The 43217-nt window shown below is 64.3% G+C and carries 45 protein-coding genes; 13 read left to right on the top strand and 32 right to left on the bottom strand.

The genetic code is table 11. The annotated features are described in order from the left end of the window. Nucleotides 1-840: M16 family metallopeptidase (locus QQK43_RS16285; protein WP_284308580.1), on the bottom strand; the 840-nt coding region annotated here is incomplete at its 3' end. A 122-nt stretch (nt 841-962) separates the two neighbouring features. On the opposite strand from QQK43_RS16285, the gene ftsY reads away from it, so the two are divergent. Further along, a complete protein-coding gene (ftsY, locus tag QQK43_RS16280; RefSeq protein WP_284308576.1) occupies nt 963-2036 on the top strand; it encodes a signal recognition particle-docking protein FtsY in 1074 nt (357 codons plus the stop codon). 30 nt (nt 2037-2066) lie between these two features. Here ftsY and QQK43_RS16275 read toward each other — a convergent pair whose 3' ends face one another. Both QQK43_RS16275 and QQK43_RS16270 read right to left on the bottom strand, forming a co-directional pair. After that, nucleotides 2067-2285 (bottom strand): zf-HC2 domain-containing protein, encoded by a 219-nt coding sequence (locus tag QQK43_RS16275; RefSeq protein ID WP_284308575.1) that lies wholly within the window; start codon nt 2283-2285, stop codon nt 2067-2069. After that, a complete protein-coding gene (locus tag QQK43_RS16270) occupies nt 2282-2866 on the bottom strand; it encodes a sigma-70 family RNA polymerase sigma factor (protein WP_284308574.1) in 585 nt (194 codons plus the stop codon). Before QQK43_RS16270 ends, QQK43_RS16275 begins: the two co-directional genes overlap by 4 nt. A 167-nt stretch (nt 2867-3033) precedes the next feature. Between QQK43_RS16270 and QQK43_RS16265 the strand changes: the two genes are divergently transcribed. From QQK43_RS16265 to QQK43_RS16250, 4 genes are read left to right on the top strand one after another with little or no spacing between them, the layout of a single operon-like run. After that, nucleotides 3034-3318 (top strand): BufA1 family periplasmic bufferin-type metallophore, encoded by a 285-nt coding sequence (locus QQK43_RS16265; protein WP_234266645.1) that lies wholly within the window; start codon nt 3034-3036, stop codon nt 3316-3318. Nucleotides 3319-3326: 8 nt separating this feature from the next. Beyond that, nucleotides 3327-4241 (top strand): MbnB/TglH/ChrH family RiPP precursor modification enzyme, encoded by a 915-nt coding sequence (locus QQK43_RS16260; RefSeq protein WP_234266644.1) that lies wholly within the window; start codon nt 3327-3329, stop codon nt 4239-4241. Continuing rightward, entirely contained in the window at nt 4238-5083 is an 846-nt protein-coding gene (locus tag QQK43_RS16255; RefSeq protein ID WP_234266643.1) for an HvfC/BufC N-terminal domain-containing protein, read from the top strand. The genes QQK43_RS16260 and QQK43_RS16255 overlap by 4 nt, the downstream gene beginning before the upstream one ends. After that, nucleotides 5080-5544 carry a DoxX family protein gene (locus QQK43_RS16250; RefSeq protein ID WP_234266642.1) on the top strand — a complete coding sequence of 155 codons (465 nt, stop codon included), beginning with the start codon at nt 5080-5082 and terminating at the stop codon, nt 5542-5544. The genes QQK43_RS16255 and QQK43_RS16250 overlap by 4 nt, the downstream gene beginning before the upstream one ends. A 16-nt stretch (nt 5545-5560) precedes the next feature. Here the strand turns inward: QQK43_RS16250 and QQK43_RS16245 are convergent, their stop codons facing one another. The 10 genes from QQK43_RS16245 to QQK43_RS16200 all read right to left on the bottom strand — a co-directional run bounded on the left by QQK43_RS16245 (nt 5561) and on the right by QQK43_RS16200 (nt 15216). After that, entirely contained in the window at nt 5561-6760 is a 1200-nt protein-coding gene (locus QQK43_RS16245; RefSeq protein WP_284308572.1) for an MFS transporter, read from the bottom strand. Continuing rightward, nucleotides 6757-7917, bottom strand: a complete 1161-nt coding sequence (locus QQK43_RS16240; protein WP_284308571.1) for a deoxyguanosinetriphosphate triphosphohydrolase — start codon at nt 7915-7917, stop codon at nt 6757-6759. The genes QQK43_RS16245 and QQK43_RS16240 overlap by 4 nt, the downstream gene beginning before the upstream one ends. After that, complete coding sequence (gene aroB, locus QQK43_RS16235) at nt 7914-9050, bottom strand: 3-dehydroquinate synthase (RefSeq protein WP_284308570.1); 1137 nt, start codon at nt 9048-9050, stop codon at nt 7914-7916. Before aroB ends, QQK43_RS16240 begins: the two co-directional genes overlap by 4 nt. Before the next feature lie 31 nt (nt 9051-9081). Further along, nucleotides 9082-9660: a shikimate kinase gene (locus tag QQK43_RS16230; RefSeq protein ID WP_284308569.1), complete on the bottom strand. Its 579-nt coding sequence runs from the start codon at nt 9658-9660 to the stop codon at nt 9082-9084. 21 nt (nt 9661-9681) lie between these two features. Continuing rightward, nucleotides 9682-10086 carry a hypothetical protein gene (locus QQK43_RS16225; RefSeq protein ID WP_284308568.1) on the bottom strand — a complete coding sequence of 135 codons (405 nt, stop codon included), beginning with the start codon at nt 10084-10086 and terminating at the stop codon, nt 9682-9684. Between the two features lie 26 nt (nt 10087-10112). Then, the gene (locus tag QQK43_RS16220; protein ID WP_284308579.1) at nt 10113-12200 is read right to left on the bottom strand and encodes a type IV pilus secretin PilQ; all 2088 of its coding nucleotides are present in this window, start codon (nt 12198-12200) and stop codon (nt 10113-10115) included. Between the two features lie 71 nt (nt 12201-12271). Further along, nucleotides 12272-12829: a pilus assembly protein PilP gene (locus QQK43_RS16215; RefSeq protein WP_284308567.1), complete on the bottom strand. Its 558-nt coding sequence runs from the start codon at nt 12827-12829 to the stop codon at nt 12272-12274. Continuing rightward, on the bottom strand, nt 12826-13518 hold the full coding sequence (locus QQK43_RS16210) for a type IV pilus inner membrane component PilO (protein WP_284308566.1): 693 nt from the start codon (nt 13516-13518) through the stop codon (nt 12826-12828). The genes QQK43_RS16215 and QQK43_RS16210 overlap by 4 nt, the downstream gene beginning before the upstream one ends. A 13-nt stretch (nt 13519-13531) precedes the next feature. Next, a complete protein-coding gene (locus QQK43_RS16205) occupies nt 13532-14140 on the bottom strand; it encodes a PilN domain-containing protein (protein ID WP_284308565.1) in 609 nt (202 codons plus the stop codon). After that, nucleotides 14137-15216 carry a pilus assembly protein PilM gene (locus QQK43_RS16200; RefSeq protein WP_234266706.1) on the bottom strand — a complete coding sequence of 360 codons (1080 nt, stop codon included), beginning with the start codon at nt 15214-15216 and terminating at the stop codon, nt 14137-14139. Before QQK43_RS16200 ends, QQK43_RS16205 begins: the two co-directional genes overlap by 4 nt. A gap of 223 nt (nt 15217-15439) precedes the next feature. Between QQK43_RS16200 and QQK43_RS16195 the strand changes: the two genes are divergently transcribed. Beyond that, entirely contained in the window at nt 15440-17869 is a 2430-nt protein-coding gene (locus QQK43_RS16195; protein ID WP_234266633.1) for a penicillin-binding protein 1A, read from the top strand. 21 nt (nt 17870-17890) lie between these two features. On the opposite strand, the gene cyaY is transcribed toward QQK43_RS16195, so the two are convergent. Then, nucleotides 17891-18214: an iron donor protein CyaY gene (gene cyaY, locus QQK43_RS16190; protein ID WP_284308562.1), complete on the bottom strand. Its 324-nt coding sequence runs from the start codon at nt 18212-18214 to the stop codon at nt 17891-17893. 15 nt (nt 18215-18229) lie between these two features. On the opposite strand from cyaY, the gene lptM reads away from it, so the two are divergent. Beyond that, a complete protein-coding gene (lptM, locus tag QQK43_RS16185) occupies nt 18230-18433 on the top strand; it encodes an LPS translocon maturation chaperone LptM (protein WP_284308561.1) in 204 nt (67 codons plus the stop codon). A 7-nt stretch (nt 18434-18440) separates the two neighbouring features. Here the strand turns inward: lptM and msrQ are convergent, their stop codons facing one another. The 5 genes from msrQ to QQK43_RS16160 all read right to left on the bottom strand — a co-directional run bounded on the left by msrQ (nt 18441) and on the right by QQK43_RS16160 (nt 24414). After that, nucleotides 18441-19046 carry a protein-methionine-sulfoxide reductase heme-binding subunit MsrQ gene (gene msrQ / locus QQK43_RS16180; protein ID WP_284308578.1) on the bottom strand — a complete coding sequence of 202 codons (606 nt, stop codon included), beginning with the start codon at nt 19044-19046 and terminating at the stop codon, nt 18441-18443. Continuing rightward, complete coding sequence (gene msrP / locus QQK43_RS16175) at nt 19043-20044, bottom strand: protein-methionine-sulfoxide reductase catalytic subunit MsrP (RefSeq protein ID WP_284308559.1); 1002 nt, start codon at nt 20042-20044, stop codon at nt 19043-19045. The genes msrQ and msrP overlap by 4 nt, the downstream gene beginning before the upstream one ends. A gap of 77 nt (nt 20045-20121) precedes the next feature. Then, nucleotides 20122-21492, bottom strand: coding sequence for a c-type cytochrome biogenesis protein CcsB (ccsB, locus tag QQK43_RS16170; RefSeq protein ID WP_234266628.1), 1371 nt, complete (start codon nt 21490-21492; stop codon nt 20122-20124). After that, nucleotides 21489-23627, bottom strand: coding sequence for a cytochrome c biogenesis protein ResB (locus QQK43_RS16165; RefSeq protein WP_284308558.1), 2139 nt, complete (start codon nt 23625-23627; stop codon nt 21489-21491). The genes ccsB and QQK43_RS16165 overlap by 4 nt, the downstream gene beginning before the upstream one ends. Before the next feature lie 169 nt (nt 23628-23796). Next, entirely contained in the window at nt 23797-24414 is a 618-nt protein-coding gene (locus QQK43_RS16160) for a c-type cytochrome (protein ID WP_234266626.1), read from the bottom strand. A gap of 86 nt (nt 24415-24500) precedes the next feature. Between QQK43_RS16160 and yihA the strand changes: the two genes are divergently transcribed. Beyond that, complete coding sequence (yihA, locus tag QQK43_RS16155) at nt 24501-25211, top strand: ribosome biogenesis GTP-binding protein YihA/YsxC (protein WP_234266625.1); 711 nt, start codon at nt 24501-24503, stop codon at nt 25209-25211. A 30-nt stretch (nt 25212-25241) separates the two neighbouring features. Here yihA and QQK43_RS16150 read toward each other — a convergent pair whose 3' ends face one another. Then, a complete protein-coding gene (locus tag QQK43_RS16150; protein WP_284308557.1) occupies nt 25242-26147 on the bottom strand; it encodes a lysophospholipid acyltransferase family protein in 906 nt (301 codons plus the stop codon). A 99-nt stretch (nt 26148-26246) separates the two neighbouring features. Further along, a complete protein-coding gene (locus QQK43_RS16145) occupies nt 26247-27086 on the bottom strand; it encodes a lysophospholipid acyltransferase family protein (protein ID WP_284308556.1) in 840 nt (279 codons plus the stop codon). A 191-nt stretch (nt 27087-27277) separates the two neighbouring features. On the opposite strand from QQK43_RS16145, the gene metK reads away from it, so the two are divergent. Continuing rightward, the gene (metK, locus tag QQK43_RS16140) at nt 27278-28459 is read left to right on the top strand and encodes a methionine adenosyltransferase (RefSeq protein WP_234263644.1); all 1182 of its coding nucleotides are present in this window, start codon (nt 27278-27280) and stop codon (nt 28457-28459) included. Nucleotides 28460-28743: 284 nt separating this feature from the next. Further along, nucleotides 28744-30768, top strand: coding sequence for a PAS domain-containing sensor histidine kinase (locus QQK43_RS16135; RefSeq protein WP_234263645.1), 2025 nt, complete (start codon nt 28744-28746; stop codon nt 30766-30768). A gap of 82 nt (nt 30769-30850) precedes the next feature. Here the strand turns inward: QQK43_RS16135 and soxB are convergent, their stop codons facing one another. The 9 genes from soxB to QQK43_RS16090 form a co-directional block, all read right to left on the bottom strand. Continuing rightward, nucleotides 30851-32575 carry a thiosulfohydrolase SoxB gene (soxB, locus tag QQK43_RS16130; RefSeq protein ID WP_284308555.1) on the bottom strand — a complete coding sequence of 575 codons (1725 nt, stop codon included), beginning with the start codon at nt 32573-32575 and terminating at the stop codon, nt 30851-30853. Between the two features lie 86 nt (nt 32576-32661). Further along, nucleotides 32662-33321 carry a sulfur oxidation c-type cytochrome SoxX gene (soxX, locus tag QQK43_RS16125; protein ID WP_234263647.1) on the bottom strand — a complete coding sequence of 220 codons (660 nt, stop codon included), beginning with the start codon at nt 33319-33321 and terminating at the stop codon, nt 32662-32664. A 17-nt stretch (nt 33322-33338) separates the two neighbouring features. Further along, complete coding sequence (gene soxA, locus QQK43_RS16120) at nt 33339-34139, bottom strand: sulfur oxidation c-type cytochrome SoxA (RefSeq protein ID WP_234263648.1); 801 nt, start codon at nt 34137-34139, stop codon at nt 33339-33341. Between the two features lie 76 nt (nt 34140-34215). Beyond that, nucleotides 34216-34527 carry a thiosulfate oxidation carrier complex protein SoxZ gene (soxZ, locus tag QQK43_RS16115; RefSeq protein ID WP_234263649.1) on the bottom strand — a complete coding sequence of 104 codons (312 nt, stop codon included), beginning with the start codon at nt 34525-34527 and terminating at the stop codon, nt 34216-34218. Between the two features lie 55 nt (nt 34528-34582). Beyond that, entirely contained in the window at nt 34583-35038 is a 456-nt protein-coding gene (gene soxY, locus QQK43_RS16110) for a thiosulfate oxidation carrier protein SoxY (RefSeq protein WP_234263650.1), read from the bottom strand. A gap of 31 nt (nt 35039-35069) precedes the next feature. Then, nucleotides 35070-35408, bottom strand: a complete 339-nt coding sequence (locus tag QQK43_RS16105) for a c-type cytochrome (RefSeq protein ID WP_284308554.1) — start codon at nt 35406-35408, stop codon at nt 35070-35072. Between the two features lie 81 nt (nt 35409-35489). Beyond that, nucleotides 35490-36572, bottom strand: coding sequence for a c-type cytochrome (locus QQK43_RS16100; RefSeq protein ID WP_284308577.1), 1083 nt, complete (start codon nt 36570-36572; stop codon nt 35490-35492). Between the two features lie 8 nt (nt 36573-36580). After that, nucleotides 36581-37924 carry a sulfite dehydrogenase gene (gene soxC / locus QQK43_RS16095; protein ID WP_284308553.1) on the bottom strand — a complete coding sequence of 448 codons (1344 nt, stop codon included), beginning with the start codon at nt 37922-37924 and terminating at the stop codon, nt 36581-36583. 54 nt (nt 37925-37978) lie between these two features. Next, a complete protein-coding gene (locus tag QQK43_RS16090) occupies nt 37979-38155 on the bottom strand; it encodes a hypothetical protein (RefSeq protein WP_284308552.1) in 177 nt (58 codons plus the stop codon). A 294-nt stretch (nt 38156-38449) separates the two neighbouring features. Here QQK43_RS16090 and QQK43_RS16085 point away from each other — a divergent pair, with 294 nt between their 5' ends. The 3 genes from QQK43_RS16085 (at nt 38450) to QQK43_RS16075 (ending at nt 40752) form a co-directional block, all read left to right on the top strand. After that, nucleotides 38450-38752 carry a c-type cytochrome gene (locus QQK43_RS16085; RefSeq protein ID WP_234263653.1) on the top strand — a complete coding sequence of 101 codons (303 nt, stop codon included), beginning with the start codon at nt 38450-38452 and terminating at the stop codon, nt 38750-38752. Between the two features lie 24 nt (nt 38753-38776). Then, the gene (locus QQK43_RS16080) at nt 38777-40057 is read left to right on the top strand and encodes an FCSD flavin-binding domain-containing protein (RefSeq protein WP_284308551.1); all 1281 of its coding nucleotides are present in this window, start codon (nt 38777-38779) and stop codon (nt 40055-40057) included. 68 nt (nt 40058-40125) lie between these two features. Next, nucleotides 40126-40752, top strand: coding sequence for a c-type cytochrome (locus tag QQK43_RS16075; RefSeq protein ID WP_234263654.1), 627 nt, complete (start codon nt 40126-40128; stop codon nt 40750-40752). A gap of 285 nt (nt 40753-41037) precedes the next feature. Here the strand turns inward: QQK43_RS16075 and fba are convergent, their stop codons facing one another. Continuing rightward, entirely contained in the window at nt 41038-42105 is a 1068-nt protein-coding gene (gene fba / locus QQK43_RS16070) for a class II fructose-bisphosphate aldolase (RefSeq protein WP_284308549.1), read from the bottom strand. Between the two features lie 33 nt (nt 42106-42138). After that, a partial coding sequence (locus QQK43_RS16065) for a phosphoglycerate kinase (protein ID WP_284308548.1) occupies nt 42139-43217 on the bottom strand: 1079 nt, incomplete at its 5' end.

Genomic DNA, 43217 nt, shown 5'->3' with positions numbered 1-43217 from the left:
CTGGCTGCCGGCGTCCTGCGCCGCCGGCCCGGCCCACTGGGGCGTCTGCCAGCCCAGCGCGACCAGCGCCTGCTCGGCCCGTGCCCGGTAGGTCAGCTGGCGCGGCCCCTGCTGGGCCACTTCGTCGCGCGGTTTGCGCGCCGGCACCTCGCGCGCCGGAATGCGCCCGTAGAGGGCTTCGGCGAGGGCGCGCACGCGCTCGGGCTCCACGTCGCCAGCGATCACCACCGCAGCGTTGCCCGGCACGTACCAGCGCTGGCGGAATTCCCGCACTTCCTGCGGCGTCAGCGACACCAGGTCGCCCATCCAGCCGATCACCGGGCGCCGGTACGGGCTGGTCAGGTACATGGTGGCGTTGAGGGCTTCGAACATGCGGGCGCGGGGCGACTCTTCCACCCGCTGCCGGCGCTCTTCCTTGATGACCTCGATCTCCTTGCGGAAGGCGTCGTCGTCCCAGCGGTTGCGCTCGAAACGGTCGGCCTCCAGCCGCATCACCGCCTCCAGATGCTCCCGCGCCACCTGCTGGTGGTAGGCCGTGGCGTCCGAGGTGGTGAAGGCGTTTTCGCGGCCGCCCAGGGCCGCGACACGGCGAGAGAACTCGCCGGGCGCCAGATCGGGCGTGCCTTTGAACATCATGTGCTCCAGCACATGGGCAATGCCGCTGGCGCCGTCGACCTCGTCCATGGACCCCACGCGGACCCAGAGCATGTGCACCACGGTCGGCGCCCGGTGATCGGGCCGCACGATCAGTGTCATGCCATTGGACAGCGTGTAGCGCTGCACCGCGGGCGGGTTTTCGGCCGCCTGTGCGGGCGCCAGCACCGCCAGGCAGAACGCCATTACCCCCATCAGCGCGACCGCAGGCCCCCGCAGCCACCCTGTCGGCCCCAGGGCCGGTACGCCGTCTCGGGCGCCTTGAAAAGCACGTTTCATAGAATGGGGAAGATACTAGAGTTCGAAAAATGTTCTCGTTCTTCCGCAAAAAGACATCCGCCCCCGTTCCTCAGCCCACGCCCGCCGCGCCGGAGCTGCCTGCGCCGCCCATCGCGCCCCCGCCGGCCGTGCCCGACGTTGTGGCGGAGACGTCCCCTCCCGCAGCGGTCGCCACGCCCCCGGCACCCGCAGCGCCCGTCCCGGAGCGCAAGAGCTGGCTCGACCGCCTCAAGAATGGCCTGCGCAAGACCGGCACCAGCATCGCCACGGTGTTCACCGGCACGCAGATCGACGATGCGCTCTACGAGGAACTCGAAACCGCGCTCCTCATGGCCGACACCGGCGTCCAGGCCACGCAGTACCTGCTGGACGACCTGAAGAAGCGCGTGAAGGACAGCAAGACCACCGATCCGGCCGCCGTCAAGGGGCTGTTGGCCGAGGCGATTGCCAATCTGCTGGCGCCGCTGCAGAAGCCGCTGGTCATCGGTGAACACAAACCCACGGTGATCATGGTCGCCGGGGTGAATGGCGCCGGCAAGACCACGTCCATTGGCAAGCTGACCCGGCACCTGGCGCAGGAAGGCGCTTCGGTGCTGCTCGCTGCGGCCGACACTTTCCGGGCGGCCGCGCGCGAGCAGCTGGCGGTCTGGGCCGATCGCAACACGGTGGAAATCGTCACCCAGCAAGGCGGCGATCCGGCCGCGGTGAGCTTCGACGCCGTGAGTGCCGGCAAGGCCCGCGGCAAGGACGTGGTGCTGGTCGACACAGCCGGCCGCCTGCCCACGCAGTTGCACCTGATGGAAGAGCTGCGCAAGATCCGGCGCGTGGTGCAGAAAGCCGACGCCACGGCCCCGCACGAGGTGCTGCTGGTCATCGACGGCAACACCGGCCAGAACGCCCTGGCCCAGGTCAAGGCTTTCGACGAAGCGCTGCAACTGACCGGCCTGGTCATCACCAAGCTGGACGGCACCGCCAAGGGCGGCGTGATCTGCGCCATCGCCCGGGAGCGCCCGGTGCCGGTCTACTTCATCGGCGTGGGCGAAAAGCTCGAAGACCTGGAAACCTTCGACGCACGCGAGTTCGCCCAGGCGTTGCTGGGCTGAGCACCGCCAGCACGGCCACGGGCCGGCGCCTCAGCGCTCGTCACCGTCGTGATCGCTGTAGTGGCGCCACTGCCGCATGGCGTTGCGCATGGTGAGCATCTGACGCTCGAAGCGGGGGCAGGCCTGGCACACCGCCAGGTGCAGCCGCAAAGCCAGCCGTTCGGCCCAGGGCAGATCACGGTCTTCGCGGGCCACCATCAGCGCCGTGGCCTCCTGGCAGGTGCGTCGCAAGGGATAGCTGGGCTTCATGCGGCGGCACCTCCGGCAAACCAGTTCAGTTCCAGGCATTCGCGCAGCCGCAAGCGTGCGCGATGCAGTTGCACGTACAGATTGGACGGGGTCAGCGACAGCTCCTGACAGATCTCGTCGCTCGACAGCTCCAGCCATTCGCGCATCAGGAACAGCCGGCCCTGCACGGGAGGCAGTTTCTCGGTGCAGGCCTCCAGGATCGCCATGAACTGGCGGCTGCGCAGGTCTTGCTCCGGATTGCCCCATTCGGCCGGCGCCTGGGAGTAGTGCCCGTCGGCCGCAAAGGGCATGTCTGCCATGGGGTCTGCCTCGCCATCGGGCGAACCGTCGGCCCACACCACTTCGCGACGGCGTTGCCGCAGGGCATCCACGATCTTGTGTTTGAGGATGGCCACGAGCCAGGTCTTGAGCTGGGCGCGCTGGCCGAACGCTTGCGGCCGGTCCAGCGCGGCGAGCAGGGTTTCGGACACGGCGTCCTCGGCCCAGGCATCGTTGCGCAGTTGCAGCCGGGCATAACGCAGCAGGTAGCTGCGCTGGGCCAGCAACTGCTGCTGAAAGTCATCGAGGGAAAGCGCGGTCATGAAAACAGGTCCCGGAGGCAGTGTAGGGCTGATGGGCAATGGTCGGCATCGGCACGCATTTCTTTCAGCCCGGGTGTAAGAAACCCGTCCAGGCGGCGACAGATGCCCAACCGGTCGGTGTTTGCCACCCGGTTGATCACCCCCTCCCCCACCTTTCAGGAGCCATCATGAACCAACGCCAACTCATCGCCGCTGCCGCCGTTTCCCTCGCCTCGCTGTCGGTCCTGTCCACGGCCGCCCTGGCCCAGAACACGGCCAAGGAAAAGTGCTACGGCGTGGCCAAAGCCGGCCAGAACGACTGTGCCAATCTTGCCGGCACCCATTCCTGCGCCGGGCAGGCCAAGATGGACAACGACAAGGGCGACTGGAAATACGTGGCTGCCGGCACCTGCCAGCAGATGGGCGGCATGACGGCCGACGACGCCAAGATGGCCATGCCCAAGAAGTCCTGAGCCCGGCCATGCGCCTGCCAGCCGACTTCCCCGCGCCGCCACCGGTGGGCATCGGCTGGCGCCATGCCCACTACCAGCAGGTTCTGCAGGAGCGTCCGCCTCTGGACTTCCTGGAAGTCCACAGCGAGAACTTTTTTGCCCCGGGCGGCGCCTCGCGCGCTGTGCTGGAAGCGGGCCGGGCGCACTGTGACATCAGTCTGCACGGCGTGGGGCTTTCGCTGGGCGCTGCCCAGGGGCTGGACCCCTGGCACCTGGCCCAATTGAAACAGCTGGTGTGCCAGATCGAACCCGTGCGGGTCAGCGACCACGCGGCGTTTGCCCGTGCCCTCCTCGGCGGCCAGACGGTGCACGCCGCCGATTTGCTGCCCCTGCCTTTCACGCACGCGGCCTTGCGGGTGCTGATCGACAACGTGCAGCAGGCACAGGATGCCCTGCAGCGCCCGCTGGCCATCGAAAACCTCTCGGCCTGCTTTCAGTGGCGCGATGCCGAGATGGATGAACCCACGTTTCTCAACCAGTTGGCCACCCGCAGCGGCTGCCAGTTGCTCGTCGACGTGAACAACGTCTTCGTGAACGCCCGCAACGCCCAATACCGGGGCGAGAATGCCGACCCGGTCGCCGCCGCGCAGCGTTGGATCGACCAGATTCACCCCGCGCACGTGGCCGAGCTGCACCTGGCAGGGCACGCCGATCTGGGGGACATCGTCATCGACGACCACGGCAGCCGCGTGAGCGAACCGGTCTGGGCCCTGTACGCCCATGCCCAGCGGCGCTTTGCCAACGCCCCCACCCTGATCGAGTGGGACACCGGGGTGCCCGACCTGGCGGTGCTGCTGGACGAGGCCCGCCTGGCGCGCCTCAGGGCCTGCGAATCCCTGACCCCGCAGTCTGCAGCGCCTCTCACGCCGGCGGTCACCGCATGAACACCGCACGCCCAACCCTCGCAGCCCGGCAGCAACAACTGGTGCGGGCGCTGATGGCCCACCCCGGCAGCGATGAAGCGGTGGTCAGCGCCGCGGCCTTGCTGGCTCTGGGGGTCGCGCATCCCCAGAGCGAACGCGGCCTGCAAGCCTATCGCGCCAACGGCCATGCCCTGGCCGAAAGGACCCTCCAGGCCGCCTACCCGGTGGTCGGCCAGCTGGTGGGCGAAGCGACACTTCACGCCATGGCCCGGGCCCTCTGGCACGCGCATCCACCGACCCGGGGCGACCTTGCCCATTGGGGACAGGCCTTGCCCGCGTGGATTGCTCAGAACCCCGCTTTGGCCGCGCTGCCCTATCTGGCCGACGTCGCCCGCGCCGAATGGGCCCTGCACGAAGCCGCCAGCGCGCCGGACCAGCCCACCGATCTGGCCAGCATCACCCGCCTGGTCACCGAAGACCCTTCCCTGCTCGCCCTGCGGCTGGCTCCCGGCACCCAGCTCCTGGGCAGCCGGTACCCGGTGGCCAGCATCCTGGGCGCGCATCTGGACGGCATGCCCACCTTGGCCGAAGCCGGCGAACGCCTGCGCGCCGGCGCGGGAGAAACGGTGCTGGTCTGGCGCCAGGGCTTCCAACCCCGACAGGCGGCCACTTCGCCGGGCACCGTCGCGATGCTGGGCAGCACGCTCGCCGGCGGCAGCGTGCTGGACGCGCTGGATGCTGCCAGCGCACCGGCACCCGGTCCTGTCTTCGATCTGGGCACCTGGCTGCAAAGCGCCATCGCAGCCGGCTGGGTCATCGGCGTCCACCCCTTACCCCACCTTCAGCCAGCGGTATCCCCATGACCTCTCCAACGCGTTCAACCCCTCTTCACCACGCCTGGCAAGCCATCGCCAGCCTCCTGGATAGCCTGCGCCCGTGGGCCGCACTGGCGGCGCGGCTGTACGTGGCCCAGGTGTTCTTTCTGTCCGGGCTCACCAAACTCCGCGACTGGGACACGACCTTGCTGCTGTTCACCGAGGAGTACCACGTCCCGCTGCTGCCGCCTGCGCTCGCCGCGCTGCTGGGTACCGCGGGAGAAATCGGCCTGCCCGTGCTGCTGGTGCTCGGACTGGCAGGCCGGTTCGCCGCGCTGGGCCTTTCGGTGGTGAACGTGGTGGCGGTACTGAGCCTGGCCGATATCGCCCCGGCCGCGCTGCAACAGCACATCACCTGGGGCGTGCTGCTGGCCACGCTGGCCCTGGTCGGCATGGAGCGCTGGTCGGTCGATGCCTGGCGGGCATCACGCCGACCACCCAATGCCTGAGGGCTGGGGCGCGTCTTCAGCGCGCCCGGCGCAACTGGCTTTGCACCTGCCAGGCCAGGCCGATGCCCACCAGCGAACAGGTGCCGGTGATCACCCAGGTCCACTGCCACCCACCCCATTGCGTGGCGGCCCAGGCCACCAACGGCGGCCCCAGGAACTGCCCCATCGCTGACAACTGCTGCATCCAGCCGACCGTGGTGGACACGGTGTCCTCACCTGGCGTGAGGCGCACGACCAGACCGAACAGCGTGCCCGGCACCCAGCCGCCCAGGGCAGAGAACAGCAGCACGCTGGCGTACTGCAACAGCGGCCACCCGGTCATGGTGAAGGTCAGCAAGGCGCCGAGCGCCATCGCCACGTATCCGCCGGCCATCAGCCAGCCGGGCGGCACACCCCGGGCCAGCAGGCGCCCGGCGCTCACGTTGCCCACCATGTTGACACCAGCGGCGAGGGCACTGAGCAGCCCCACCGCCGTGGCGCCAAAACCGGCCGCGTGGTAGATCGTCGGCAGGAAGCCGACGACCGCCAGCCACTGGCCGGAATACATGAGGAACCCCACGGCCAGCAACCACGGCCCCGGCGCACGCAGCGTTCGCCGCAGACACTGCCCGAGCGTGTCGGTGCTGCCCGCGCCCGCCGCCGGCGCCGCATCCGGCCCGATCCAGCGCCACAAGGCCCAGGCCCCGAGCCAGGCCAGCAAAGCCAGCACCGCCCAGACAGCCGGCCAGCCCCAGAGGACCACCGCCGGCGCCCCCGCCAGCAGCGCCAGGGCCATGCCCACGGGCATGTAGGCCCCCCACCAGCCCAGCGCCCGCGCCAGCGCGGCCGGGTTGTCGACCACCTGACGCCGGATCAGACCCGGCGCCGGCAGCACCGTGAGCAGAAAGCCCACGCCTTCGAGCACCCGCGTGGCCAGCAGCGCCGCCACCGTGCCCGACAACGCCCCCGCCGCACTGCCCAGCCCCAACAACAGCAGACCGGCCAGCATCACCCGCCGCGGCCCCATGCGGTCGGCCAGCAGACCGATCAGCAAACCAAGCGTCATGCCCGCCAGTTGCAGCAGAGACAGCAGAAAGCCACCCTGTACCAGCGTCAGACCGAGCGACTGCTGCAGGGCCGGAATGGCCACCGGCAGCTTGCCCACGTGCAGCGCCGCACAGACCCCGAGCAGCACCACCAGCGAAGCACGGGCCGCGGGTGAATCGGCCGGCTTCATGGAAACAGCTCCCGCCCGGTCAGCCGCTGGTGCTCGCGAATGGCAAAACGGTCGGTCATGCCGGCGATGAAATCGGCCACTGAGCGGGCATTCCCCTGCGAGCGGGTCTGCGCGTCCGACATTTCTTCGGGCGCCTGGAGGTAACAGTCGAACAGCTCGGTGATCACGCTGCGCGCGCGTTCGGTGGTGGCCGTCACCTGAGGATGGCGGTACAGGTTGCGGAACAGAAAGCGTTTGAGCACCTGCGACTCGGCCCGCATCACCTCGGAAAACGCCACCAGCGGCGATGCCGCGCGCACCGCGGCCACGCTGTCCACGCCAGCCGCATCGACGCGGGCACGGCTGGTGTCGATGACGTCGTAGACCTGATCGCTGAGCATGAGACGGATCGACTCGAACAGCAGCCGCCGCCCGCCCAGATCCGGGTGAGAGGCCAGGGCCTTGCGACGGTAGCGCTCGAACAGCGGCACATCGGCCAGTTGGTCGAGCGACAGCAGCCCAGAACGCACCCCGTCGTCGATGTCGTGCGCGTTGTAGGCGATTTCGTCGGCGAGGTTGCACAGTTGCGCTTCGAGCGACGGCGAGCCGCCGTGCAGAAACCGGTGCGCCACGCCGTTCGGCTCCTGCGCCTCCAGGTGTCGCGCATTCGCCCGCGAGCAATGCTTGAGGATGCCTTCCCGCGTTTCAAAACACAGGTTCAGCCCGTCGAAGGCAGGGTAGCGTTCCTCCAGCCGGTCGACCACCCGCAGGCTCTGCAGGTTGTGTTCGAAAGTCCAGGCCGCCTCGTCCGCGCCGGCCGGCGCGTGCGCGCGCAGACAGGCGTTAAGCGCGTCTTGACCGGCATGACCGAAAGGGGTGTGCCCGAGGTCGTGCGCCAGCGCGATCGCCTCCACCAGATCCTCGTTGAGGCCGAGCGAGCGCGCAATGCTGCGCCCGAGCTGGGCCACTTCGAGCGAATGCGTCAGCCGCGTGCGAAACAAGTCCCCTTCGTGATTGAGGAACACCTGGGTCTTGTAAACCAGCCGGCGAAAGGCCGTGGAATGGATGACCCGGTCGCGATCGCGCTGGAAAGCGGTGCGCGTCGGTGCTTCCGGCTCGGGAAATCGTCGGCCGCGGCTGGCAGCGGGGTCACAGGCCCAGCGCGCCAGCGGGCTCATGCGGGTGTCGCCGGGGCGGTGCTGGCCTTGATGACCTGCACCACCAGTTCGTCGGGGACGGCGCGCATCACCGCCCGCCCCGGACCGTCGATCAGCACAAAGCGGATGGCGCCCGCTTCGGCCTTCTTGTCCAGACGCATCAAGGCCAGGTAGCGGCCGGCGTTGTCGACCGGGTCGAGCACCGGCGCCACCGTGGGCAGACCCGCTCGGGCAATGATGCCGATCAGGCGATCCACAAAGGCCGCGTCCACCAAACCGACCGCCTGCGAAAGCCTGGCGGCCATCACCATGCCGCACCCGACCGCTTCGCCATGCAGCCACTCACCATAGCCCAGGCCCGCCTCGATCGCGTGGCCGAAGGTGTGACCGAAATTGAGGATGGCGCGCAAGCCCGATTCGCGCTCATCCTGCCCCACCACATCGGCCTTGATTTCGCAACTGCGGCGAACCGCGTGCGCAAGGGCCACAGGCTCGCGAGCCATGAGTGCGGGGAGATGCTGCTCGATCCAGTCCAGAAACACCATGTCGGCAATGGGCCCGTACTTGATGACCTCGGCCATTCCTGCCGACAGCTCCCGCGGGGGCAAGGTCGCGAGCACGTCCAGATCGCAAATCACACGCTCGGGCTGGTAAAAAGCGCCGATCATGTTCTTTCCCAGCGGATGGTTGATCGCCGTCTTGCCGCCCACCGACGAATCCACTTGCGCCAGCAAGGTGGTCGGCACCTGCACGAAAGGCACACCGCGCATATAGCTGGCGGCGGCAAACCCCGTCATGTCGCCCACCACGCCACCGCCCAGCGCGTAGAGCACGGTCTTGCGGTCGCAACCATGCGCCAACAACGCATCAAAAATGAGGTTCAGTGTCTCCCACGTCTTGTGGGTCTCGCCATCAGGCAGCGTTACCGTCAGCACCTGTGTATAGAGCGGCGAAATCGCCCGTCGAAGTGTCTCTGCGTACAGCGGCGCGACCGTGGTGTTGGTCACAATCAGCGCCGATGCGGCCCTGGGCAGCGCGTCGTAACTGCCGGCCAATGCCAGCAGCCCCTGGCCAATGCGGATGTCGTAGCTGCGGGCACCAAGATCGATGCGGACCACAGGCTCTGCCGGGGTCGGGAGAGAGGGATCAGTCATGGCCCGGGAGTGTATCCCGCCATGCCAGCCCTCAGGATGCCGTCGGCGAAGGCGCTTCGCCTGCAGCGGACGGCCCTGGGCTGCTACCCAGATCCAGCTGCATCATGATCATGTTGACCAGAGTCGCCACGGAAGGCCTTCCCGTGTCGACGACGTAATGGGCCGCATCCCGGTAGAGCGGATCCCTGGCCGCAAAAAGATCCTTCAGCCGCTGCAGCGGGTCATCCACCTGCAGCAGCGGTCGATTTCTGTCGTGGCGCAACCGACGATACACATCCTCGGGCAAAGCGCGCAGATAGATCACCTGGCAATGCTGCTTGAGTTGTACCCGATTGGCTTCACGAAGCACCGATCCACCACCGGTAGACAGCACACCGCGGCCGCTGCCGGTCGTGAGCTCTGCCAGAACCTGTTGTTCCAAATCCCGGAAGCGCTCCTCCCCCTCCCGCTCAAAAAACGTACGGATCGAGCAGCCTATCCGCTGCTCGATCACGTGATCGGAGTCTTGAAAAGGGACGCCCAGACGACGGGCAAGATGCCGGCCAATGGTTGATTTTCCTGATCCAGGAAGGCCGACTAAAGATACAAATTCAACTCTTTCAGCGGGCATTCAAAAATATAGCCAACAAGATCATTCCTGAGGATCAACCTTGATTTCAACAGAAACCATTTGCGAATGGTAGTCAAGAACCGTCACCGAATATGACGCCTTACAATGAGAAACATATGTTGAGATCTCAAATCTCGGATTCTTCCCAGAAAGCTCTTTCGCGGAAGCGCCATCAACATAAATTGAACCCGGGAAATTCGATATAACCCTAAATGGAGGAACACCTCCATTAATCACATGAACGCTTGTTGCCTGCAAGGCGCGGCCGCCAGAACCCTTATCGCACTCGGTCTGCAGCGAGCTCCAATCCACCTCTTTGGGATTGACAGAAAACTCAGTTGCATCTCCTGCATTTTCGCCGCCACCACCACATGCCGAAAGCAAGCCCATCAACGTCAACGAGGTAATCAAAAACAATTTTTGCATAATTCAATTCTCTGCTAAGTCTGAATTCAGCGCGAAACACCACGATCCGAAATAGTCCGCGGCGTGATAAATACCAGCAACTCCGACTTATTCGTGGTTTTGCTGCGATTTTTGAACAAATTTCCAACAACCGGCACATCACCAAGCAGGGGCACCTTGGTGATATCGTTGGTCTCGGTCTGTTCGAAGATACCGCCAATCACGACCGTACCGCCGTTCTCTACCAGAACCTGAGTCTTCACGTGTTTGGTATTGATGGCAATGCCAGCAGTGGTCGTTTCCCCACGCGAATCCTTGTTCACGTCAACATCCAGAATAATGCCGCCTTCCGGAGTGATTTGAGGGGTGACTTCCAACTTCAAATTCGCTTTCCGGAAGGAAACCGCCGTCGCACCACTGGAAGTTGCCGACTGGTAGGGGAACTCCGTCCCTTGTTCGATCAGAGCAGTCACCTGATCCGCTGTCACAACGCGCGGACTCGACACCACCTTACCGCGTCCATCAGCCTCCAATGCCGAGAGCTCCAGGTTCAAAAAGCGATTGGCAGCCGAACTGAACAACGACACCGCAAAACTGGCAGCGCTGAAACCGTTGGCCCCCGTCGAAGGCAGATTGATAAAGCTGGTATTGTTGTTTGTCAACGCGGCAGACGATTGTCCAGTAGTGGTGGCTACGGCATCGTAACTCCCTCCCAAGGCAACGCGATTGACACCGGCAACAGGATAGCCCGCCTCACCCCCTCGCACGCCCCGCAGATCCGCCCCTCCAAGCCGAACGCCGATCGACTGACTGAACCGGTCATCCGCCTCCACAATGCGGGCCTCAATGAGCACCTGCCGAACGGGCACATCCAATTTGGTGATGAACTGCTGAATCTGCTCCAGTTTGGCAGGCACATCGGTAACAAACAGCTGATTGGTACGCGGCTCGGCAATCACGCTGCCCCTGGCAGACAGAATGCGAGAGGATCCACCACCCGTCCCAGCCGAGGTCAGCTGCGTGGCAATGTCGCCTGCCTTCGCATAGTTCAGCTGAAAGCCTTGCGTGCGCAAAATTTCCAGATTCTCCAGAGCAGCACGTGCCTCCAGATCCTGCTTTTCACGTGCAGCAATTTCATCTTTCGGTGCAATCCACAAGACATTTCCCGTCTTGCGCTTGTCGAGTCCCTTGGCCTGCAAGATGATATCAAGTGCCTGATCCCAGGGAACATCCTTGAGGCGCAGAGTCAGCGAACCCGAAACCGAGTCAGAGGTCACCACATTGAAATTGGTGAAATCAGCAATTACCTGCAACAGCGAACGAATCTCGATGTTCTGGAAGTTCAGTGAGAGTTTTTCGCCGTTGTAGCCCGGGCCCTGCGTCAACTTGGTCGGGTCAACCTTCTGCTCCCGAACCTCCAGCACGAACTGGTTGTCGCTCTGATACGCCGAATGCTCCCAGTTGCCACGTGGCGTCACCACCATACGGACACGGTCTCCGGTCTGGCTGCTGACGATCGATTGCACAGGGGTGCCGAAATCGGTCACGTCCAAACGGCGACGCAGACCCTCGGCCAGATTGCTCTGGAGGAACTCCACCACCAGATTCTGACCCTGCTGACGAATGTCAACCCCAACTTGACTGCTGCCAAGCTCCACCACCACACGCCCCGCCCCATCGGTACCCCGACGGAAATCAATGTCACGAATCGCAGAGGCAGTATTCGCTGCCACAGGTGTCGATGCAGCAAAAGAGGTCACCGGCGAGGGCACTTGACCAGCAGCTTGTGGACTGTCGAGCACCACCAGCAAAAATTTGCCGTCGCTTTTTGTCACATAGTTGGCCGGTTGCTTGAGATTGATCACGACCCGTGTTCGATCACCCGCTTGCACCACATTGGCAGACCGGACATTGCCCTGATTGATATCGATCGCACTGCGCCCCAGTCCATTGATCACGCCCGGCAGATCCAAGGCCACGCGCGCCGGCGACTGGATGACAAAACCCGAGGGCGCGCCCGAAAAGGCCTCGGCCAATTCAATGCGAACCACCTCTGAGCCGCCTTGAGACGTCCCTGTCACGGCTTTGATGGCATTCTGCGCATGCGCACAGACACCGGCAGCGGCCAATGCCATCCCCGCCACCAAACTGATCAGAAATCGGCTGCTTTTGGCAGATTGCAGAGTGTCCAAGGGATAGGTCGTTTTCATTTAGATGATTCCTCTTGCAATAGCAACGTCGCAGGCCGCTCGACCCACTCCCCTCCAGGGTCCTGCACCACTTCCCTCAGCACAATTTCCGACTCAGAGATCTTCTGGATACGACCGTAGTTTTGGCCGATGTAATTGCCAGTCTTAACCTGATACAGCAGGTTGTTGACCTTGAGAAGAGCCACTGGCTGCCCTTGTCGGATTAGGCTCCCAACCATTTTCATGGCATCCAAGGGATAGTCCTCCAAAGGTTCTTTGCGCCGATTCAACTCGGCCTCCAGCAACGCTGATCGAGCTTCACCACCAGCCTGAGCACCTCGCAGAACAGCCTCGAGCTTTTCGTTTGCAAAGGGATCCAACGTATCTGCCACCGTGTAGTTCTGCGGCTGAAAGCGTGTGGGCTCGGAGATCGGTTGCAATTTGGGCCTGACGGAACTCCGTTCAGCCACCATCCAAGCCCGAAGATCGGGCTGATCCGACGAAGAGCACCCGGACAACACCATCGTGGCAACACAGGCCATGCTCAGCAAAGTGAATTGGCGCACTCTGCTCATTTTTTGCCACCTTTGGCGTTGGACTTCGGCTTGTTCGCTTGCTCGGAAGCCGCCACCTCAGCCTCATCCAAGTAACGGAAGGTTTTGGCAATACAGGTCATGGTCAGCAAACCATCTCGGTCTTTCACCGGCGACAAGGTCAGATTATTCAGTGTCACAATCCGCGAAAGATTGGCAATGTCCGCGGCAAACATCCCGATGTCGTGATACCGACCCGTCACACGCACGGTAATCGGCAACTCGGCATAGTATTGTTTGACAGAGACTTGACCCGGCTTAAACAGCTCAAACTGCAGGCTTCTTCCCAGCCCTGCCTGATTGATATCGGACAGCAATGCATCCATTTCCGATTTGCTCGGCAGTTGCTTTTCCAGTTGGGTCACATACTGCTGCACCTGCTCCAGCTGCTTCTTCAGTTCTTCAAGACTGACAGCTTGCGCCACTTTCTTCTTGTAGTCAGCACGCAAACTCAACTCGGTTGACCGTTCCTGTTCCAGCGTCTCGTCCACCGATTTGATCAGTGCGAACCACATACCCACGATTACGAGGACGCAGACCAGCACATAAAGCAGGTACTTGGGCAGTGCCGGCCATTGAGAGGGGTCATTAGGGTCCAATCCCACGAACTGCGTCCGCAGATTGCGCACGACAGCGCCCATGTCCGGATTGAATTTCAGGTTCTTTGCCAAGATGACGTTCCCTTCAGCCCTTGGCAGCAGGGGCGGCGGAGACCCCAGTCTTGTTGACATTGGACGAGGGCCTCACCAGTGTCACCCGGATCGTGAAGTTCGAAACGCGGCGCGGATCCCCCTTCGGCCCGACATTTGCCGCCACAATCTCCACCAGCTCCGGGCGCGCAAGCCACTGGCTGGCATTGCCCAGGTTCCTCAACAGTTCCGACACCCGCTCCTGAGACTGAGCGGAGCCCGACAACAGCACATTGAGGTTCTCCTGCTTCATGGAGCTGAGGTAGACGCCATCAGGCAACTGACGCACCAGTTCCTCCAACAGATGCACGGGCAGATTCCGGTCAGCCTGCAAATCCTCTACAGCAGTCTGTCTGGCCCGCAAGGAGGCTATCTGAGCCTCCAGAGTTGCGACGTCCTTGATTTCTGCTTCCAGCTTCTTGATCTCAGCCCGCAGGAAATTGTTGCGGTTTTCCTGGGCGGCGATCTGCCCCTGATACCAAGTGTAGACAGCACCACAAATCAGCCCCCCCAGCAAAGCAGACAAGCCCAGTTGCGTGAAGAACTGCTCCTTGCGCTTCTTCCTGGCCGCTTCACGGTGCGGCAATAGGTTGATGAGAATCATTGGTGGAACCTTCGCAGCGCAAGGCCGGTCGATGTCAGGTACGAAGGCGCTTCACGCGCAATTTTGCGAGCATGCACCCCGGAAGCGATATCCATTCCCTCGAACGGGTTGACCACCATACAGGCAAAGGAGGTCTGGTGCGTCACGGCCTCCTTCAAGCCCGGCAAGGAAGCGCTACCTCCTGCTAGAAGAATGTGATCCACCCGGTTATACGGGGTACTCGTGAAGAAGAACTGCAGCGCCCGACCGATCTCCTGAGCCATGTTCTCCAGAAACGGATTGAGAACCGCCGTCGCGTAGTCTTCCGGCAACTCGCCAGAGCGTTTTTTGGCTTCAGCCTCATCGGCAGAAAAGCCATACTGGCGCACGATCAGTTGGGTCAGCTGCGCCCCCCCAAAGGCCTGGTCGCGCTCGTACACCACTTCTTCGTTGCGGATAACCTGCATACCCGTGGTCACCGAGCCGACCTCAAACAGCGCCACCAGGGAGTCCACACCTTGATTGGGCAGCGACTCGATGACGCGACTGGCAGCCATGCGGGACGCATAGGACTCAACGTCCATGATCACAGGCTTGAGACCCGCAGCCTCGGCCAACCCCTGACGATCAGACACCTTCTCTTTGCGCGAAGCCGCGATCAGCACTTCCACATCCCCAATGGATGTGGTGCTGGGGCCCATGACGCAAAAATCCAGGCTCACCTCGTCCAGCGAGAACGGAATGTATTGATTCGCTTCGGACTCAACCTGCGCTTCCAGTTCTTTTTCAGACAGACCACCCGGCAAGATGATCTTTTTGGTGATCACCGCCGATGCAGGCAAGGCCATCGCCACCTGCTTGGTCTTGCTGCCACTCTTGCGCACCACCCGTCGGATGGCATCGGCCACTTCATCAAACTTTTCGATGTTGCCGTCGGAGATCCAGCCTCGCTCAAGAGGCTCAATGGCACAGCGTTCCAGAACGAAGTCGCCGGCCCGAGTACGACCCAGCTCCACAAGCTTGACACTGGATGAACTGACATCGATGCCGAGCAGCGACGCAGGCTCCCGGCTGAAAATAGACCCCAGTGATATCAAGGCGGCCCCCAAAAAAATACAGGCTGGCAGCACGCCAGACTTAAGGTTTCACTTCAATGCTAGCAGCAAGCCCTTTGAGCAGCAAAGATTTATCGACAACTCTACAAATCGAAACGTTGTCAAAAGCATACGGGAAACCTGCACACTGAGACAGGCTTCGCATCCACCAGTGTGACCTCCGCCACGTCGCAGATTTTTATAATGCGACAACAGAGACCGACCCATGCCTCAAGACCCCTCCTCTTCGTCCTCCAAACCCGCCACTGTCCCCCACTCCCGTCGCCGCTGGACAGCCTGGCTGGGACTTGCTGCAGCATGGGCGCTGGGGTTGGCTGCGGCCGGCGCTCTCAGCATTGTGCTTGCTGTGGGCGTCGCGCTGGCCATTGCCTATCCCAATCTGCCCGAAGTCGCCGACTTGGCCGACTACCGGCCCAAGTTGCCTCTGCGCGTCCTCACAGCCGACGGCGATCTTATCGGCGAATTTGGCGAAGAGCGGCGAAATCTGCTGCCCATCAAGGAGATTCCGCTGGTCATGCAGCAAGCGGTGCTGTCCATTGAAGACGCCCGTTTCTTCGAACACAGCGGGGTCGACTACCGCGGCATGGTCCGCGCGGCACTGGCCAATCTGGGCCAGGCCAAAAGCCAAGGCGGCTCCACCATCACCATGCAGGTGGCCCGCAACGTCTACCTGTCTGCAGAGAAAAGCTACACCCGAAAGATCTACGAGATCCTTCTGACGTTCAAGCTCGAACACCAGCTGACCAAGGAGCAAATTCTTGAGATCTACATGAACCAGATCTTTCTCGGTCAGCGTGCGTATGGCTTCGCCTCTGCGGCGCAGACTTATTTTGGCAAAGACCTGAAAAACGTCACGGTCGCGGAGGCGGCCATGCTCGCCGGCCTGCCCAAGGCGCCGTCTGCCTTCAACCCAATCTCCAACCCCAAGCGAGCCCGCACGCGACAGCTCTACATCATTGATCGCATGCTTGAAAACGGCTTCATCACCCGCCAGCAGGCCGAGGCTGCACGGGAAGAGCCGCTCAAGCTGCGCTCCGCGACCAAGGAAGGCAAGGTCGCAGCCGAATATGTGGCGGAAATGGTTCGGCAGTCCATGCTGTCTCAGTACGGAGATGAGGTCTACACCCGAGGCCTGGTGGTCACCACCAGCATCCGCTCGGTAGACCAGCAAGCCGCCTACAAAGCGCTCCGACAGGGCGTCATGGACTATGAACGTCGCCAGGCCTACCGCGGCCCCGAGGCCTTCATCGATCTGCCTCAGGATGCAGCCGCCCGCGACGATGCCATCGACGACATCCTCAATGAGCATCCGGACAACGGTGATCTGTGGTCGGCCGTGGTCCTTTCGGCCGACTCACGGCGGGTTGTGGCAGTACGCCACGACGGCGAACCCTTCGAGATCACTGGCGACGGATTAAGGCCGGCCACTTCAGGGCTTTCCGACAAAGCGCCCCCGAAGATCCGCATCCGCCCTGGCGCAGTCATTCGCGTCATACAGACAGGTCCGAAAGCCTGGCGCATCACTCAGCAACCTGAAGTTGAATCGGCTTTCGTGGCGATGGACCCCCAAACAGGGGCGATACGGGCGCTGGTGGGTGGCTTCGACTTCCAGAAGAACAAGTTCAACCACGTCACCCAAGCCTGGCGCCAGCCCGGCTCCAGCTTCAAGCCCTTCATTTATTCGGCCGCCCTGGAAAAAGGGGTCACGCCAGCGACGATCGTCAACGATGCGCCCCTGTTCTTCAGTGCGACCGAAACCGGTGGCAAGGCCTGGGAACCCAAGAACTATGACGGGCAGTTCGAGGGACCGATGTCCGTGCGACGTGCGCTGGCCCGATCGAAGAACATGGCCTCGATCCGGATCCTGCAGCTCATCGGTACACAAAGTGCCCAGCAATGGGTCACCCGTTTTGGCTTTGATGCCAGCCGGCACCCTCCCTACCTCACCATGGCACTGGGTGCTGGTGCCGTGACACCCTTGCAGATGGCTTCCGGGTATGCCGTTTTTGCCAATGGCGGCTATCGCGTGAACCCGTCAATCATCACGCGGGTGACCGAAGCCCGGGGCAAGGTGATCTACGAAACGGCAGATCGCCCCCCCCAGGAGGGACAGCGAGCCATCGACGCCCGCAACGCTTTCGTGACGAGCAGCCTGCTGCAGGAGATCACCCGCTCGGGCACGGCCGCGCGGGCGCAGGCCACGCTCAAACGTCCCGACCTCTATGGCAAAACGGGCACCACCAACGACTCGGTGGATGCCTGGTTCGTGGGGTACCAACCCACACTCGTCGCCGCGGCCTGGGTGGGATACGACACGCCTCGCAACCTGGGCAGCCGGGAGACCGGTGGCGGCCTGAGCCTGCCGATATGGATCAGCTTCATGAGCGAAGCGCTCAAGGGTGTCCCCGTGGCGGAGTACAGCCCGCCACCGGGGGTGATCAATGTGGGGGGCGAGTGGTACTTTGAGGAATTTGGTCCCGGCCGCGGTGTGCACGGCATTGGGCTGAACGAACAACCCTGGCCGGGCACGCCCTCAATGGAAGGCACCACAGAAGGCCAGAACGCCTTCCCTTCTGGCAGTCAAGGACAGAACGCCGAAGAACGCCGAAGCATCATCGACCTCTTCAGGAACTGAACTTCACGAAGCGCAGCAGGTTCAGAACCCCAGGGTCTGGCCGGCTTGCGCCGAAGCATGCCGGTCCAGATCGGCGAAAAACTCGCCTTGTCCTTTGGTATCGACCCAAGCCGTGCCGTCAAAGCGGTAATGGAACCCGCCCGCCTTGGCCGCCATCCACACTTCGTGCAGCGGCTTCTGCAGGTTGATCACGATCTGGCTGCGATCAGCGAACACGAGGGTGATCATGCCCCCGACACGCTGATTGTCGATATCGGCGTCGGTGACGTCGTTCAGCCTGTCGCAGGCCAGCTCCACCCGGCGCAAAAGCGCTTCGGCGTGGTCGAGATATTCGGAGTCGGTCATTACAATCCTTGCATCATGAAGCGTCGCCAAATTCTAGGATCCCCGGACAGCCTCACGCGCTCGGCAGCTGTGGCCGCCCTGTTCTGCACCGGGTTGCTGCTGGCTGGCTGTGGGCAAAAAGGCCCACTCTACCTGCCTGCGCCCCAAGGGCAGCCCATCAAGCCGGCGGCGCCGGTCTCGGCCGACGTGATCGAAGAAACCACCCAGCAAGGGCAGTAGTCCCGCCTCAGTGGGCTAAGCGGCGGCGCCTTCGCCACAGGCGCCATGCCAGCAGCGTGCCCAGCAAAACAGCGTAGACAGCCACTTCGGCGAAATCGCTTTTGCCTGCACGCATCCAGTAGAAATGCAGGATGGCCAGAACCGCAACGGCGTACACCCCTCGGTGGAGGGCTCGCCAACGCAAGGCCCCCAGATAGCGGATCACGCGGTTGAAAGACGTTGCCGCCAGCGCCAGCAGCAGCAACCAGGCCAGAGTCCCCACCAAGATGAAAGGCCGCCGGTAGATGTCGGACACGATGTCGGACCATTCCCAGCCCATGTCGAACCACGCGTAAGACACCCAGTGCAGGCTGGCGTAAAAGAACACGAACAGCCCCAGCATCCGGCGAAAACGCGCCAGCACCGCCCAACCGGTGATCTCTCGCAAGGGTGTCACCGCCAGCACCGCCACCAGCATGCGCAAAGCCCAGTCCCCCAAAGAGCGGATAAGCGCTTCTGCCGGGTTGGCTCCCAACTGATCAGCCAGCGCAGCCCAGAACAGGTAGCCCGCCGGCGCCAGCAGCCACAGGAACAGCACCGGCTTGACCACCGGATGGCCGAGCCAGCGCATCAGTAAAAGGTCTTGAGGTCCATGCCGGCGTACAGCGCCCCCACCTGGGCTTCATAGCCGTTGAAGCGCTCAGTTTTGCGCCGCTTGGCGAACAGACCGCCTTCCTCCCCAATCCGGCGTTCCGTGGCCTGGCTCCAACGCGGATGCGGCACGTCCGGGTTCACATTGGAGTAGAAGCCGTACTCCTGCGGCGCCGAACGTCCCCAGGAGTTCACTGGCTGGCGCTCGAGAAAGCGGATTTTCACCAGGCTCTTGGCACTCTTGAAGCCATACTTCCACGGCACCACCAGTCTCACCGGGGCGCCATTCTGGTTGGGCAGGACCTGGCCGTACATGCCCACGGCCAGCAGGGTCAGCGGATGCAGGGCCTCATCCATGCGCAGGCCTTCGATGTAGGGCCAGTCCAGCACCCGCCCGCGCACGCCACGCATCGTGCCAGGATCGGCCAGGGTCGTGAACTCCACGAACTTGGCGCTCCCCTGCGGCTCGACCTTGCGGATCAACTCGGCCAGCGAATAGCCCACCCAGGGGATCACCATCGACCAGCCTTCGACACAGCGCAGGCGATAGACACGTTCTTCAAGCGGTGCCAGCTTGAGCAGGTCATCGATCCCCAGTACCTGCGGCTTGTTCACCAAGCCCTCGACCGCCACCGTCCAGGGCCGCGTCTTCATCGACCCCGCATATTGCACCGGGTCCGACTTGTCGGTGCCGAACTCGTAGAAGTTGTTGTAGCTGCTGGCATGGTCGTACGAAGTCACGCGCTCGACGGTCTGCGCACCCGCCACCGCAGATGGTCGAGCAGCAAGCCGCGGCAAACCGGTCGGCGAAGCGGCCCCCTGCGCCAGCGCATCGCGCGCCGCCCAGGTGGCAAGCGCCACCCCGCCCGCCCCCAGGGCGAGCCGTTGCAACCACTCACGACGCCCGAGGTAGGCGCTTGGCGGCGTGATCTCACTGGGAACGGGGTGCTCGAACCCGGTATCGGCAGAACGGATGATCATGGCGGACTCCTGACTTTTCCAGTCGTCGTTCGAATCCGCAGATTCTTACAAGTTTCTGCAAAACGGGTCCCCCGCTGTCACAGTGCCCCGTAACTGTGCAGACCGGAGAGGAACATGTTGACGCCGATGAATGCGAAGGTGGTGATGGCCAACCCGACCAGCGCCCACCAGGCCGCTACAGTGCCACGCAAGCCCTTCATGAGCCGCATGTGCAGCCAGGCGGCATAGTTGAGCCAGACGATCAGCGCCCAGGTCTCCTTGGGGTCCCAGCTCCAGTAGCCGCCCCAGGCCTCGGCCGCCCAGAGCGCTCCCAACACGGTGGCAATCGTGAAGAAGGCAAAGCCCACGGCAATGGCCTTGTACATCACGTCATCGAGCACCTCGAAACTCGGCAGACGCGAAGCGATGCGGCGGCGGCCAGCCAGGATGCCGCCGACGATGAGGGCGGAGACCCCGAAGTAGACAAACCAGTAGCTGCCGCCCTTGTCGGTCGCTCCCTGGCGGAACACGAGGGGCTCGAAGCACAGCACCACGCCCAGCACCCACAGCGGCGCCAGCTTCCACCAGCGCGTCTCCGTGGCGCTTTGCTTGATCAGGTAGGCAAAACCCAGCATCGCGGCAATGGCAAAAGTGCCATAGCCGATGAAGTTGGCGGGCACATGCAGCTTCATCCACCAGCTCTTGAGTGCGGGCACCAGTGGCTGGATTTCATGCGCTTCGCGCACGACCGTGTACCACAGCAGGAAGCCCACCGCCGCACTGACCACGAGCAGCGCAAACGCGCCCATGCTGCGGGTTCGGTACTGGTCTTCGTAGTACAGGTAGAAAGCGGCCGTCATCCAGCAGAACAGCACAAAGACTTCGTAGAGGTTGCTGACCGGAATGTGTCCGATATCCGGACCGATCTGGTGGCTTTCGAACCAGCGCACCATGGTGCCCACCAGCGCCAGCGTCACGGCCACCCAGGTCAGACGGGACCCCAATCCTTCAAAGGCGGCGCCCCGACCGTCGCGCATGAACATGCCGCCCCAGTAGAACGCCGTGCTCATGAAGAACAGCATGCTCATCCACAGAATGGCCGACTGGCTGGAGAGGAAATATTTGAGCAGGAAGACGTGATCACCCCGCGCCAGATCGGCCTGCCCTTCCGGGCCATGGTAGAGCCAGATGGCCAGCAGCGACAGCGCGGCCACCACCACCATCAGCACCCGCAAAGGGCGCCAGAACCAGCCCAGCCAGATCAGCGAAGGCACCGTGCCGGCCAGAATCCACTTTTCGTAGATGTCCATGGACGCGTGGTAGTGCGCAAACGCCCACAGCCCCCCCGCCACCACCAACAGGGCGAAGAGCCAGTCCCAGGGGTCGCGACGAGCGAAATAGCCAGGCTCCAGCCCGGCGGAAAGGTCTTTGCCGCGTTTGAGGTCGATGGTCCGGGTGGCGGTGTTCATGGGGCTTCTTTCAACAACTGGCGCTTGAGGACATCGAACTCACGGTCCGCGTCCATGGTCTTGCGATTGGTCGACAGGGCCATGCGGGCATCCGCGCCTTCGCCGGCCGGCGTGAGCCAGACCCACAGGCGCCGGTCACGCACGTAGAGCATGGCAAAAATCCCGAGGATCAGCAAGGCACAGCCCAGATAGACGATGTTCTGCCCGGGCGCCCTCGCCACCTGGAACACGCTGGCCTGCACATGGGTGAAATCCTTGAGCTGGAACGCCATGGGCATCGGGTAGAAGAAGCTGTCACTCAGGCTCATGACAGACAGGGTCATGAAACGCTGCGTCTGCTCGCCACGGTCCAGCGGGGGCAGGCCGGCCTTTTCCCGCGACAGCTGCATCAGCTCAAAGAGTGTGCCGTTGAGAATGCGCACGAGCACATCGCTGGCCCGCTCCCGCTCGGCTTCCGGCACGTTGGCCTCCAGAAAAGCCGAAATGGCCTGGAGCCCCCCGCGCACGTCCGGCAGCCCCGGAGGCATCTGCGGGGGGCGCGGAGGCACCTCGGCACCGGCAAAGAGGTCCATGGCCCGAGTAGCCGATGCCCGCAGCGCCTCGGCCAGTTCGGGCCGACCGCCTTCGACGGCGGCCACGGCATAGCGCCGGATTGCCTCGGTCCGCAGGGACGGATCGTCCAGCGCGGCACGCAATCGGGTAAACCCGTCCAGACTGTCGTTCTCGTCGGCGGGCACGCGCAGATAGCGGAAGGGATCGGCCGGGGTTTCACGCATGCCCATCAGGAACATGCGGTCCCCATCGATCTGGACCGGCAGCATGTAGTTGTGGAATTCGATGGCCTGCCCGGCCGCATCACGCAGCTTGTAGGTGATGCTGGGGCCGACATTGCGCAGCACGCGCTCGGTCGCCGTCTTGTTCCCGGCGCCCAGACGGCTCTCGATCGAGGTGCGCAGGTCCACCTTGCGCACATCGACCCCGGACTGCGCGGCATCGTTGCTGAAGTTCTCGACGTTGATGACCCGCAGGCCCGTGTATTCGAGCGACAGCTGGCGGTCGCCGTTGGAGATCGCGGTCGAGCCGCCGATGGTGCCGGACACCTCCAGCGGCTGGACCGCCCCATTGACAGGAACCGCCTGCAGCGTGACGAGCGAACCGCCATCGTCAAAACTCGACTGGTAGATGCTGATGCCTTTGTACTGGGCCGGGTGGTTCACCTCGACCCGCGCAGGCAGCTTCTCGCCCGTCTCGTGGTCGTGGATCACGATGTCGCTGGCAAACAGCTTGGGCATACCGGTGTCGTAGTACTCGACGATGAACTTCTTCAACTCGACGGAAAACGGCAGGTCCTGCAGCAGCACCCCCTGCGCCTGCGGCAACACCGCGGTGCCCGAAGCGGTGCCTTCGGTCACCAGCAGGTTGCCACGGAATGTGGGGTTGGCCGGCGACAACCGGTGCTTGGCCGGCACATCGGCGATCAGCCCACCGCCCAGAAACGGCTCCTTCCCGTTGAACCAGGTCTGCGCGCGCACCACCAGATCGCCATCGAGCAAGCCACCGATACAGATCAGCACGATGGCACTGTGTGCCGCGAGATAGCCGATCTTGTTAGCTGCCCCCGCTTTGGCCGCCACCATCCAGCCCTGCCCACCGGGCAGTTCCCGCGACTGCAGCCGGACCTTCCAGCCCGCGCCCAGCAAGGTCTGCCCAATGCGGTTCGCTGCTGCCTCAGGCGTTTCGCCCAACGCGCCCTCCGCACGGTGCGGAAAGGCCTTCAGGCTCTGTTCGCGAATGTTCTCTTTGTAGGTCTTGAAATCGGCAAAGATCTTGGGCGTGTGGCGAGCGATGCACAGGCTGGTGCTTACCACGAGAAAAGCCAGGATCAGCAGGAACCACCAGGCGCTGTAGACCGTGAACAAATGGGCCCGCCCGAACACATCGGCCCAGAACGGGCCGAACTGGTTGACGTAGTTGTTCAGGGGCTCGTGCTGTTTGACCACGGTGCCGATCACCGAGGCAATACAGATCACGGTCAGCAAGCTGATCGCGAACCGCATGGAAGACAGCAGTTCAGTGACGTCGCGCAGCAGGGGTGACAGACGTCGGGGCCGCAAGCCTTGGGTGGAAACGGTCATGAAAAAGGCCAGACAGAAAAAAGGGCGCGCCCGGATGACCGGAACGCGCCCCGTTGGATGCGCAGAACAAGCGACGGTTCAATGGTCCTATGGAAAACCCGCCCCTTTTGATCAAGGTCAACCGGGCAGCCCCTGCGGGCACCACACCGGCTCCCGCGCGACAACGGAATCAGCGCAGACCGGCGATGTAGTCGGACACGGCCTTGATCTCGCGATCATTCATCTTGGCGGCCACGCCGGTCATCTGGGGATTGTTCTTGCGCACGCCATCGCGGAATGCCTTGAGCTGGGCCTCGGTGTAGACCGCATGCTGGCCCGACAGCCGCGGGTACTGCGCCGGGATGCCCGAACCGGAAGGACCGTGGCAGCCTGCGCAGGCCGGCACCTGCCGATCGGCAATGCCCCCGCGGTAAATGCGCTCGCCCAGGCGGACGAGATCCTTGTCGGTGGCTGCGCCCGTCTTGGGCTGCTGGCCCGCCAGCCAGAAACCGATGTTGCGCATGTCGTCGTCGGACAGCGCGGAAGCAAACCCCTTCATGATCGCGTTGTCGCGCTTGCCGGACTTGAACTCGTGCAGCTGCTTGACCAGGTATTCCGGATGCTGGGCCGCCAGCTTGGGATTTTCCGGCGTGGTCGAATTGCCATCGGCCGCATGGCAGGCCACACAGACCTGGCCGTACTGGGCCGAACCCTTGGCCAGATCGGGCTTGGCCGTACCCTGTGCCTGGGCGCTGAACGACAGGGCTGCCACGGCAGCGGCGCAAAGGAGCGAAGCGGAAATTTTCATTTCGGGGGCGGGCGTCGGTCGGGCGACGAATTCGGTTGAGGAATCGGGCAAACCAACTGATTTTACAATGGGTGACCGGTACCCCAATGTCCCCATCGATCACCATCCCCTCTTCTTCCGCCGATATCAAGGCCGCCCACGGGTGGCTGCACACGGCGCGCTTCCTCACCACGGCACCGCAACTGGAGCACCTGCCTGCGCTGGAGGTGCCCGAGATCGCTTTCGTCGGCCGCTCCAACGCGGGCAAATCGACCTGCATCAACACACTGACCCAGCAAAAACGCCTGGCCTTCGCCTCCAAAACCCCGGGGCGGACCCAGAGCATCAACCTGTTCGCGCTCGGCAAGCAAGGGCAGACCGATGCCGTGCTGGCCGACCTGCCCGGCTACGGTTATGCCGCAGTGCCTCAGGCTGCCAAACTGCGCTGGCAGCGCGTGATGGCCAACTACCTTGTCAGCCGACCCAACCTGTGTGGCGTGGTGCTGCTGTGCGACCCGCGGCTGGGGTTGACCGAGCTGGACGAAGCCCTGCTGGACGTGATCCGCCCCCGGGTGGCCGAGGGCCTGAAATTCCTGGTGCTGCTGACCAAAGCGGACAAGCTCAACCGCGCCGAAGCCGCCAAGGCCCTGTCGATCGCGCGCCTGCAGTCCGGTGGCGGCGAAGCGCGCCTGTTTTCCGCCCTGAAGAAACAGGGCCTGGACGACGTGGCCCTGCTGCTCAGGGCCTGGGCCGATGCGGCCACGGCTGCACAACCGGCACCAGAGGCCCCGCCGACAGCGCCGGACTCGGCCGACTGAGCCCCTCCCGGCGCCCAGGCACCGACCGGATCAGTCCGAGCTGTAAGGAGACGGACTGCCCGGCGGGCGCGTCTTGAAACGCTTGTGCACCCAGTAATACTGCTCGGGGTGCAGCCGGATGAACCCCTCCAGGCGCCGATTCATCTCGGCGGTATCGGCCACGAAGTCGTCAGTGGGAAAGTGCTCCCAGGGCGCATGCACGGTCACCTCGTAACCATCGCGCGTCATGCGTGCCACCACCGGCACCACCCGCCCGCGTGCCATGCGCGCAAAACGCGACAGTGAAGGAATGGTGGCGGCGGTCTGCCCGAAAAACGGCACGAACACGGAATCGCGAGGTCCATAGTCCATGTCGGGCAGCAGGTACAGCGGCTCCCCGGCCCGCAGAGCGGAAACCATGGCTTTGAGGCCCGCATTCTTGGCCACGATGTGCGGCTCGCCGAAGCGCTGCCGCCCACGCGCCATCCAGCGGTCGATGTCGGGGTTCTGCTGCCGCGCGTAGATGCCGCAGAATTTGCGATCGACCAGGGCGGTGAGCGCGATCCAGCCCGCGTCCATGCCGACGAAGTGCGGCGCGAACAGCACGGTCGGCTCGGACGACGCGAGCACCGACGGATCCCCAACCAGCCGCAAACGCCGCCGAACCGTTTCCGGCGACGCCTCCCACAGCCAGCTGCGGTCGAGCCAGGCCTGAAAAAACAGCACAAAGTGGCGCCGCACGGCACGCCGGCGTGCTGCCGGCGCATCCTCGGGGAAACACAGCGCCCAGTTGATTTCGGCGATGCGTCGCCGACGACCGGCCAGCGCATACAACACCCAGCCACCCAGCCACCCGAGGGCCCGCACCCAGCCCAGCGGCCAGCGCGACAGCAATCTCATGGCGCCCAACCCCAACTGATTGGTCAAGGAAAATCTCTGGGCAGTCGGGCGGGGCATGCGGCGATCAGGCGAGGAAACGGAAAAAGGCCATGGGACTGACGGCGGGAGCGACATTCTGCCAATCTTCGGCCGGACACGGCGTTGCGCAGGGCAAGGTCATGCCGGCGCCTTGTACCGGTTGTACGACCACAGGTACTGCGCAGGCTGCTCGGCAACCAGGCGCTCCATGGCTCGGTTGATCTGGGCCGCCGCCAGGCCAGGATCGTCCTCCAAGGCCCCGTCTAGCAGGTTTTCCAGTCCGCGGACGCGAACCACATAGCCCTGCCCCCAGGGCAAGCGCTCGCCCCAGGCGAACAGCAACCTCGCCTGGCCGCTGTGCACCAGGCGTGCAGACAGGGTCATGGTGTAGGCCTCGCGTCCGAAGAAAGGCGCCCAGACCCCTTGCCCGGCAGGCGGCACCTGGTCCGGCAACAGCCCGACCGTGTCGCCGGCCTTCAGCGCCTTGATCAGTTGCTTCACACCCGCCAGCGACGTGGGAGCGGTCAGCAGACCGGGCCGTTGGCGGGACTGTGCCATCAGCTCACGCAACCAGGGCTGGCGCGCGGGACGGAACAGGACCGTCATCGGGCGCTGACTGCCGAAACGTTCGGCATAAGCCTGCGCCGTGACCTCGAAGCAGCCCATGTGGGGCGTCATGAACAGCACCCCCTGACCGGAGGCCTGCGCGGCTTCGATCAGTTCGGCACCGTCCCAGCGCAAGGGCACGGGCGCCCCCAGCCACAGCCGGGGAATCTCCAGCGCCATCTTGCCAGCCTCACCCACGGCAGACCTGGCCACACGCCACCCATAGCCTGCCTGCCGCGCATTGGCCAGCAACCGGCGCCGGTAGCGCGGGGACGACAGGAACGTGATCCAGCCCACACACCAGCCGGCCCCGTGCAACAGGACCAACGGGCACCGCGCGACGGTGCGAAACAGGGCAACAACGAAGTTCAAGACCGAGATGGAAACAGGGTGTCCGGCAAGGGCTGGCTCAGGAGGCCAGCACGCACGGCGCCACAAGCTTGATTAGAATGGAGACATCGCCGAGTTGCTGAACTGATTGCGGGGCGATTCACAAATACCGCTAAAGCGTTCGCCGAACTCAGAAAGACCGGCAACGCCGATTCACCTTCTCTGGAGTTTATATGGCGAGCGATTTTCTCTTCACGTCCGAATCTGTTTCCGAAGGCCATCCCGACAAGGTCGCCGACCAGATTTCCGACGCCATCCTGGATGCCATCTTCGAGCAGGACCCGCGCAGCCGCGTGGCCGCCGAGACGCTGACCAACACCGGTCTGGTGGTGCTGGCCGGCGAGATCACCACCAACGCGCACGTCGACTACATCCAGGTCGCGCGCGACACGATCAAGCGCATCGGCTACGACAACACCGAGTACGGCATCGACTACAAGGGCTGCGCGGTGCTGGTGGCCTATGACAAACAGAGCAACGACATCGCCCAGGGCGTGGACCACGCCAGTGACGATCACCTCAACATCGGCGCCGGTGACCAGGGCCTGATGTTCGGCTACGCCTGCGATGAGACGCCCGAGCTCATGCCCGCGCCGATCTACTACGCGCACCGCCTGGTGGAGCGCCAGGCCCAACTGCGCAAGGACGGCCGCCTGCCTTTCCTGCGCCCGGACGCCAAAAGCCAGGTCACGATGCGCTACGTGGACGGCAAACCGCACAGCATCGACACCGTGGTGCTGTCGACCCAGCACAGCCCGGACCAGTCCGAAACGGCGACCAAGATGAAGCAGAGCTTCATCGACGCCGTGATCGAGGAGATCATCAAGCCGGTGCTGCCCAAGGAATGGCTGCAGGACACCAAGTACCTGATCAACCCGACCGGCCGCTTCGTCATCGGCGGCCCGCAAGGCGACTGTGGCCTGACCGGCCGCAAGATCATCGTCGACACCTACGGCGGCGCATGCCCGCACGGCGGCGGTGCCTTCTCGGGCAAGGATCCGTCGAAGGTGGACCGCTCGGCCGCCTACGCCGCGCGCTACGTGGCCAAGAACGTGGTGGCCGCGGGCCTGGCGCGCCAGTGCCAGATCCAGGTCGCCTACGCCATCGGCGTGGCGCGCCCGATGAACGTGACCGTCTACACCGAAGGCACTGGCGTCATCCCCGACGAGCAGATCGCCCAACTGGTGCAGGAGCACTTCGACCTGCGCCCGAAAGGCATCATCCAGATGCTGGACCTGCTGCGCCCGATCTACGCCAAGACCGCGGCCTATGGCCACTTCGGCCGCGAAGAGCCCGAGTTCAGCTGGGAGCGCACGGACAAGGCCGCTGCACTGCGCGCATCGGCAGGCCTCTGAACCGACCGCCTGTCGGACCCGGGCGCCCCCCCGGTAGCCGCCGGGCGTCCGCCTGAAAAGCCCGGCCTGTCGGCGATACCGGCAGGCCGGGCTTCTTTCCGGGGCTACCGACCGGCACCCGATACCCCCATCCCGAGATCAAGTATTGCGCTCCCCAACATGGGGAAAACCGGGTAGAAACCCCTTCATATCCCGGCTTGCCTAGACTGAAGTTTGGCCGGAATCATCCGATATGCCACGAACAGGCATGCTTGCCTGCCACGCAACGATCCGGAGCACCGAACATGGATGACCCTGTCTGCCCAGACAGCCCCCTCGCCTCTGACGCGGCTGCGCAAACCCTGGCCCTTTACGATCAAGCCCCCTGCGGTCTGCTGTCTTTCGACACCGACCTGCGTCTCGTGCGCGTCAACGGCACGCTATTGCGCTGGCTCGGCTACGAAGCCCCCGAGCTGGTGCAAACCTGTCTGCTGGACCATGTCGACGCGGCCGGACACCCGGCCCTGCAGCTGCATGCACAGGCACTCACCGAACAGCTGCCGGCCCCGCCGGTCGAGCTGGAGCTGTGCTGCAAAGGCGGTGGCCGCGTGCAGGCCCTGCTGACCTCCGTGCCCACGCTCGACGCCGGCGGCCGGTTCGTCTGCAGCAACTCCACCCTCATGGACATCAGTGAGCGCAAGGGCGTGGAACAACGCCTGGCTGCGCACGACCGGTTCCTGCAGACCTTCATCAACCGCATTCCGACCCACCTGGCCTATTACGACAAGGACCTGATCTGCCGCTACAGCAACACCGCGCATGCGGCGCGCAGTGGCAAGACACCTCCCGAAATGGTGGGCAGCCACCTGAGCCAGCTCGTCCCGCCGGAACTGCTGCCGGAGATCCTGCCCCACGTGGCCCAGGCTTTGAGCGGACAGCCGCAGAACTTTGAAGCCGAGCGCCAGTGGACGGACGGCACCCGCCACTTCTACGAAGTGCACTACCTCCCCGACATGGACAACGGCGAGGTCGTGGGCATCTTCATCGAGCAGCACGACATCTCGGAACGCCGCCAGACCGAAGAGTTCGTGCTCGAAGCCAATCGCGACCTTGAAGAGCACGTGCGCGAACGCACGGCCGAGTTGTTCCAGAGCGAGCAGCGCTTCCGCCTGATGGTGGATGCGATTCACGATTACTGCATCTATTTCGTCGACGAGGAAGGCCGCATCACCGAATGGAGCGAAAGCGCCCAGCGCATGCACGGGCATGGCAAGGCGGAGATCGTCGGCAAGTCCTACAAGCACCTGCTGGCGGCCGACAACGCGGGAGAAGACGAAACCGACCCGGACCAGGTGCTGCGCCTGGCCAAGACCCATGGCCAGTGGGAGACCCGGGGCTGGCGCCTGCGCGACGATGGCTCCCGGTTCTGGGCCCACACCGTGCTGACCGCCCTGCGCAACGAGGCCGGTGACCTGCAGGGCCTGTCGAGCATCACGCGCGACATGACCGCCGCCAAGAGCCTGGAGGACGTGATGAACGACCTCAACCGCGAGCTGGAGCAGCGCGTGGCCGAGCGCACGCAGCAGCTGGTGGCTGCCAACAAGGATCTGGACGTGTTCTCGCACATGGTGTCGCACGACCTGCGCGCACCGCTGCGCCACATCAGCAGCTTCGTGACGCTGTTGCAGGAACAGATGAGCGGCCACCCGGACCCGATCAGCCAGCAGTACCTGGGCTCCATCGTCAAGGCCAGCAAGCGCATGAGCCTGATGATTGAAGGCCTGCTCGAATACGCCCGACTCGGCCGCGTGAACATCGAGTCGCAGCCGGTGCCGCTCAAGCCCCTGGTCGACGGTGTCATCGGCCACCTCCGGCAGGAACACGCGACGCGCACCATCGAATGGGTGCTGGAAGAAGACCTGCCCGTGGTCCGCGGCGACGCCATGCTGCTGGCCGAGGTGTTCACCAACCTGCTGGAAAACTCGGTCAAATACACCCGCACCCGCGAGCAGGCCCGCATCGAGATCGGCTGGCGCGTCAACCCCGTGGGCGGACGCACCTTCTACGTGAACGACAACGGCGTCGGCTTCGACCTGACCAAGGCGCACAACCTGTTCGTGATGTTCCAGCGCCAGCACCACTCGATGGACTTTGAAGGCACGGGCACCGGTTTGGCCTTGTCGCAGCGCATCATCGAACGCCACGGCGGGCGCATCTGGGCGGAGACCTCGCCCAATGAGGGCTGCACGTTCTACTTCACGCTGCCGTTCGAAGGCCTGGATGCCGAGCTGGAATTCCCCAGTTCGACCATGGCCGAGCTGCCGCTCTGAGACCCCAAAGCCCGAGCATCTCCCCCAAAAAAAGCCCATTCGCCAACAGCGAATGGGCTTTTTGCCGGGAAGCAGGCGGTGCTCAGACCACCATGCCGGGGTTGCCCTGCATGCCCACGAGCGCTGGCGTGTTGACCTTGACGCCCTTGATCACCTTCTTGTTGCGCAGGTAGCCCGAGACCACGTCCCAGATGGGCTCGCCCTGCGCACCTTCCTGCACCGACGCCCAGCCTGCCACCTTGTATTTTTTGTCGGCCTCGATGGGCTTGCCCTTGAGCATCATGTTGTTGATGCGCTGGCCGACAGGCGCGTTGGGCGTGCAGCTGTAGGTCATGCCGCCGACACGGACCATGTCGCCACCCTGCTGGTAGTACGGATCGGGGTTGAAGATGTTGTCGCACACATCTTCCATGATCTCCTTGATCTGCGTTCCGGTGAACTCGTTGAGCGTGGTCGCCGGGTAGGTCAGGGCCATCTGGTCCATCATGCGCTCGTAGGTGATGGCCTCCCCCGGCAGCAGCGAGGTGCCCCAGCGCACCCCGGGCGAGAAGGACATGTCGGCCCCCTTGACCTCCATCAGGGCTTCGCAGATGAGCTGGTCCCACGAACCGTTGAAATTGCCGCGGCGGTACAGCAGGTCCTCGGTGACGGCCAGTTGCTCTTCCAGCTTGTCCTTGTAGGGCGCACGCACCTTGTCGATCAGGGCCTGCATGGCCGCGTCGGCGGGCAGGAGGTTGGCGAACACCGGCAGCAGCTTGTAGCGGAAGTCCTGCACCTTGCCGCCGCGCACGTCGAAGTCCAGCACCGCCAGGAACTTGCCGTTGGAGCCGGCATTGGTCACCAGCGTCTGGCCGCCGGCGTTCTTCACGATCACCGGCGCCGGCATGCCGTCATGGGTGTGGCCACCGAGCACGGCGTCGATGCCCCGCACGCGCGAGGCCATCTTGATGTCCACGTCCATGCCGTTGTGCGAGAGCACGACCACGGCCTGGGCGCCCTCGCCGCGCGCCTGGTCGACCATCTTCTGCATGTGCTCGTCCTGGATGCCGAAGGTCCAGTCGGGCACCATGTAGCGCGGGTTGGCGATGGGGGTGTACGGGAAAGCCTGGCCGATCACCGCCACCTTCACGCCGTTCATCTCGCGCAGCGCGTAGGGCTTGAAAACCTGGTCCTCGAAGTCGGTGGTCTTGATGTTCTGTGCCAGGAATTCAATGTGGCCCTTGAAGTCCTTCTCCACCACCTCCTGCACGCGCTGGGCGCCGAAGGTGAACTCCCAGTGGGGCGTCATCATGTTCACCCCGAGCAGCTTGCACGCGTCGATCATGTCCTGGCCGTTGGTCCACAGCGAGGTGGCCGAGCCCTGCCAGGTGTCGCCCCCGTCGAGCAGCAGCGCGTGCGGGCGGTCGGCCTTGAGCATCTTCACCAGCGTGGCCAGGTGCGCAAAGCCGCCCACCTTGCCGTAGGTCCGCGCGGCCTTCTCGAAATTCAGGTACGTGAAGGCATGCGCCTGCGCCGTGCCGGGGCGGATGCCGTAGTGCTTGAGCATCGCCTCGCCCACGATGTGCGGCGGGCGCCCCACCGCCTCACCCACCCCCAGGTTCACGTTGGGCTCGCGGAAGTGGATCGGCATCAGCTGCGCGTGGCAGTCGGTGAAGTGCAGGAAGCTGACGTTGCCGAATTTGGGCAGGTCGTACAGCGCCTGACCGGCACCGGGCTTGGCCGCCAGCACGTCCTTGTGATCCAGGGCCATGCCGCCCGCGCTCGCCACGGCCAGCACCTGCATGAATTCACGACGGCTGAAGCTCATAAACATTCCTTTTCAATTGATGACTGATATTCGACGCAAAAAAAACCGGAAGGCCGCACCTGCACGGGCAGATGCGGCCGGCCAGATCACCGGTTGACCGGCGACTTCGGATCCAGCAACAGCGCCATCACGTCCTTGAGCTGGGCTTCGTTCAGGATGCCCTTGTGCCCCACGCGCGGCATCTGCGAACAGGCGTTGTAGGCACGCGAGTTCCACAGCTTGCCCCAGGTGTACTCGACGATGGCCTTGGAGGCTTCGGCGCTCGGGTCGGTCACGCCACGCAGCTTGCCGTAGTTGTACAGGCTCGGGCCCAGCGTGCCGAAGGAGATTTCCTCCTTGCTGATCTGGTGGCAGTTGTAGCAGTTGCCGCCATTGACCGTCTTCTCATTGTCGGACCAGGTCAGGCCACGGCCGCTCTGGGCGATCTTCTCGCCCTCTTTCCAGTCGCCGATGAACTTGCCGTCCGAAGGCCATTTCATGGTCTTCATCTCGGCCGCCTCGATGGCCTTGGCCACCTTTTCGTCGATGGGCTTGCGCGCCACATCGGCAGCCGCGCATTCGCGGTTGGCGTCGTCCTGGACCAGGCGGTCGACCTTGGCAATGCCCCGGTCCTGGAACGAGGCCTTGACGACGTCGGCCGTGATGCGGTCGTGGTCGGCGGTGCCACCGGACGAACCGCAGGCGCTCAGGCCCAGTGCCAGCACGGATGCGCCCGCCAGGGAGACGATGGTTGGGGTGTGTTTCATGCGAATCTCCTCCGGCCTCAGCGCTTGATGGCGGGCACGATGGACTCGGCCCCCTTGGCGTTCACGCCCATGTAGACACCGAGCGCGATGGTCGCGTCGCTGCCGAACTTGGGCTCGGGAAAGCGTTGCTGCCGGTAGCAGTCGTTCAGCCGCAACTGCATGCCCCACATCTGCGCGTTGGACACGCGGTAGGCCGGCCAGGCGGCAAAGCCCACGCCGTCGCCCGGGTTCTTGGTCAGGTTGGGCAGGTCCTGCAGGCGGATGCGTTTGCCTTCTTCGCCGTGACAGGAGGCGCAGGAAAAGTCGTGCGGGCCGCCCCGCATGAAGAACAGGCGCTTGCCCACTTCGTACATGGTCTTTTCCTGCGCCGTGTTCTGGGGCAGGTTGAAGTGCATGCCCTTGGACTGCGTGGCCACATAGGTCGCCAGCGCGGTGACGTTGGCCATCTCGCCACGGCCGAACGGGGTTTTCATGACCTCGGCGCCATTGAAGCCCTGCAGGGTCTCCATGCAATGGATCAGGCGCGTCTCCATGTCCATGACGCGCCCCGTGTCCTTGAAGTAGCGCGGCAGTTCGACAAAAGCGCCTTCGAGCACGCCCGGGCCTTTGCCCAGGTCGCAGCGCTCCAGGGACGCGTTCTTCGGCCCGCGTTTCTGCTTCCAGAGCTCCTCGCCCTTCATCTCGAACAGCTCGGCCGGGTTGCCGTCCTGCAGCATTTCCCGGTACTTGGCAATCCCGTCGGCCGTCGCATCCTGCGCCTGGGCTCCTCCGGCACATGCCACCGCCAGCGTGGCCAGCACCACCACTTTGCGTTTCATCTGGGGTCTCCTTGTTGTGATGAAAAACAAACGGCCAGCAACTTGCGTGGCTGGCCGCATGAACCGCCCGGCCCGGTCAGGCGATGGCGGCTTCGTCGGTGCGCGAGTCGCTCTTGTTGTCGACCCACTTGACGACGATCTTGTCGCCCTTGGCCCCGCCCTTGAACTTGAAGGACAGGAACGGGTTCTGGGACACGGCGCCGCTGAACACGGCCTTGAGCACGGTCTTGCCGTTGTGCGTGGCTTCGACGTCCTTGATGAAGTGCGCCGGGATCAGCGCCCCGGATGCGTCCTTGCGGGTGCCGGGTTCCATGGGGTGGGACATCAGCACGCGGACGGTGGTTTCTTCGCCGGAAAGGGCGGCGCGGATGCGCATCGGATCAGCCATGAGGGACTCCTGAATCGGTATCTGGAAAGGGAATGGTGAACACGCGGGGCGGCGTTCAGCCGCCGCAACCGCCGAGCGTGACCTTGGTTTCCTTGACGGCCGAATACAGCTTGCCGTCGGCCTTGACGACCGCCACCACGTTGGTGCTCTGGCCCATCTTCAGACGCGTCTGCACTTCGGACGCGGTGCCCGCCGGGATCATGAAGGCGGCAGCCAGCGGGGTCGGGTTCTTTTCGACGATGAGATAGATCTCGGTCGTGTTGGGCAGCTTGCTGGTGGCGCCCACGGGAACCACGGCACCGTTTTCAGCGATGTCCGGAGACACCACGGTGATCTGGTCGCTGGAGGCCGGTTGGCCACCGATGGCCTTGAGGGCCTCTTCCAGCGACTTGCCCTGGAAGTTGACCTGGTCGATCGCAGCCTGGGCCTGGCTCTGGGTCACGATGCCCAGCGACACCAGCGTGGCAAAGGCACCGGAGGTCTTGAGTGCTTGGCGACGGGATTGGTTCATGATGAACTCCTTATGAAATAGGGCGGGAAGTTTACTTGTCAGGGGCACCGGCGAGCACCCATTCGGCCAGCAGCTTGAGCTCGTCGTCCTTGAGGTTCGGCTGCGGCGGCATCGGCACGGGCCCGTACATGCCGGAACCACCCGACTTGATGCGTGCCGCCACCTTGGCCACGGCGTCGGCCTGGCCCTGGTGCTTGGTCATCACCTCTTTGTACGAAGGCCCCACCAGCTTCTTGTCGGCCGCATGGCAGGCCAGGCAGGCGCTCTTGCCCGCCAGGGCTTTGGCCGCCACGGCGTCGACGGCGTGGGCAGACGCAGCGGCTCCCAGCAAAGCCAGCAGCGCGGCGAGCGACTTCGTGTTCATGTTCATAAGCTTAGGCACTCCTAGGAAAAACAGGTACGGGGTAAACGATTAATTCCGAATATTTGTGAATAGGGATTTTTGATCCGCTCAGGGTGCGCCGGCAGCGATCCACTGGGCGATGGCCTTGGCGTCGGCCTCCCCCACCTGGGCCTGTGGCGGCATCGGCACCGCCCCCCAGACGCCCTCGCCGCCGTTGCGGATCTTGCCCATCAGGTAGGCCTCCAGATCGGCCCGGCCTTTGTGTTTGGCGGCAATCTCGTTGAAGCCCGGTCCCACGATCTTGCTCTTGACCCCATGGCAGGCGGTGCAGCTGTTGCTGTTGAGCAGGGCTTTGGCGTCCACACCCCCGGCGGGTGCCGCCGCGGCCACGACCACGGCCTTCGGCGGCGGAGCGCTGCCGACCGGCCCCTTCGGCGGTGGCTGCGAGGTGTCTGCGCCGCGCACCGGTCCGATCACGCGGTTCTGCTCCAGGATGTTGCCGTGGGCGTCACGCGCAAAACCGGGCAGGCTCGAATGCACTTTGGGATCGACCTCGCAGTTCTTCATGCAGGCCACGTTCTTCACGTCGCCCTTGCCCGAGGCTTTCCACAGCGGTTCGTAGAACACCATGCCGTTGCGGTTGGGCATGCGCTTTTGCACCTCAGCGATGTTCTTGTCGCTGAGAGTGAAGTCGGCGGGCACCACCTCGGCCAGGTTGAGCAGGTACGCGGTGACGGCGTACACCTCGTCGGCGCTCAGCGACTTGGGCGCGTTCCAGGGCATGGCGCGGTTGATGTAGTCCCACAGCGTCGAGAGCGTGGCGACCTTCATCATCGTGGTCTTCTGCGGGGCCGACGGATTGCCCGCCACCAGCGCCGCAACGCGGCCGGTTTCGATGTCCTTGCGCGTGGTACCGCCAATGATGGGTGTGAACACCTCGTTGGACTCGCCGAAGGCACCGTGGCAGGACGCGCACTTGCCTTCCCACACGGTCTCACCGCGCGAGACCGTGCCCGAACCCGCCGGCAGCCCCTTGAAATCGGGCCGCACATCGATGTCCCAGGCCTTCACCTCGGCGCGCGTGGCGTCGCGGCCGATGGTGTCCCAGGGGCGGGACTGGGCCTGCGCGGCCTGCACACCCAAGGCGAGGGCCGATGCCGCGACCAGCACCCGGAAAGAGGAAAACAACATCGCGTTCATCAGTACACCTGCACGTTGGAGACTTCACCGTTTTCGGACACCAGCCAGCTCTGGATGGCGTTCTGGTGGTAGACCGAGCGGGTACCCCGCACGGCGCGCAGCTGGTTGATCTTGGGTTGCACGTAGCCGGTGCTGTCGATGGCGCGGCTTTGCAGCACGGCGGGTTTGCCGTCCCACACCCAGTCGATGTTGAAACGCGTCAGCGCCTTGGGGAGAATCGGTCCTTCCAGGCGCGCGGTGCGCCAGTTGCGGCCACCGTCCACGCTCACGTCCACCCGCTTGATCGCGCCGCGGCCCGACCAGGCCAGGCCGGTCACGTTGTAGTACCCCTTGTCCAGCAGCATCTGCCCGCCGGACGGCGTGGTGATCACGCTCTTGCACTCCTGGATGCCGGTGTACTGGCGGTGGGTGCCGTCGGGCATGTGGTCGATGTAGTGCACCGCCTCGTCCTTGGTGGCGTACTTCTCATCGCCCACCTCGATGCGGCGCAGGTACTTGACCCAGCTCACACCCTGGATCCCCGGCACCACCAGCCGCAACGGGTAACCGTTTTCGGGACGCAGCATCTCGCCGTTCATGCCCCAGGCCACGATGCAGTCGTCCATTGCGCGCTCCATGTCGATCGTGCGCGTCATCGACGAGCCGTCGGCCCCTTCGGCCAGCACGTACCGCGCCTTCTTCTTGTCGATGCCGCACATCTCCAGCAGCGTCGACAGCAGCACCCCGGTGAACTCCGAGCAGCTGATCATGCCGTGCGTGTACTGCACCGTCGGCACCGCCACATTGCCCCACTCGGTGGCCGAGTTGGCACCACATTCAATGAAGTGGATGCGCGAGACGCTGGGCAGGCGCATCAGGTCGTCCATGGTGAACACGCGCTCGCGCTTGACCAGGCCGTTGACCATCAGACGGTGCTGCGACGGGTCGATGTCCCACCAGCCCTGGTGGTGGCGCTCGAAGTGCAAGCCGCTGGGCGTGATGATGCCGAACAGCCCTTGCAAGGGCGTGAAGCTCACCGACGCCTGGTTCACCCGCGTCAGCCCCGGGCTCTGGCGGCGCTGGAGGTTGGCCTCCCACTGGCTGGGCTTGCCGTAGCCGTCGGTGGCCACCGCCTGGCCCAGCCCGGTGGTGTGCGCCGGCAGCTTGAGGATGGCGTCCTCGCCTTCGGCCGCGAGGGCCCGCGTGGCCGCCCCGGCCGAAGCCGCGACACCCGCGCCCATGGCCAGGGCCTTGCCCATGAAGCGGCGGCGCGCCTTGCGGGCGTCCTCCAGCTTCTCGGTACTCAGACCATTTTCGGGCGCGGGCAGCACGCGTCCGATGACGTCACCGAGTTGATCAGACACTTGTGTGTTCCTTGTGATTGACGGGGGAAACAGAAGGCCGGCCGGCCTGGTACATCAGGCCCGGAGCCGGGACACATGGGCCTGGGCCATGCCCGTGGCGCGCATGGCGTGGTGGACGCAGCACGCCTGAGCACCCCGCACGTGCAGCACGAGCAGGCGCAGACGCGTCGGTTCGCCCAACCCGCTGAAGCAACGGGCGGCAGACTCGAACACGTCGTGCTGACCTTCCAAGGCTTGTCTCCGGATCGTGGGTTTGATGGTTTTCAACAACTATATGATTGATTGCCTATATATAGATTAGTGTAAACCCGAATCGATCCGGTTCTGCCCCGGGGCGACCTGGCGGGCAGCACGGCCTCGCCACCCCGGCGCTCCGCTAGGGTTTTCACCGTTTGGTGGTGGGGATACCGGCGCTAGTATGGTTTATGGATATATGCAGAACTACTGATTCTGCTGTGGATCCAGTGGCATGCGCTACAGTTTCGCGAGCAACTTTCCACCACTCGACCCAAGGAGACTCCCCCGATGAACCCCACGATGAAATGGCTCGCCGCCGGCGCGCTGTGCACCGCCGCCCTGGCTGCCCAGGCGCAGGTCAATCAGGTCCGTGTCTGGGCTGCAGCCTGCGCCAACTGCCACGGCACGGACGGCCGGGCACAGACCGGCATGGAATCGCTGGCCGGCAAAGACAAGGACGAACTGGTGCAGAAGCTGATGGACTTCAAGTCCGGTCGCAAGCCCGCGACCATCATGCACCAGCTCTCCAAGGGGTACACCGACGAGCAGTTGGGCCAGATCGCGGCGTACTTCGCCGCCCAGAAGAAATAAGCCACGAGAGGAACACTGATCATGATGAAGCGTCGTCAATTTGTTCAGACCCTGGGTGCCGGCTCGGCACTGGCCGGCATCGGCCTGACCGCTGGCTGCGCCAGCACCGGGGGCAGCGGTGCCCACGTGGTGGTGGTCGGCGGGGGCTACGGTGGCGCCACCGCGGCCAAGTACATCCGGCTGTTTTCCGACCAGAGCATCCGTGTCACGCTGGTCGAGCCCAGCCCGGCCTTCGTGTCCTGCCCGATCTCCAACCTGGTCCTGCAGGGCAGCAAGACCATCGCCGACGTCACCACGCCCTACGACAACCTCGCCAAGCGCCACGGCGTGAAGGTGGTGCGCGACCGCGTCGCACGCATCGACCCCGACAAGCGCACCGTGCAGCTGGCCAGCGGCGGTGAACTCAGCTACGACCGGCTGATCGTCTCGCCGGGCATCGACTTCATGTGGGACACCCTGCCCGGCATGGCCAAGGAAGGCGCGCAGGACAAGGTGCTGCACGCCTGGAAGGCCGGCGCCCAGACCGTGGCCCTGCGCCAGCAGCTTGAAGCCATGCCCGACGGCGGCGTGTACGCGCTGTCGATCCCGCTGGCCCCGTACCGCTGCCCGCCCGGCCCCTACGAACGCGCCAGCCTGGTGGCTAACTACTTCAAGAAGGCCAAACCCAAGAGCAAGGTGGTCATCTTCGACGCCAACGACGACATCCAGTCGAAGAAGGGCCTGTTCCTCAAGGCCTGGGACGAGCACTACAAGGGCCTCATCGAATACCGCCCCAAACACAAGGTGGTCGATGTCGACGCCGCCAACCTGACCCTGAAGTTCGAGTTCAACGACGACTTCAAGGCCAGCGTCGCCAACGTCGTGCCCACCATGCGCGCGGGCGACATCGCGGTCAAGACCGGCCTGGCCACGGCCAACAACCGCTGGTGCGAGGTCGACTTCCTGACCTTCGAGTCCAAAGCCGCGAAGAACATCCACGTGCTCGGCGACGCGATCCAGATCGCACCCGCCATGCCCAAGTCCGGCCACATGGCCAACCAGCATGGCAAGACCTGCGCCGCCGCCGTCGTCTCGCTGCTGCAGGGCAAAGAGCCCCCAACCCTGCCGCTGTATGCCAACACCTGCTACAGCTTCGTGACCGACGAGGACGTGGTGCACGTGGCCAGCGTGCACCGCTATGACGCCGAGAAAAAGACCATGCTGCCGGTGGCCGGCGCCGGTGGCGTCTCCAGCGCGGCCAGCGAACTCGAAGGCCGCTACGCCCACGCCTGGGCGCGCAACATCTGGGCCGATACCCTGGCTTGATGGCATCGCCAGCCCTGGCCGCGTGCCAGGGCTTTTTTTACCGGCCTTATATCCGTACAGAGTTATCCATGAATGGGTTTCCCCGTCCGACCCTCCGACCCCTGGCCTGCGCCCTGGCCCTGCTGCCGGCGCTGCTGACCGGTGCCACCGCCTGGGCCCAGGCCGACGAAGCGCGGGCCAAGAAGATCGCGGGCGGCTCGTGCTTCCTGTGCCACGGTGCCCAGGGCGAGTCGACCAGCGAGATCTTTCCCCGCCTGGCCGGCCAGCACGCCGAATACATCGCCAAGCAGCTCGACGCCTTCAAGACCGGCAAGCGCAAGAGCACGGCCATGGCCGAAATGGTCGCCAAGCTCACGCCCGAGGAGATGCTGGCCCTGGGCCGGTACTACGAGAAGATGAGCCTCCCCCGTGAAGAAGCCAAGGACCCGCAACTGGCCGCCATGGGGCGCTACATCTTCCACAACGGCAACAAGTTCAGCGGCGTGCCCGCCTGCGTGGCCTGCCACGGCACGGCCGCCGAAGGCGCTGCCAACCTGCCGCGCCTGGCGGGCCAGTTCTCCGGCTACATCCACACCCAGCTCAAGCAGTTCCACAAGCGCGAGCGGACCAACGACAACGCCGTGATGCACACCGTGGTCGAGAAGATGACCGAGCTGGAGATGGCGGCGGTGGCGGAATACGTCAGCAGTAAATAAGAAGCCCCCACGCTCCGCCGCTGCGCGGGTCGCTGCCCCCCCGAGGGGGCTGGGCCTGCCTTGGGACGGCCCGGCGGCTGGCCCGGTAGCCCCCACGCTCCGCCGCTGCGCGGGTCGCTGCCCCCCGAGGGGGCTGGGCCTGCCTGGGGGCGGCCCGGCGGCTGGCCCGGAAGCCCCCACGCTCCGCCGCTGCGCGGGTCAGGGCACGCAGACACCGTCATTCCCGCGCAGGCGGGAATCCAGCAAGCTCACCCAGCCCGGTGATCTCCCTGATCCTCGCCGCGCTCAGGCCACTTGGGCGGCGAGTTCGCCCTTGTCGTAGCGCTTCTGCATCGCCTCCAGGCTGTGTACCTTCGTGATCTTGCTCGCCATGCCGGCCGAGCCGAAGGCCTCGTAGCGCGCGGCGCAGATCGCCTGCATGGCCTTGGTAGCTTCCTTGTAGAACTTGCGCGGATCGAAGTTCTTGCGGTCTTGCGCCAGGTGCTGGCGGATGGCGCCGGTGCTGGCCATGCGCAGGTCGGTGTCGATGTTGACCTTGCGCACGCCGTTCTTGATGCCTTCGACGATCTCTTCCACCGGCACGCCGTAGGTCTGCCCCATGTCGCCGCCGTACTGGTTGATGATGGCCAGCCAGTCTTCCGGCACGCTGGACGAACCGTGCATCACCAGGTGCACATTGGGAATGCGCTGGTGAATCTCCTTCACGCGGTCGATGCGCAGCACCTTGCCGCTGGGCTTGCTGGTGAACTTGTAGGCGCCGTGGCTGGTGCCGATGGCAATCGCCAGCGCGTCGACCTGGGTCTTGCGCACGAAGTCGGCGGCCTCGTCCGGGTCGGTCAGCAGCATGGAATGGTCCAGCTCGCCCTCTGCGCCGTGCCCATCCTCTTCACCCGCCTTGCCGGTTTCCAGAGAGCCCAGGCAACCCAGCTCGCCTTCGACCGACACCCCGCAGGCGTGGGCCAGGTCAACCACCTGTTTCGTCGTGGTGACGTTGTATTCGTAGCTCGACGGCGTCTTGCCATCGGCCAGCAGGCTACCGTCCATCATGACCGAGCTGAAGCCGGACTGGATGGAGCGGAAGCACACGCCCGGCGTGGCGCCGTGGTCCTGGTGCATGCACACCGGAATGTGCGGGTACATCTCGATCGCGGCAGCGATCAGGTGGCGCAGAAAGGGCTCGCCCGCGTAGGAGCGCGCACCCGCCGAGCCCTGCAGGATCACCGGGCTGTCCACCTGTGCGGCCGCCTGCATGATGGCCTGCACCTGCTCCATGTTGTTGACGTTGAAGGCCGGCAGGCCGTAGTTGTTCTCGGCCGCGTGGTCCAGCAGTTGACGAAGGGAGATGAGGGCCATGTGAAGCTCCTGAAAAAAAGAAAGAAATGGGAATCAGCTGGCGCGCTTGGCCAGAATCTCAAAAGCCGGCAGCGTCTTGCCTTCGAGCACTTCCAGGAAGGCGCCACCGCCGGTGGAGATGTAGCCCACGTCCTTCTCGATGCCGTACTTGGCAATCGCCGCCAGCGTGTCGCCACCGCCGGCGATGCTGAAGGCGCTCGATTCGGCAATGGCTTGTGCGATCACTTTGGTGCCGTTCTCGAAGGCCGCGAACTCGAACACGCCCACCGGGCCGTTCCAGACGATGGTGCCGGCCTGCTTGAGCTTCTGTGCCAGCTTGGCCGCGGTCTTGGGGCCGATGTCCAGGATCAGGTCGTCGTCGGCCACGTCGGTGGCGGCCTTGACCGTGGCTTCGGCGTCGGCCGCGAAGGCTTTGGCGCAGACCACGTCTTCGGGGATCGGCACCTCGGCGCCGCGCGCCTTCATCGCTTCGATCACGGCCGTGGCTTCACCCAGCAGGTCGGGCTCGGCCAGGCTCTTGCCGATCTTCAGGCCGGCAGCGAGCATGAAGGTGTTGGCGATGCCACCACCGACGATCAGGCCGTCGACGTTCTTGGCCAGGCTTTGCAGGATGGTCAGTTTGGTGCTGACCTTGGAGCCAGCGACGATGGCCACCAGCGGGCGCTTGGGGTTGGCCAGGGCCTTGCCAATCGCATCCATTTCGGCGGCCAGCAGCGGGCCGGCGGTGGCGATGGGGGCGGTCTCGGCGATGCCGTAGGTCGTGCCTTCGGCGCGGTGCGCGGTGCCGAAGGCGTCGTGCACGAAGATGTCGCACAGCTTGCCGAGCTTGGCGGCCAGCTCGGGCTTGTTCTTCTTCTCGCCCACGTTCAGGCGGCAGTTCTCCAGCAGCACGACTTCACCGGGGGCGACGGAGAAATCGCCGTCCACCCAGTTGGCCACCACGCGGATGTTGCGGCCCATGAGCTGGCCCATGCGGGCAGCGACCGGGGTCAGCGAGTCTTCGGGTTTGAACGCGCCTTCGGTCGGGCGGCCCAGGTGGCTGGTGACCATCACCGCGGCGCCGGCGTCCAGCGCCATCTGGATCGCGGGCACCGAGGCGCGGATGCGGGTGT

The sequence above is a fragment of the Hydrogenophaga electricum genome (assembly GCF_030160815.1).
GTDB classification, from domain to species: Bacteria; Pseudomonadota; Gammaproteobacteria; order Burkholderiales; family Burkholderiaceae_C; genus Hydrogenophaga; species Hydrogenophaga electricum.
Note: the sequence above shows the minus strand (reverse complement) of the source record. Positions and strands in the feature narration are given on the sequence as shown.

Bases quoted from the DNA above. Each gene is read 5' to 3' on its own strand.
- ftsY (WP_284308576.1), top strand. From the start codon at position 963: ATGTTCTCGTTCTTCCGCAAAAAGACATCCGCCCCCGTTCCTCAGCCC.
- QQK43_RS16275 (WP_284308575.1), bottom strand. From the start codon at position 2,285: ATGAAGCCCAGCTATCCCTTGCGACGCACCTGCCAGGAGGCCACGGCG.
- QQK43_RS16270 (WP_284308574.1), bottom strand. From the start codon at position 2,866: ATGACCGCGCTTTCCCTCGATGACTTTCAGCAGCAGTTGCTGGCCCAG.
- QQK43_RS16265 (WP_234266645.1), top strand. From the start codon at position 3,034: ATGAACCAACGCCAACTCATCGCCGCTGCCGCCGTTTCCCTCGCCTCG.
- QQK43_RS16260 (WP_234266644.1), top strand. From the start codon at position 3,327: ATGCGCCTGCCAGCCGACTTCCCCGCGCCGCCACCGGTGGGCATCGGC.
- QQK43_RS16255 (WP_234266643.1), top strand. From the start codon at position 4,238: ATGAACACCGCACGCCCAACCCTCGCAGCCCGGCAGCAACAACTGGTG.
- QQK43_RS16250 (WP_234266642.1), top strand. From the start codon at position 5,080: ATGACCTCTCCAACGCGTTCAACCCCTCTTCACCACGCCTGGCAAGCC.
- QQK43_RS16245 (WP_284308572.1), bottom strand. From the start codon at position 6,760: ATGAAGCCGGCCGATTCACCCGCGGCCCGTGCTTCGCTGGTGGTGCTG.
- QQK43_RS16240 (WP_284308571.1), bottom strand. From the start codon at position 7,917: ATGAGCCCGCTGGCGCGCTGGGCCTGTGACCCCGCTGCCAGCCGCGGC.
- aroB (WP_284308570.1), bottom strand. From the start codon at position 9,050: ATGACTGATCCCTCTCTCCCGACCCCGGCAGAGCCTGTGGTCCGCATC.
- QQK43_RS16230 (WP_284308569.1), bottom strand. From the start codon at position 9,660: ATGCCCGCTGAAAGAGTTGAATTTGTATCTTTAGTCGGCCTTCCTGGA.
- QQK43_RS16225 (WP_284308568.1), bottom strand. From the start codon at position 10,086: ATGCAAAAATTGTTTTTGATTACCTCGTTGACGTTGATGGGCTTGCTT.
- QQK43_RS16220 (WP_284308579.1), bottom strand. From the start codon at position 12,200: ATGGCATTGGCCGCTGCCGGTGTCTGTGCGCATGCGCAGAATGCCATC.
- QQK43_RS16215 (WP_284308567.1), bottom strand. From the start codon at position 12,829: ATGAGCAGAGTGCGCCAATTCACTTTGCTGAGCATGGCCTGTGTTGCC.
- QQK43_RS16205 (WP_284308565.1), bottom strand. From the start codon at position 14,140: ATGATTCTCATCAACCTATTGCCGCACCGTGAAGCGGCCAGGAAGAAG.
- QQK43_RS16195 (WP_234266633.1), top strand. From the start codon at position 15,440: ATGCCTCAAGACCCCTCCTCTTCGTCCTCCAAACCCGCCACTGTCCCC.
- cyaY (WP_284308562.1), bottom strand. From the start codon at position 18,214: ATGACCGACTCCGAATATCTCGACCACGCCGAAGCGCTTTTGCGCCGG.
- lptM (WP_284308561.1), top strand. From the start codon at position 18,230: ATGAAGCGTCGCCAAATTCTAGGATCCCCGGACAGCCTCACGCGCTCG.
- msrP (WP_284308559.1), bottom strand. From the start codon at position 20,044: ATGATCATCCGTTCTGCCGATACCGGGTTCGAGCACCCCGTTCCCAGT.
- ccsB (WP_234266628.1), bottom strand. From the start codon at position 21,492: ATGAACACCGCCACCCGGACCATCGACCTCAAACGCGGCAAAGACCTT.
- QQK43_RS16165 (WP_284308558.1), bottom strand. From the start codon at position 23,627: ATGACCGTTTCCACCCAAGGCTTGCGGCCCCGACGTCTGTCACCCCTG.
- QQK43_RS16160 (WP_234266626.1), bottom strand. From the start codon at position 24,414: ATGAAAATTTCCGCTTCGCTCCTTTGCGCCGCTGCCGTGGCAGCCCTG.
- yihA (WP_234266625.1), top strand. From the start codon at position 24,501: ATGTCCCCATCGATCACCATCCCCTCTTCTTCCGCCGATATCAAGGCC.
- QQK43_RS16150 (WP_284308557.1), bottom strand. From the start codon at position 26,147: ATGCCCCGCCCGACTGCCCAGAGATTTTCCTTGACCAATCAGTTGGGG.
- metK (WP_234263644.1), top strand. From the start codon at position 27,278: ATGGCGAGCGATTTTCTCTTCACGTCCGAATCTGTTTCCGAAGGCCAT.
- QQK43_RS16135 (WP_234263645.1), top strand. From the start codon at position 28,744: ATGGATGACCCTGTCTGCCCAGACAGCCCCCTCGCCTCTGACGCGGCT.
- soxB (WP_284308555.1), bottom strand. From the start codon at position 32,575: ATGAGCTTCAGCCGTCGTGAATTCATGCAGGTGCTGGCCGTGGCGAGC.
- soxX (WP_234263647.1), bottom strand. From the start codon at position 33,321: ATGAAACACACCCCAACCATCGTCTCCCTGGCGGGCGCATCCGTGCTG.
- soxA (WP_234263648.1), bottom strand. From the start codon at position 34,139: ATGAAACGCAAAGTGGTGGTGCTGGCCACGCTGGCGGTGGCATGTGCC.
- soxZ (WP_234263649.1), bottom strand. From the start codon at position 34,527: ATGGCTGATCCGATGCGCATCCGCGCCGCCCTTTCCGGCGAAGAAACC.
- soxY (WP_234263650.1), bottom strand. From the start codon at position 35,038: ATGAACCAATCCCGTCGCCAAGCACTCAAGACCTCCGGTGCCTTTGCC.
- QQK43_RS16105 (WP_284308554.1), bottom strand. From the start codon at position 35,408: ATGAACATGAACACGAAGTCGCTCGCCGCGCTGCTGGCTTTGCTGGGA.
- QQK43_RS16100 (WP_284308577.1), bottom strand. From the start codon at position 36,572: ATGTTGTTTTCCTCTTTCCGGGTGCTGGTCGCGGCATCGGCCCTCGCC.
- QQK43_RS16085 (WP_234263653.1), top strand. From the start codon at position 38,450: ATGAACCCCACGATGAAATGGCTCGCCGCCGGCGCGCTGTGCACCGCC.
- QQK43_RS16080 (WP_284308551.1), top strand. From the start codon at position 38,777: ATGAAGCGTCGTCAATTTGTTCAGACCCTGGGTGCCGGCTCGGCACTG.
- QQK43_RS16075 (WP_234263654.1), top strand. From the start codon at position 40,126: ATGAATGGGTTTCCCCGTCCGACCCTCCGACCCCTGGCCTGCGCCCTG.
- fba (WP_284308549.1), bottom strand. From the start codon at position 42,105: ATGGCCCTCATCTCCCTTCGTCAACTGCTGGACCACGCGGCCGAGAAC.